Annotated in this window: 43 protein-coding genes, 1 other RNA gene and 4 pseudogenes; 34 read left to right on the top strand and 14 right to left on the bottom strand. The window is 46.6% G+C overall.

From position 1 onward, the window contains the following. Positions 1 to 339: 339 nt before the first annotated feature. Positions 340 to 735 (top strand): hypothetical protein, encoded by a 396-nt coding sequence (locus FS806_RS15480; protein ID WP_313960594.1) that lies wholly within the window; start codon positions 340 to 342, stop codon positions 733 to 735. A gap of 80 nt (positions 736 to 815) precedes the next feature. On the opposite strand, the gene FS806_RS15485 is transcribed toward FS806_RS15480, so the two are convergent. Continuing rightward, complete coding sequence (locus FS806_RS15485; protein ID WP_144938274.1) at positions 816 to 1,685, bottom strand: D-psicose 3-epimerase; 870 nt, start codon at positions 1,683 to 1,685, stop codon at positions 816 to 818. Positions 1,686 to 2,126: 441 nt separating this feature from the next. Here FS806_RS15485 and FS806_RS15490 point away from each other — a divergent pair, with 441 nt between their 5' ends. The 12 genes from FS806_RS15490 to FS806_RS15545 all read left to right on the top strand — a co-directional run bounded on the left by FS806_RS15490 (position 2,127) and on the right by FS806_RS15545 (position 15,502). Continuing rightward, positions 2,127 to 2,897, top strand: coding sequence for a GntR family transcriptional regulator (locus FS806_RS15490; RefSeq protein WP_144938277.1), 771 nt, complete (start codon positions 2,127 to 2,129; stop codon positions 2,895 to 2,897). A gap of 57 nt (positions 2,898 to 2,954) precedes the next feature. Further along, positions 2,955 to 4,475 (top strand): xylulokinase, encoded by a 1,521-nt coding sequence (gene xylB, locus FS806_RS15495; protein ID WP_144938280.1) that lies wholly within the window; start codon positions 2,955 to 2,957, stop codon positions 4,473 to 4,475. A gap of 67 nt (positions 4,476 to 4,542) precedes the next feature. Then, positions 4,543 to 5,394, top strand: coding sequence for a class II fructose-1,6-bisphosphate aldolase (gene fba, locus FS806_RS15500; RefSeq protein WP_144938283.1), 852 nt, complete (start codon positions 4,543 to 4,545; stop codon positions 5,392 to 5,394). Between the two features lie 24 nt (positions 5,395 to 5,418). After that, positions 5,419 to 6,903, top strand: coding sequence for a xylulokinase (locus tag FS806_RS15505; protein ID WP_144938286.1), 1,485 nt, complete (start codon positions 5,419 to 5,421; stop codon positions 6,901 to 6,903). A gap of 30 nt (positions 6,904 to 6,933) precedes the next feature. Beyond that, complete coding sequence (locus FS806_RS15510; protein WP_144938289.1) at positions 6,934 to 7,983, top strand: galactitol-1-phosphate 5-dehydrogenase; 1,050 nt, start codon at positions 6,934 to 6,936, stop codon at positions 7,981 to 7,983. Between the two features lie 112 nt (positions 7,984 to 8,095). Beyond that, positions 8,096 to 8,872, top strand: a complete 777-nt coding sequence (locus FS806_RS15515) for an SDR family oxidoreductase (protein ID WP_144938292.1) — start codon at positions 8,096 to 8,098, stop codon at positions 8,870 to 8,872. Positions 8,873 to 8,917: 45 nt separating this feature from the next. Next, positions 8,918 to 9,547, top strand: coding sequence for an HAD family hydrolase (locus FS806_RS15520; protein WP_144938295.1), 630 nt, complete (start codon positions 8,918 to 8,920; stop codon positions 9,545 to 9,547). Between the two features lie 130 nt (positions 9,548 to 9,677). Further along, complete coding sequence (locus FS806_RS15525) at positions 9,678 to 10,745, top strand: substrate-binding domain-containing protein (RefSeq protein WP_144938298.1); 1,068 nt, start codon at positions 9,678 to 9,680, stop codon at positions 10,743 to 10,745. A 185-nt stretch (positions 10,746 to 10,930) separates the two neighbouring features. Further along, on the top strand, positions 10,931 to 12,397 hold the full coding sequence (locus FS806_RS15530; protein ID WP_260982110.1) for a sugar ABC transporter ATP-binding protein: 1,467 nt from the start codon (positions 10,931 to 10,933) through the stop codon (positions 12,395 to 12,397). 126 nt (positions 12,398 to 12,523) lie between these two features. Beyond that, positions 12,524 to 13,363, top strand: a complete 840-nt coding sequence (locus FS806_RS15535; RefSeq protein ID WP_260982108.1) for an ABC transporter permease — start codon at positions 12,524 to 12,526, stop codon at positions 13,361 to 13,363. A gap of 37 nt (positions 13,364 to 13,400) precedes the next feature. Continuing rightward, positions 13,401 to 14,432, top strand: a complete 1,032-nt coding sequence (locus FS806_RS15540) for a zinc-dependent alcohol dehydrogenase (protein ID WP_144938306.1) — start codon at positions 13,401 to 13,403, stop codon at positions 14,430 to 14,432. Between the two features lie 50 nt (positions 14,433 to 14,482). Beyond that, positions 14,483 to 15,502, top strand: coding sequence for a zinc-dependent alcohol dehydrogenase (locus tag FS806_RS15545; RefSeq protein WP_144938309.1), 1,020 nt, complete (start codon positions 14,483 to 14,485; stop codon positions 15,500 to 15,502). A gap of 369 nt (positions 15,503 to 15,871) precedes the next feature. Here the strand turns inward: FS806_RS15545 and FS806_RS15550 are convergent, their stop codons facing one another. The 6 genes from FS806_RS15550 to FS806_RS15575 form a co-directional block, all read right to left on the bottom strand. Then, positions 15,872 to 16,516 carry a bifunctional 2-keto-4-hydroxyglutarate aldolase/2-keto-3-deoxy-6-phosphogluconate aldolase gene (locus FS806_RS15550; protein ID WP_144938312.1) on the bottom strand — a complete coding sequence of 215 codons (645 nt, stop codon included), beginning with the start codon at positions 16,514 to 16,516 and terminating at the stop codon, positions 15,872 to 15,874. A gap of 11 nt (positions 16,517 to 16,527) precedes the next feature. After that, positions 16,528 to 17,106, bottom strand: coding sequence for a glucose-6-phosphate isomerase (locus tag FS806_RS15555; protein ID WP_144938314.1), 579 nt, complete (start codon positions 17,104 to 17,106; stop codon positions 16,528 to 16,530). Between the two features lie 14 nt (positions 17,107 to 17,120). Beyond that, positions 17,121 to 18,062 (bottom strand): shikimate dehydrogenase family protein, encoded by a 942-nt coding sequence (locus tag FS806_RS15560; protein ID WP_144938317.1) that lies wholly within the window; start codon positions 18,060 to 18,062, stop codon positions 17,121 to 17,123. A gap of 50 nt (positions 18,063 to 18,112) precedes the next feature. Then, positions 18,113 to 19,099 (bottom strand): phosphotriesterase family protein, encoded by a 987-nt coding sequence (locus FS806_RS15565; RefSeq protein ID WP_144938319.1) that lies wholly within the window; start codon positions 19,097 to 19,099, stop codon positions 18,113 to 18,115. Further along, positions 19,096 to 20,052 (bottom strand): phosphoglycerate dehydrogenase, encoded by a 957-nt coding sequence (locus FS806_RS15570; RefSeq protein ID WP_144938322.1) that lies wholly within the window; start codon positions 20,050 to 20,052, stop codon positions 19,096 to 19,098. The genes FS806_RS15565 and FS806_RS15570 overlap by 4 nt, the downstream gene beginning before the upstream one ends. Before the next feature lie 180 nt (positions 20,053 to 20,232). Then, the gene (locus FS806_RS15575; protein WP_144938325.1) at positions 20,233 to 20,982 is read right to left on the bottom strand and encodes a GntR family transcriptional regulator; all 750 of its coding nucleotides are present in this window, start codon (positions 20,980 to 20,982) and stop codon (positions 20,233 to 20,235) included. A 227-nt stretch (positions 20,983 to 21,209) separates the two neighbouring features. Between FS806_RS15575 and FS806_RS15580 the strand changes: the two genes are divergently transcribed. From FS806_RS15580 to ssrA, 17 genes and pseudogenes are all read left to right on the top strand, one after another. Beyond that, positions 21,210 to 21,449, top strand: a complete 240-nt coding sequence (locus FS806_RS15580; RefSeq protein WP_144938328.1) for a ribbon-helix-helix domain-containing protein — start codon at positions 21,210 to 21,212, stop codon at positions 21,447 to 21,449. Between the two features lie 22 nt (positions 21,450 to 21,471). Beyond that, positions 21,472 to 21,735, top strand: a pseudogene (locus FS806_RS15585) (hypothetical protein); the annotation flags it as partial. Positions 21,736 to 21,979: 244 nt separating this feature from the next. Further along, on the top strand, positions 21,980 to 22,294 hold the full coding sequence (locus FS806_RS15590) for a transposase (RefSeq protein ID WP_144938334.1): 315 nt from the start codon (positions 21,980 to 21,982) through the stop codon (positions 22,292 to 22,294). 47 nt (positions 22,295 to 22,341) lie between these two features. Next, positions 22,342 to 22,734, top strand: coding sequence for an IS3 family transposase (locus tag FS806_RS27100; RefSeq protein WP_397347580.1), 393 nt, complete (start codon positions 22,342 to 22,344; stop codon positions 22,732 to 22,734). A gap of 589 nt (positions 22,735 to 23,323) precedes the next feature. Continuing rightward, a complete protein-coding gene (locus FS806_RS15600; protein WP_225312823.1) occupies positions 23,324 to 23,842 on the top strand; it encodes a PCYCGC motif-containing (lipo)protein in 519 nt (172 codons plus the stop codon). A gap of 135 nt (positions 23,843 to 23,977) precedes the next feature. Next, positions 23,978 to 24,058 (top strand): annotated as a pseudogene (locus tag FS806_RS15605) (DUF2200 family protein); the annotation flags it as partial. 234 nt (positions 24,059 to 24,292) lie between these two features. Beyond that, on the top strand, positions 24,293 to 25,315 hold the full coding sequence (locus tag FS806_RS15610) for a sugar-binding transcriptional regulator (protein ID WP_144938340.1): 1,023 nt from the start codon (positions 24,293 to 24,295) through the stop codon (positions 25,313 to 25,315). A 104-nt stretch (positions 25,316 to 25,419) separates the two neighbouring features. Next, positions 25,420 to 26,424: a type I glyceraldehyde-3-phosphate dehydrogenase gene (gene gap / locus FS806_RS15615; protein WP_144938343.1), complete on the top strand. Its 1,005-nt coding sequence runs from the start codon at positions 25,420 to 25,422 to the stop codon at positions 26,422 to 26,424. Positions 26,425 to 26,510: 86 nt separating this feature from the next. Then, positions 26,511 to 27,692, top strand: coding sequence for a phosphoglycerate kinase (locus tag FS806_RS15620; RefSeq protein ID WP_144938346.1), 1,182 nt, complete (start codon positions 26,511 to 26,513; stop codon positions 27,690 to 27,692). Between the two features lie 25 nt (positions 27,693 to 27,717). Further along, positions 27,718 to 28,470, top strand: a complete 753-nt coding sequence (gene tpiA / locus FS806_RS15625; protein WP_144938349.1) for a triose-phosphate isomerase — start codon at positions 27,718 to 27,720, stop codon at positions 28,468 to 28,470. Between the two features lie 3 nt (positions 28,471 to 28,473). Then, positions 28,474 to 30,015 carry a 2,3-bisphosphoglycerate-independent phosphoglycerate mutase gene (gpmI, locus tag FS806_RS15630; protein ID WP_144938352.1) on the top strand — a complete coding sequence of 514 codons (1,542 nt, stop codon included), beginning with the start codon at positions 28,474 to 28,476 and terminating at the stop codon, positions 30,013 to 30,015. A 133-nt stretch (positions 30,016 to 30,148) separates the two neighbouring features. After that, positions 30,149 to 31,441 (top strand): phosphopyruvate hydratase, encoded by a 1,293-nt coding sequence (gene eno / locus FS806_RS15635; protein ID WP_144938355.1) that lies wholly within the window; start codon positions 30,149 to 30,151, stop codon positions 31,439 to 31,441. Positions 31,442 to 31,749: 308 nt separating this feature from the next. Continuing rightward, complete coding sequence (locus FS806_RS15640; protein WP_144938358.1) at positions 31,750 to 32,457, top strand: M50 family metallopeptidase; 708 nt, start codon at positions 31,750 to 31,752, stop codon at positions 32,455 to 32,457. A gap of 250 nt (positions 32,458 to 32,707) precedes the next feature. Next, complete coding sequence (secG, locus tag FS806_RS15645; RefSeq protein ID WP_144938361.1) at positions 32,708 to 32,941, top strand: preprotein translocase subunit SecG; 234 nt, start codon at positions 32,708 to 32,710, stop codon at positions 32,939 to 32,941. Between the two features lie 360 nt (positions 32,942 to 33,301). Beyond that, positions 33,302 to 35,767: a ribonuclease R gene (gene rnr / locus FS806_RS15650; protein ID WP_144938364.1), complete on the top strand. Its 2,466-nt coding sequence runs from the start codon at positions 33,302 to 33,304 to the stop codon at positions 35,765 to 35,767. Positions 35,768 to 35,864: 97 nt separating this feature from the next. Beyond that, the gene (gene smpB, locus FS806_RS15655) at positions 35,865 to 36,344 is read left to right on the top strand and encodes an SsrA-binding protein SmpB (protein ID WP_144938367.1); all 480 of its coding nucleotides are present in this window, start codon (positions 35,865 to 35,867) and stop codon (positions 36,342 to 36,344) included. Between the two features lie 364 nt (positions 36,345 to 36,708). Further along, positions 36,709 to 37,078: a transfer-messenger RNA gene (gene ssrA / locus FS806_RS15660) on the top strand. A gap of 257 nt (positions 37,079 to 37,335) precedes the next feature. Here the strand turns inward: ssrA and FS806_RS15665 are convergent. Further along, on the bottom strand, positions 37,336 to 38,133 hold the full coding sequence (locus tag FS806_RS15665) for a hypothetical protein (protein ID WP_144938370.1): 798 nt from the start codon (positions 38,131 to 38,133) through the stop codon (positions 37,336 to 37,338). An 875-nt stretch (positions 38,134 to 39,008) separates the two neighbouring features. Between FS806_RS15665 and FS806_RS15670 the strand changes: the two genes are divergently transcribed. Continuing rightward, positions 39,009 to 39,422: a hypothetical protein gene (locus FS806_RS15670; protein WP_260982109.1), complete on the top strand. Its 414-nt coding sequence runs from the start codon at positions 39,009 to 39,011 to the stop codon at positions 39,420 to 39,422. Next, positions 39,415 to 39,636 (top strand): type II toxin-antitoxin system HicA family toxin, encoded by a 222-nt coding sequence (locus FS806_RS15675; protein ID WP_144938373.1) that lies wholly within the window; start codon positions 39,415 to 39,417, stop codon positions 39,634 to 39,636. The genes FS806_RS15670 and FS806_RS15675 overlap by 8 nt, the downstream gene beginning before the upstream one ends. Positions 39,637 to 40,349: 713 nt before the next feature. Here the strand turns inward: FS806_RS15675 and FS806_RS15680 are convergent. From FS806_RS15680 to FS806_RS15695, 4 genes are all read right to left on the bottom strand, one after another. After that, positions 40,350 to 41,117, bottom strand: a complete 768-nt coding sequence (locus FS806_RS15680; RefSeq protein ID WP_144938376.1) for a MerR family transcriptional regulator — start codon at positions 41,115 to 41,117, stop codon at positions 40,350 to 40,352. Then, positions 41,092 to 42,018 (bottom strand): DUF2268 domain-containing putative Zn-dependent protease, encoded by a 927-nt coding sequence (locus FS806_RS15685; RefSeq protein WP_144938379.1) that lies wholly within the window; start codon positions 42,016 to 42,018, stop codon positions 41,092 to 41,094. Before FS806_RS15685 ends, FS806_RS15680 begins: the two co-directional genes overlap by 26 nt. A gap of 422 nt (positions 42,019 to 42,440) precedes the next feature. Next, a complete protein-coding gene (locus FS806_RS15690) occupies positions 42,441 to 42,977 on the bottom strand; it encodes a hypothetical protein (RefSeq protein WP_144938382.1) in 537 nt (178 codons plus the stop codon). Positions 42,978 to 42,988: 11 nt separating this feature from the next. Continuing rightward, entirely contained in the window at positions 42,989 to 44,065 is a 1,077-nt protein-coding gene (locus tag FS806_RS15695) for a ParM/StbA family protein (protein WP_144938385.1), read from the bottom strand. A 2,060-nt stretch (positions 44,066 to 46,125) separates the two neighbouring features. On the opposite strand from FS806_RS15695, the gene FS806_RS15700 reads away from it, so the two are divergent. Beyond that, positions 46,126 to 46,512 (top strand): hypothetical protein, encoded by a 387-nt coding sequence (locus FS806_RS15700; protein ID WP_144938388.1) that lies wholly within the window; start codon positions 46,126 to 46,128, stop codon positions 46,510 to 46,512. A gap of 1,430 nt (positions 46,513 to 47,942) precedes the next feature. On the opposite strand, the pseudogene FS806_RS15710 reads toward FS806_RS15700, so the two are convergent. Then, positions 47,943 to 49,147: pseudogene (locus FS806_RS15710) on the bottom strand (IS1380 family transposase). Positions 49,148 to 50,012: 865 nt separating this feature from the next. Between FS806_RS15710 and FS806_RS15715 the strand changes: the two are divergent. Next, positions 50,013 to 50,984, top strand: a complete 972-nt coding sequence (locus tag FS806_RS15715; RefSeq protein WP_144938392.1) for a cysteine peptidase family C39 domain-containing protein — start codon at positions 50,013 to 50,015, stop codon at positions 50,982 to 50,984. 784 nt (positions 50,985 to 51,768) lie between these two features. Here the strand turns inward: FS806_RS15715 and FS806_RS27105 are convergent. Beyond that, a pseudogene (locus FS806_RS27105) lies at positions 51,769 to 51,918 on the bottom strand (IS5/IS1182 family transposase); the annotation flags it as partial. Between the last annotated feature and the right edge of the window lie 81 nt (positions 51,919 to 51,999).

The following is a 51,999-nucleotide window of genomic DNA, read 5'->3' on the forward strand; positions in this document are numbered from 1 at the left end:
AACACGTTTACATCGATAATTTTAACTCAAGCACCCCAAATTGAGCCTCAATCGCCCGGTTTATTCCGAGATCCTATCACATTTTATAGGGTCTGCATGGTTTAAGCATCAATATTTGATCAAATCAACCGTACACCTTACCCTAAGGGTAAAGTCAACGGCAAAAGTGGCGATGTTAGATTAAAAGTTATGGGGAGGAGGAAGCGAATTGAGAAACGATTTCAATAATTGGATGCCTTTATCTGTAGCGGAAATCTATTCTCTCTATTCTAAAATGGGGATTCAGTGGGGCATTGCCGGAGGCTGGGCACTCGATTTGCATCTCCGCAAACAAATTGGATGCTGTATAAGGCTGAGAAAGGCAAGCTTTCGCTGTGGGAGGACCGGGAGTTTTTATACACCACCATGGATATTTGGGTCAGCAAGAGCAGTGATACTCCGTTTGTTTTTCAAATGATGCTGGTTGATACGGAGGGGGATTCATGGGTATACGGAAGAAATAAATCGATAAAGAGACCGTTCGACGATCTATTCCTGAAATCGGACGAAGGCATCCCTTATATCAGGCCGGAGATACAGCTTCTCTATAAAGCAGGGTCATCGCAGGTACGGGATAAAGATTACCGGGATTTTCGAACGATCCTCCCCTCGCTGCTTCCGCAAGAAAAGGAGTGGCTGAAAACGTCCCTAAGCCTTCAATTTCCGGAAGGCCATGACTGGATTAAATTTCTATAATCCAACAAGGATTTCAATCACAAGGGGACCGTCCTCTCCGAAGCCGGCGGTCAGTCCCCTTGTTTACTCCCATATGGTGATTATCTCAAAAATTCCTTTTTAACAAATTCAAGTGCTTCTTTAATATCGGCATCCAGTTTCGCTTCATCGGCATTGTCCGAGAGATCTCTCCAAACCTTGATATCTGACCCGACAATTCCCCCCGGACGGACAAAAGGCTCCATGACTACACAGCCGTCATAGTTGATGTCCCGCAGGGCCTGACCCATTTCCGCCCAAGGCATATGGCCCTTGCCGGGCACTTTGCGATTGCACTCGCCAATGTGGAAATGCCCCAGATAGTCGCCTGTGTATCGGATGGCGTCGCCAATGTAATCTTCTTCAATGTTCATATGGAAGCTGTCTAACATGACTTTAACATTGTTCTTATTAACAGCCTTCACATATTCAACCGCTTCTTTCGCATCATTAAGTAAAAATTGCTCGAATCGGTTCAGAGTTTCCACTAACAAGGTGATGTCATATTGAGCGGCATAGTCCGCCAATTCCTGCATGCTCTTAATGCTTTGTTCCCGAGCGGCAGGTTTATCGATAGGTTTGGAATAGTCAACCGGCCAGTAGGAATAGATCGTTCCGCCGATGGCCTTTATTCCGGCTTTATGAAGGGCATCCAAAATTTTTTTCATGAAGGCAATGCCGTTCTGGCGAACGTTCTCATCCTGGGAAGAAACATCATATTCCTTCGGAAGACCGATACCGGCCGTTAAAGTGATATTGTATTTCTCCGCCTCTGCCTTGAGAGCATATAAATCGTCGTCGGACATATTGACGATCCCCGCAGCTCCCACTTCCAGAACATCAAAGCCGAGGTCCGCCACTTTCTTGACGTATTTAAGATATTCCGTATCCCAGCTTTGCTCCCAATAAGCAAAATATGTTCCAAATTTCATTATTAATGCCTCCAATATTAATGGAATTGAGTGTATATTTAAAGTATCTTACAAATCTTGACACAGCTTGGAGGAAGGAGGGCCATAAATAATCGGGCTTCTTATTCGGCATCACGTCCCTTCAGAAACTTGCATATTGCCGACTGCTTTATGAAAGCTGCTGATGCACAATAATAGCTATATCGGGAACTTATTCATCTATCATGTAATGGTTTTCAATACGACAACTACGAAATTGAATTGATAATTTAACTATGTTACTATATAGTAACAATATAATATTGATATAGCATGATTAAATAATAAGAAGTTCGAAACGACTCTGTCAAGTGAAAGAGCATATCTTCGCTAACGAATATCAAAAACTGCTCATTGATAAAGGTAATTTAACAGGCTTGGGCTTTTACGAAAGGGCTTAAATTATTATCGGGAAACGAGGGAATGATGAGATTGAGAAATTTGCAATTGGATAAATCTGTCCCAATACCATTATATTTCCAATTGAAAGAGCTGATTCTATCAGAAATTAAAGAGGGCCGCTACAAGATTGGAAGCATGATTCCAACGGAAAATGAACTGAGCCATATTTTTCAAATCAGCCGCACCACCGTCAGGCAAGCGATAACCGAACTGGTTCAAGAGGGCTGGTTATATCGTGTAAAAAGCAAAGGCACATTTGTGGCGAAGCCGAAAATTGAACAAAGCTTCATTCAAGCTCTAGGTTCCTTTAATGATCAAATTGCTCAATTGGGCAGAACTCCCCATACGGAGCTGCTTGACTTCGAAGTGCTTGAAGCGCCTGAATATGTGGCCCATGAGCTCAATCTGCAGCCTAAGGACAAGGTCATTTATATCCACCGCCAACGGTTTGCGGACGACGAGCCTATTGTGATGGTTAAGACTTATCTGCCATATGAGAAATGCAGGTTTGTTCTGGATCATGATTTATCCAGGGAGTCATTGTACCCTGTCTTGGCGTCGCACGATGATACCCAAATCTATAAAATTCGCCGTTTAATAGAAGCCGTAGATGCTCAGGATTATGATATTAAGCATCTGAATATCAGAAGAGGCCAGGCGATCCAGCAATTTATTTCGGTTGGCTACAATATGTACGACGTGCCGATAGAGTATTCTTTGGCCAGATATCGCGGGGACAGGAACCGGTTCGAGGTAACGATATCGGCAAATCAAACTAATCAAGCGAAATAGTCAGATCACTGGATGGCTGCAGACTGAGGCTTATGAATCGAATCTGAGGTGTAATGGATGACAAAATATATATTAGCCCATGATTTAGGCACGTCGGGGAACAAAGCCACTTTATTTTCCGAAGACGGTAAAATGGTAGGAAGCCATGTCGCTTCCTATAATACCGATTATTTCAACGGTACCTGGGCAGAGCAGGATGCAGAGGACTGGTGGAATGCCGTATGTGTGACAAGCAAGAAATTAATTGGCTCATTGGGTATCCAGCCTTCCGATATTGCCGTTGTCAGTTTCAGCGGGCAGATGATGGGCTGTCTCTGTATAGACAGGAATGGGGACCCTTTGCGCAAGGCGATTATTTGGGCGGACCAACGTGCTCAGAAACAGGTCGCACAAATTGAAAGCCGCATTTCTCAAAAGGATTTTTACCATATCGTAGGGCATCGCAATACGGCATCCTACGGGATTCAGAAACTGATGTGGATCCGGGATAATCAACCGGAAATCTACGAGCAAACCTATAAAACATTAAATGCAAAGGATTTCATTGTGGCCAGGCTGACGGGGAATTTCTATACGGATTATTCCGACGGCAATAGCAACGGATGCTTTGATTTGGTGAATTTGAAGTGGTCCGATGAAATTATCGAATATGCCGGAATAGATCCGGACAAGCTGCCGGAATTAAAGCCTTCAACCTTCGTAGCCGGAGGGGTAACCAGGAGGGCTGCGGAAGCTACCGGCTTGGCCGAAGGAACACCGGTTGTTATCGGCGGCGGGGATGGCGTAACGGCAAGCGTCGGTGCGGGTTCCATAAGCCCGGGCAAAACCTATTGCTCCATAGGAACATCGGCCTGGATTACCACCGCCTCGGAGAAACCGATTTTCGACGATGAAATGCGCACGGTTACATGGGCGCATATCGTTCCCGGATTGTATGCACCCAACGGGACCATGCAGACAGCCGGCGGGGCTTATCACTGGTTGAAAAATACAATCGGCCGGTTTGAAATGCATGAAGCGGAAGTGAATGGCAAATCCGCTTATGATTATATGAATGAGCAAATTGAAAAATCCCCTGTCGGCTCGAACGGGGTCATTTTCCTGCCGTATCTTCTCGGGGAAAGAGCTCCGAGATGGGATGCGGAGGCGAAAGGCGCTTTTATCGGCTTGAAGTCGGAAAATGAACGGGGAGACCTGATGAGGAGCGTTCTCGAGGGCGTAACGATGAATCTCTCTATTATTTTGGAAATTCTCCGCAAGCAAGTGGAGATAGATGAGATGATTGTCATTGGCGGCGGAGCCAAAGGTGCGGTCTGGCGTCAAATGATGGCGGATATTTACAACGCGAAGGTAATGGTTCCGAACGTGCTGGAGGAAGCAGGCTCTATGGGGGCGGCCGTAACAGGCGGCGTCGGGGTAGGCTTGTATAAAGATTTCAATGTCATTCATAATTTCCTTGAAATAAATCATGTGCATACTCCCAACCCGGAGGCGGTTACAGCTTATCAGCCGGTCAAGGAGCTTTTTGACGATTGCTACTATGCCTTGAAAGATGTCTTCGCCAAAATGTCAAAATAAAGAAAGATAGATAGGACAAAATATTCATCAGGATGGCAACAGCTTACAGGAGAGGAAGATAAACATTATGCCATTAGTTACCACGGAACAAATGTTTAAGGATGCCGATAAGGGAGGCTATGCGATAGCCGCCTTTAATGTGGAAAATATGGAGATGGTTCAAGCGGTTGTGGAAGCGGCGGAGGAATTAAAATCGCCTGTTATCCTGCAAACCTCTGCGAAAACCGTTCAATATGCGAACTTTGCTATATTTCACGCCCTGGTGAAGGCGGCCGCGGATGGTGCCGGCGTTCCGATTGCCCTTCATTTGGATCACGGAAACAGCTTCGAACTGGCAATGCAGGCACTGAGAGCGGGGTATACATCGATTATGATCGACGGCTCTCATGAAGCGTTCGAGGATAATATCGAGCTGTCGAGGAAAGTTGTGGAAGCCTGTGCCCCCTCAAGAATCCCTGTTGAAGCCGAGCTTGGCAAGGTGGGCGGCAAGGAAGATGATATCGACGGCGGAGATGGCGGATTGACGGAACCATCGGAAGCGAAGGAATTTGTGGCAAGAACCAAGGTCACATCCTTAGCTGTGGCCATCGGGACATCGCATGGGGTATATAAGGGAGTCCCCAAGCTGGATCTGGAACGTTTAAGCGAAATACGCGAAGCGGTAAATTTGCCCTTAGTGCTGCATGGAGGGTCCGGTTTGTCCGAACAATCGATCCAGGAATGTATTAAGAGGGGAATCCGCAAGGTTAATTATGCCACTGAGCTGAGAATTGCCTTTACGGAAGGCGTAAAACAGGCTTTATCGGAAACGCCGGATATTATCGATCCGAAAAAATTCACTGCAGCGGGTCGGGACAAAGTCAAGCAAATGGCAATGGATAAGCTGAAAATATGCGGCAGTGTCGGAAAAGTTAATTAGTGAAGGATGAAAGAGGCCATCGAGATGGAAAACCTACTACTGGGAATTGATATAGGAACCTCTGCATGCAAAATTGCTGTCTTTAATAAAAAAGGCGAGGTACTGGCTCAGTCCAATCAAGAATACAACATTTACTATCCCGATGCAGGCTGGGTTGAACAGAATCCGGAGGAATGGTGGAGGGGAGTTTGCCTGGGAATCAAGGATTGCCTGGCTAAAGGCGAAATCCAATCCTCGCAAATCATCGGAATAGGCATTGCCGGTCAAGGCTGGTCGGCCATCCCCGTAGATAAAGACGGGAATTGTTTGTCCAATACACCGATTTGGATGGATACACGCTCGAAGGAAATTGCCGCCCGCGTCGAAGATGAAATAGGCGCAGACAAGATTTTTGAAGTGTCCGGCAACGCATTCTTGCCTGCCTATACCACGTCCAAATTAATCTGGTTCAAGGAAACAATGCCTGAAATTTATAATAAAACCTATAAATTTCTGCAAAGCAACAGTTATATAGGTATGAAGCTCACCGGTGTCATGTCATCGGATAAATGTCAAAACTACGGGCTGCATTTCTATAACACGAAGACCTGTACCTATGATGAAGAGCTGGCCAACGCGATGGGGTTATCCCTGGATAAAGTGCCCGATATTTATCAATGTCACGATATTATTGGGAGAGTCACTAAAGAGGCGGCTGAACTGACTTCGCTGGCAGAGGGTACTCCGGTTGTCGCCGGTGGACTGGATGCAGCTTGTGGAACGTTGGGTGCCGGTGTGTATCTGCCCAAGCAAACCCAGATCCAAGGAGGACAGGCAGGGGGAATCAGCATTTGTGAGGATCAGCCGATCGCGCATCCCCAATTGATCTTCGGGCCCCATGTCGTTCCCGATTTATGGCTGCTTCAGGCCGGAACCGTTGGCGGCGGGGGAGTTTTACGATGGTTTAAACAACAGTTCGGAGAAGGCAAGTCGTTCGATGAGTTAACGGCTTTGGCAGAAGAAATTTCTCCGGGCTCGGACGGGGTTACCTTCCTGCCTTATATGGCCGGTGAACGCTGCCCGATATGGAACCCGGATGCCAAGGCGGTATTCTATGGGCTCGGCTTCGATAAGACCAAAGGACATATGGTGCGGGCCGCAATGGAAGGCGTCGTTTTCTCCGTTCAGCATAATTTAAAGGTAGCGGAGGAAGCCGGAGTCAATATCCACGAGTTGGATTTCAGAGCGATGGGCGGAGCCGCAAATAGCCGATTGTGGGTACAAATCTACGCGGACGTTACGGGCTGCAAAATAAGCGTGCCTGCATCGGATACCGCCACTACACTTGGGGCTGCACTGTTGGCGGGGGTAGGCGTCGGCTTATACGACAATTTCGCAGAAGCAGTCGGGGAAACTGTCAAAATAACGAGAGTTCAAGAACCCGACATGGAAAACCATAAAGTCTATCAACGTTCAATGGAAAGGTATTTGGGGCTTTATGAAGCTGTAAAGCCTACTTTCAGCAGATGATTCTGGCAAAGTAAGAGGAGTGAATTCACCATGAAAGCAGGAGTGCTGCACGCCAGAGAGGATTTGAGATATGAAGAGATTCCAACTCCCTCTCCCAAGGCAGGAGAAGTATTGATCAAAGTAAAATATACCGGAATATGCGGCTCCGACCTCCCCAGGGTAAATGGAGATGCGTCCCATTACTATCCCAATGTTTTGGGACATGAATTCTCAGGTATCGTTACTGAAATCGGAGAAGGCGTCCAAAGCTTGAAAGTGGGAGATAAGGTAGCCGGAGTTCCGCTCATTCCATGCTTCGAATGTGAAGATTGCCGGAAAGGCGACTATTCCCTTTGCAAGCATTACAGCTTTATAGGTTCGAGACAATTCGGCAGCTTTGCTGAGTATGTGGTTGTCCCGGAGAAAAACGCCGTGAAGTTCGACGATTCGATCAGCTTTGAGCATGGGGCCTTCTTCGAACCGATTACTGTCGCATTACATGGATTGAATCGCCTGGATTATAAGCCTGGGGGAACGGTAGCCATTCTAGGCGGGGGTACGATCGGTTTATTCACGATGCAATGGGCGAAGATCTTCGGAGCGAGCAAAGTCGTCGTATTCGATATTAGCGATGAACGATTGGCGCTTGCGACAAAATTCGGGGCCGATGAGTGCGTTAATACTCTGCAAGAAGGCTTTATTGAACAGGCCAAATCGTTCACCGGCGGCCGAGGATTTGATTATGTTTACGAAACGGCGGGAAATACGGCTACGATGAAAATGGCCTTCGAATTGGTGGCTAACAAAGGGGGAGTCTGCTTAATCGGAACCCCGACCAAGGAAATTTCCTTTAGCGTAGAGGAATGGGAAAATCTCAACCGGAAGGAATTCAGCCTGACGGGCTCCTGGATGTCGTACAGCTCGGAATTCCCCGGCAAAGAGTGGGAGCAGACAGCCCATTATATTAACACCGGCGAGTTTAAACTGGATGATTCATTCATTTTCAAGAAAGTTCCTTTAAGTGAAATAGCCGATGCATTCAAAATGTTCAAAACCCCCGGTCTTGTAAAAGCGAAGATCTTAATCGACAGTGAAAAGTAAATCTGATCTTTATAAGCAGACTGGATAAACTGGATGAAAGACATGCCAGATAACCAAATTATTGGTTTTAATGTCGTTACAATACAATATTATGATTAAGGAGATTGGGAGTATGGATACTCTGAAAAAGTTATTTTCGCTGGAAGGCAAGGTAGTTGTTATTACCGGAGGAGCGCAGGGTATAGGGAAATCCGTTGCCGAGCATATTGCGGGAGTAGGCGCGGACATTGTCATCTTAGACCAACAGGCGGAGAAAGCGCAGGCTACGGCTGAGTCTATTGCAAGGGATTATAATTGCCGGGCGATCGCCATCGGAGTGGATGTAACAAAACCGGATGAGGTTGCCGCTGCCATTGAACAAGCAGATGCGGAGATGGGTAAGCTCGATTTGTTATTCAATAATGCAGGAATTGTCATTCAGAAGCCGGTCGTTGATTTGACTCCGGATGAATGGCTGAAAGTCATTAATGTAAATCTAAACGGTGTTTTCTTCGTAGCTCAGGCATTCGGAAGATATTTGATGGCCCGCAATAAGAAAGGAGCCATCGTAAACACGGCTTCTATGTCCGGCACCATTGTTAACTACCCGCAGGCGCAGGCATCTTACAATACTTCCAAAGCGGGTGTTGTGCAATTAACGAAATCCCTTGCCGTCGAATGGGCGGAGAAAGGAATAAGAGTGAACAGCATCAGCCCGGGCTATATCTTTACAGAGCTGACCTCCTTCGTCAGACAGGATTGGCAGGATCTGTGGAAGGAGTTAACCCCGATCAAACGTATGGGTAAACCGGAAGAGCTGGCGGGAGCCGTCATTTATCTTCTTTCGGATTCAGCTTCCTTCGCAACCGGAACCGATTTGATTATCGACGGCGGTTTTACCATTGTTTAATTAAGAAGCGTAACGCTGCAGGACAAATCAGAGAGGGGGCTTCAAATGGTTGATGGTATTATATTTGATCTGGATGGGACTCTATGGGACACCACTCATATAGGGGCCAAGATTTGGTCGGAGGTTGCAGCTAAATATAAGGTTGTAGAACCGGTAACCGCCGAAAAACTTAAAGGCTTGTATGGATTGCCTACGGAAATCATTGCAAGAACACTGTTTCCATCCGCTCCGGAAGAAGTAGCTCTCGCCATTATGACGGAAAGCTGCGCAAATCAATGTCCCTATCTTGAGAAAGATGGCGGAATTCTTTTTCCAAAGCTGGTTGAAACGCTGGATGAACTTAAGAAAAGCTATCGGCTTTTTATAGTAAGTAATTGTCAGGAGGGGTATATACAAAGCTTTATAGCAGGAAACCGATTGGAAGGTTACTTTGAAGATTTTGAATATCCGGGACGAACGGGCTTATCCAAAGCAGAAAATATCCGCCTGATCATAGATCGTAATTCTCTTAAGAATGCTATCTATGTAGGCGATACGTCAGGGGACGCTTCGGCTTCCAAGGAAGCGGGGATTCCCTTTGTGTATGCAAGATACGGCTTTGGAAGTGCCGAACATTTCGATGCAGCCATCGATTCTTTGGACGAGCTGCCGAAATTATCGCTTTTGAATCCATGACGATCAAAATTTAATAAAATATTTAGGTTGAAACCGCTAACAGCTTATTGTATACTAACTATGTAATATTGTAATGTCATAACAATACTTTGTATTGAACAACACCATAAGTATTTAGGGGGAAAGATTCATGAAGAAAAAAGGTTTATTTGCACTAATCCTAACACTAGTAGTGGCCATGATGGTGGTTGGATGCAGTTCTTCCAAGGATACTTCCGGGAATGACTCCGGCGGGAAGAAAATCAAGGTTGGCTTTGCAATCAAGACTCAGGATTCTCCATACTTTGTATCGCTGGTTAAAGCGGTTCAAGAAAGCGCTAAAGCAGAAGGCTGGGACATCACTGTTCTGGATGCCAACGGAAACACTTCCAAAGAAGCTGAAAATATGGAAACCTTCATTGCTCAAGGAATGGATTTGATTTTCCTCGACAGCGTTGAGCCGGATGCGGCCGTTCCTAGCATTAACAAAGCTGCAGAAGCCGGAATCGGAGTCATTAACCTGGACAGCGGTGTTGGTGAAGGGGCTAAAGACATTACAACGGTTTATTCCGACAACAAGCAAAACGGCCGATTGGTTGGTTTAGCATATGCGAAAAAAATAGGTGATCAAGAAATCAAAGCGATCATTCTGAGCGGTGCGAAGGGGAACGTAGCCGGTGCCGAAAGAAGAACAGGTCTCTTCGCAGGAATTATTGAAGGAAAAACCGGCGTTTCGGAAGAGAAAGCTTGGGAATTGGCAGAAGCCTTCGATAGCGAATTGCTCTCCAAAGGTAAGGCAACCAATGCTGAAGCCAAGTTCACCGTTGCTGGACAAGGCTGGGGCGCTTGGACTGAGGAACAAGGTCTTACGGCTGCAGAGGATCTGATCACTGCGAACCGCGATTTGACAACGGTATTGGGTGAGAACGACCAAATGCTGTTCGGCGCGATGACAGCACTTGAGAATGCCGGTATCCAAGGTGTCGACATTGTTGCCGCAGCCGACGGAGCCAAAGCAGCGTATGATTTGATCAAAGAAGGAAAATACTTTGCCACTGGTGAGAACAGCCCATATAAAGTTGCACAACTGGGTGTGAAAATTGCGAAAGAAATCCTGGTAGATGGCAAAGATATGTGGAGCTACGATGACATTACATTAACCGAGCCGGCTGCCGTTACGAAAGAAAACGTTGACGAATACTACGAGTTTGGTTTCTAAGCCAAATTTATTGTGAAAAACTAAAAAGTCAGCTTATGAAGAATCCTCCTTTTGACGAAAGAGGAGGATTTTTTCTTCTTGGACACGGTCGCACATCGAACGAAATACTCCGATAGGACTTTTCCTCATCATAGCTGGTGAAAGAAAGGGGAGACCAGAATATGCAGGATGAATACATCATTCAAATGAATAACATATCGAAACATTTTGGCGGCGTTAAAGCACTGACGGATGTTTCCCTTAAAGTCAAGAAGGGGGAAATCCATGCTCTAATAGGGGAAAACGGTGCAGGAAAATCCACGTTGATGAAAATTCTGGCCGGTGCCTATCAGAAAGATACTGGCCAGATTTTGATCGATGGGGAAGAAGCCAAAATTGCATCGCCCAAAAGCATGATTAGTCTTGGAGTCTCCGTTATTTACCAGGAATTCATGCTGGCGCCCGATTTAACCGTGGCGGAGAACATTTTTATCGACAGACTGGCCGAGTCCGGAATGTTTATCAATTGGAAGGACCTGAAAAAGAGGGCCAAGGAGCAATTAGTGAAGCTGGGCTTCGAGGATATTGACCCGGAGGCCAAGGTAGGCAGCTTGAGTGTTGCTTATCAACAAATCGTTGAGATTGCCAAATGTTTGGCGAGAAACTCCAAGGTCTTGGTTTTTGATGAGCCGACGGCTGTGTTAACCTTCTCCGAGACCCGAAAATTACTTTCGATTATTCGTAATCTGAAAGAAAACGGTGTCAGTATCATTTATATTTCCCACCGTCTTGAAGAGTTGTTAGAAATAAGTGATCATATCACCGTACTGAAGGATGGAGGATATGTAGGCACGGTTCCTACTTCATCTATCAACAAGGAAGAATTGGTCGAAATGATGGTAGGCCGGGAGATTACCCAATTGTTCCCGGAACGGAACGCGGAAATAGGCGAAGAGATACTTAGGGTTGAAAACTTGAACGCAGGGGATATGGTGAAAGATGTAAGCTTTACGGTTAGAAGCGGTGAAGTGGTAGGATTTAGCGGATTAGTAGGATCAGGAAGAACCGAAGCAATGCGTGCTATTTTTGGAGCGGATAAGAAGAAATCAGGAAAAGTCATCTTTTTTGGAAAAGAAGTTAACTTTAAAGATCCGAAAGAAGCCATTAATAACGGATTTGGACTTCTCCCCGAGGATAGAAAAAAACAGGGCTTGTTGTTGGAGCAATCTATCAGGATAAACACAACACTAGCGTCCATGTTCAAAATACAAAAAGCCGGTATTATCAACCATAAAAAAGAGAAAGCATATGTAAAGGACTTATTGGCCAGCATTGCCACAAAGTACGGGTCGATGGAGGATAATGCCAACAGCCTAAGCGGGGGGAATCAGCAGAAGATTGCCCTGGCCAAATGGTTATCCGCGGACTGCAAATGTGTTGTTTTTGATGAGCCTACGCGAGGTGTTGACGTAGGTGCGAAGACCGAAATTTACAAGATCATAAACAAGCTTGCAGAAGAAGGTGTCGGCGTGATTGTCATCTCTTCGGAAATGGCTGAAATCATTGGCTTGTGCGACCGGGCCCTTGTGATGCGGCAAGGCTCTGTCGTTGGAGAAGTCGGTAAATCGGAACTGACGGAAAACAATCTTATCAAACTGGCAATGGGGGTATAGGACATCATGACTAGTGCTGCAAAGAGATTTAATTTAAAGCAATTTATCATAGATAATAATACGTATATTATATTAGCCATTTTAATTATTATCAGTGCATTACTTTCAGATACTTTCTTCACATCTATGAATATACGTAACATCCTTCTTCAACAGGCAGGACCCATTCTGGTTGCGGTTGGGATGCTTTTCGTCATCCTGACGGGCGGAATTGATTTGTCCGTCGGTTCGGTCATGGCCGTCGGAGCAACCGTCTCTGCTATTTTGATCAGTGATTTTGGAATGAACTATGCTCCTGCCATGGTGCTGGCTGTACTTATCGGAATGGTATTCGGAATTTTCACGGGCGCATTAGTGGCCTATGCGGGTATACAAGGCTTTGTGGCGTCATTGGCGACGATGACTATAGCAAGAGGGGTTTCCTTCGTCATAACCGAGGGCAAACCGGTTAAATTGGCGCCGGGAACGTTGGATACGATTGTTAGCAAAACTTACATGTTTCCAATAATTATCATTGCGATTGTATTGATCATTGTTTGCGCTTTAGTCCAAAAATATACGGCTTGGGGCCGGATTGTTATTGCTATCGGAAGTAACCAAACGGCAGTGCAGCTTGCCGGTATCCGAACCAAAAGATATGTCATGTCCACTTATGCCGTATCTGCTGCGTTGGCCGCATTAGCGGGCGTATTTATCGCGGCAAGATCTTCAACCGGTAGCGCGACCGTTGGAATGGGACAAGAGCTCGATGCCATTGCTGCCTGTGTTATCGGGGGAGCAAGCCTTGCAGGGGGTAAGGGCTTTGTCGTTAAAGCCGTTGCGGGCGGACTGATTCTGGGAATCATCGGAAACATTATGAATCTGATGGCCGTTCCGTCGTATCCGCAGGATATTATTAAAGGTTTCATTATTATTGCTGCCGTGTTCCTGCAAATTCTTACCAACAAATCGGAAAAAACGGTTTAATCGTTAACTAATCTTGAATTTTGAAAGGTTGGATTTGATGAAAACCTTAGTGGTGGATTCTACTGGTCAGCTGCAAGTTAAAGAAATACCAGTCCCGAAATACAACTCCAAACAAGCGCTGGTTAAAATGATAAGCTGCGGAATTTGCGGCACGGATTCTACCCTTATAAAATTCGGCTTCAAAGGATTTCCGAAGGAAAAATACCCTCTCATGCTCGGGCATGAGGGGGTAGGCCGGGTGGTTGAAGTAGGTTCTGAAGTAACGAGCTTCAAAGTTGGAGATGTTGTATTGCTGCCGTTTAATGATCCGGACGAAGAGCTTTACGGCTCATTAGGCTCGGCTTGGGGCGCCTTCAGCGAATATGGCGTAGTTAACGATAAGGCGGCCTATCCGGAGGGAGAAGTTCCCGAAGTCGCCTATGCCCAGCAGATTGTCCCCGAGGATATTGATCCGGTAGATGCGGCGATGCTTGTCACCCTGCGGGAAGTATTCAGCAACATTAAATATTTCGGAGTGGGAGAGAACGATAATATCGTAGTGTTCGGCAGTGGTCCTGTGGCGGTCACTTTCATCAAGCTGATGAGCTTGATGGGAATCAAGTCGATTATCGGAATTGCCAGAAGCGAAGCCAAGAAAAATCTTCTTCTGGAAAATGGGGCAACGATTGCATTGAACAGCAAGGAATGTGACGTTACTCAAGAGATCCGAAAGCTATATCCGGATGGCGTTAAATATGTTTTGGATGCGGTCGGGTCTACGGATATTATGAATCATGCGATGGAATTGATTGCGGATCGGGGAGAAATTCTGTGTTATGGTGTCCCGAGAAACAATCAAATGCAGCTCGATTGGAGTAAGGCTCCCTATAACTGGAAAATTAATTTTCAGCAAATGCCGTCCAAGCTTGAGGAGGCGGAAGCCTACGATCAGATTTTAGAATGGATAAGAGCAGGCAAGCTTAACCTGAAGGATTTTATTTCGGATTACTTCAAGTTTGAAAACATTGTGGAGGCTTTTGAGAAGTATAACAACCATCAGATTCCCAAGAAAGCTATCATTACTTATTAATATTGGAAGATCATAAGACGAATTCCGGAGTGGAGAGAGGAGAAACGAAAATGATCCAAGCCATTATGACCGAACCCGGTAAAATAGAGTTTAACAATGTGCCCGTTCCAGAGGTTAAACCGAACCAAATTAAAATTAAAATGAAAAGCATCGGAGTTTGCGGTTCGGATATTCATGTCAATCATGGGAAGCATCCCTATACGAGTTACCCGGTCGTTCAAGGGCATGAGGTGTCGGCTGAGGTAGTCGAAGTGGGCTCTGAAGTAACGAATGTTAAAGTCGGCGATAAGGTTACGATCCAGCCTCAGGTCGTATGCGGAGAATGTTATCCATGCACCCACGGGCTGTATAATGATTGCGAAGAACTTAAAGTGATGGGCTTTCAGACAACGGGAATGGCGAGCGAATATTTTGTAGTGGATGCCGACAAAGCACTGGCACTGCCGGCCGATATGAGCTGGGAGCATGGAGCGTTGATCGAACCGCTTGCGGTTGCTGTGCATGCTGTAAGACGCGCAGGCGATATTGCCGGGAAAAAGATTGTAGTGCTGGGCGGAGGCCCGATCGGCAATCTGGTCGCTCAGACGGCCAAAGCTATGGGAGCGGCGGATGTCCTTATCTCGGAGCTAAGCCCGTACCGCTTGGAGGTAGCGCAGAAATGCGGAATTAAAACGATCGATGCCAAGAACGAGAATATATTGGAGTCGATCATAGCGAATTTCGGCAAGGATCGGGCCGATTATATCTTCGAGTGCATCGGCATTAATGTTACGATCAATCAAGCGATCGAATATGCACGCAAGGGCAGCACGATCGTCGTTGTCGGCGTATTTGGCGATTTGGCAACGGTCAATATGGGATATGTGCAGGACCATGAATTATCATTGCTTGGCAGCGCCATGTATAGAGAAGAAGATTTTATCAAAGCGATTGAGCTTGTCAATGAAGGCTTGATTGAATTTGATACTCTGATTACCCATCGGGTGAAATTCAGAGACTATTCCGAAGCATACGACATTATCGATCAGCAGAAAGACAAGGCCATGAAAGTCATGATTGAAATGGAATAAACCGTCTCAAAAGGAGTGGAACGCTCCACCTTACGAAACACAGGAACGTTATTCGGCCCAAAGAAGCTCCCTACTTTTTCTAACGAAACGGGAAATCGTTATTCACGAAAATAGTAGGACATCGAGCAATAATTTGCCCAGATAACGATTCTGTGTTTCGTTATATTCGAAATGGTGTCGATTAAGCGGCAATAGCGTTTCTCAGATTCGTTAGCGTGACTGAATCCGGACAGAGAAAGAGCGAGGTAAGTTGGGGCAAACCCCACTAACCTCGCTCTTTGTTGTTGAGACAGCCATGTCAGAGCAGAAAGTGCCCGATCATTCACATGTAGCGAACGATCGGGCACGATGGAAAGTTAGATGCCAAGCTTAGGATGATCTGGCCTCTTTAATTTTTTCCACGAACTGACGGGCTAAGCTGGTGATCGTCTGATAATCTCCTGTCTTGGAGCTGGCCGTGAGGCTGCCTCCCGAACCGACAGCAACGGCTCCTGCTTGGATCCAGTCACTGACATTATCCAGGCTCACACCGCCTGTCGGCATAATGTTGGCTTGCGGCAGCGGACCTTTGATCGCTTTGATCATTTTCGGCCCGAAGGCTTCCCCAGGGAACAGCTTGATAATGTCCGCCCCCAACTCCATAGCTCGTACCACACCTTCGACGGTCATAGCGCCAGGCATACAGGGCACCTGGTAACGATTGCACAGTCTAAGGACTTCTTCGCTGAGATAAGGGCTTACTACGTATTCCGCCCCGGAAAGCAGCGCAATCCGAGCCGTCTCGGAGTCTAACACGGTACCCGCGCCAATAATGATTTCACTCTTAAATTCTTTAGCCAGTTCTTCAATCACTTGAGTAGCGCCCGGAACGGTATAGGTAATTTCAATCGCCGCGGCGCCGCCTTTTAAACAAGCCTCGGTAATTTTTTTCGCTTCATCCGCATTTTCCGCCCGGACAACGACGACTAAGCCGGAGTCCGTAATCTTTTTAATGACTTCCCATTTTTTGCTCATCGTCGCTTCTCCTACTCTTTCCATTTCGGATTATCGATGATTTCGGGTTTTCCGTCCTTCTCTACGACAAGCTTCCGATACCCTTTAGTTTCAATCGTTCCATAGTCATGACCGGCATCGGCCCGGTAGGCATAGAACGTCACCAGAGGCTCGTTGCCAAGATTGATGCTGCGATGGGCATAGCGCGGCGGCACATAAACAGCCTGTCCCGGGGTGAAATATTGGATATCCCAATCTCCTTCCGGATTTTCCATCAGCATGGCGCCATGACCTCTTAAGCAGTAGTAAACTTCTCCGGTTTCCAGAATGGTATGGAAATGGCCTTTGGTCATGTAATATTCGTTTCCTACTTTGCCGGGGTAGAGAATGCTCGTTCCGAATAACAGATTGCCGGGTGTTTCCGGCACATCAAGCTCATAAAATTCATAAACGAGCGGGTCGTTATTTTGTACGGCGGCCTCGAAGGCAGCGTCATCCGCGTACATTCCCTTCATTTTGGACAGCGGGCGCTTGGTCGATTCCTTCGTTTGGGACAAACCTGTGATCAGATCGAAGTCAAGGGCAAATGGTTTTACTGTGTTTTCACTCATGCTGCAGTCTCTCCTTATCTCGTTTCATTGGAAATTTGTTCAATTCGGTCGAATACGGCTCCGGTAATATCGATATGGAACACTTCGGAAACGACCTGGGTCCAACCATGGATGAAGTAAATCCAGCCGTCTTCCACGTGAAGGTCTTTTAATTCCTTCTGACGAAGGGCCTGATGCATGAAATCCAGCTCTCCGCGGTAATTCAATTCCCATACAAGGCTCTTCTCCGGGAAGCTGCCATTATCCGTTAAAGGTGACCCTGGGCGGTCTTTGCCCAACCCGGTTGCATTGATGATCAGGGAATGCGGTTTGATCTGGGCAAGCAGGGCATCGTTCTGGGTCGGCTCCGGTGTCAAATGATATTCGGCTTTAACATCGGGATTAATTTCTTTGACAATCCGCTCGATCTCGTCCAGACGGGGCTGGCTGCGGTTGGCGATGACCACTTTAGAAGGGATGTTCTCACCGTTCTTGGGATCGAGCAGGTAGGAGCAGATCGCAATGGCGCTGCCGCCGGCTCCGATGACGAACAGCTCTCCGCCATGATCCTTCCAATAGTTTGCCGGAATGAAAGCTTCCATGGCCAAACCGCTGGAAATAGGGTCTTTCGCATATCCTTCAAGCTTGCCATCCTTCTTGGAAATCGAAGAGAGTTCGCCGAACATGGTGGCATAAGGATCAAGGTAATCAAACAAATCCTTGGCCGCATGATACAGATCGATCTTGTGGGTAGTAACAAGAGCCCCTAACGATAATTCATCATTTTTAATAAATTCCACGACATCCCGATAAACCTGGGGATCGGCATGAATGTCGATATCAATCCCTTTCAGAACCGCGTTTTCCAGCCCCAATGCTTCCGCCCACAGAGGGAACAGCTTCATGATGGAGGATTTCGTGGTGGTGACGCCGATGAAATACATGGTAGGTTGGGTTGCTTTTTCAGGTAATTTCATGGGAAATGGCTCCTCTCTGTTTCTGATCTTGTCAACAAATAAATATAGTTCTAAACGCCTTTACTAAATGCTTTGGCCGGATTGTCGTGCATTATTTTGTGAATCAAGGCTTTCGGCACTCCGCCTCTTTCAAGCTTCGGCAGGAAGGTTGTGGCCAAATAGTCCAACCCGAGCTCGCCGCCATAGCTCTTTAACCGTTTGCGCGTCGTATCCAGCGAAAGTAAGATTTGATTCTCATAGCCGGCCTCAATCAGCTTGATGATGAGCTCGACCTCTTCTTCATCCGAATGATATTTAAACCGGCCAATCGTATCGAGCTCCAAATAAACTCCCGTGCTCGCCACATGGAGCATATAATCGGCATTTTCCATTTCCCGGTCCAGATGACAGATGATCAGTTGGTCGGGCTTAAGGCCGAAATCGGTATAAAGCTTGATCTGATCAAGAGCTGCGCGTCCCATTTCCGTGTGACTCATGATCGGTGCCTTGGTCGCGAGAGCGGCCTGGGCCGCCGCTTTGAACAGCCTGTAATATCGGCCGCCCACCCCTTGGAAATCGGAGGCTGTTTTGATGATACCGGCTCTGGCCGTGATTTGTTCCGCGGGCCAGGCTTCCTCGCCGTCGGCATACATCCCGTTCTGCAGCTCATCGATAAATAATTCCGTGAGCTTGTCGGCGTCGGCCGTATGAATCCAATGGTCTTCCGGATAAAAAACAAGCTTGTGGAAGCCGGTGGAGGCGACGATTTGCACTCCGGTCTGCTGTGATGCGGCTTCCAGCCATCTGCCGTGACGTCCGCTTCCTACCGGCTGTGCTTCGACAATCGTGGCCCCGCCAACCTCTTTAAACAAATTCAGTTCCTGGATCGTTTTGTCATAGTCATCGATTTGCAAGGCCGGATCGATTTTGGCGGACTGGCCCTTTTTCAAGAAAAGGTGCTCATGGCTGTGACAGAAGCCCATTTGCTCCGGCGAAATAGGTCCGGTTACGGTAGTGATCACTTGGTTGGAGCGTAAATTTTGGTCCGCCTTGCTCATTTGGAATCATCCTTCTGGTCGAGCATATGGATGAGATTTTCGGTGGATACCATCGCCATTCGCTCTACCGCTTCATGAGTGAAAGCGCCAATGTGCGGGGTCAAGATAAAATTCGGCAGCGCAACTAACGGATCGCCTTGCTGTGGGGGCTCGGACGAATAGACATCCTGCGCGGCCGCCGCAATTTGGTTATTGACTAGGGCATCATATAAGGCTGCTTCGTCCACAAGCTCTCCGCGCGACGTGTTAATCAAGATAGCCGTCGGCTTCATCCGTTTTAGAGCTTCGGCATTGATCAGCCCTTTGGTATCCTCCGTTGCCGGCAGATGGAGCGAGATAATATCCGACTCCTTCAATACTTCGTCGAGCTGCTCATGTCTCTGGACGTTATATTGTTCGAGGAATGCCAGATCCTTGAAGAAGGGATCATAGATAGTGACATTCATTCCAAGACCAACCGCGCGCTTCGCTACCTCTTTTCCAATTTGTCCTCCGCCGATGACGCCAAGCTTCTTGTTCGTTAACTCGAAGCCGATGGTGCGGTCCCAGCCATAGGATTTGACGCCGGCTGCAATGGCCGGGAGATTCCTGGCGCTTGCGAACATGAGGGCGATCGCATGCTCGGCAACGGAAATGGAGTTGGTTCCGACGGCATTCTTGACGAGAATTCCCAATTCCTCGGCTCTCTTGAGGTCGATATTATCCATTCCGACCCCATATTTGGAGATGGCCCGCAAGCTTTTGCATTGCTCAAGGACGTTAGCCGGAAGCGGGTCGATCCCGATAATAATTCCGACCACATTGTCCTGAGCGGCATCGATGATTTCTTGCTCGGTCATCGTTCTGCCCAAGTTATTCTCGATGATTTCGTAGCCGCGTTCCTGCAGCAGCCGGTGTGCCTTTTCTTTGTAATTTTTGAACGATTTAGGCGTGATTAAAATTTTTTCTGCCATGCATCCTCATCCCCATTTTAAAGTTTTGTATATTAAGTAAATTTGCGGAAAGGCGCTGTAATGCAGCAATATCGTTTGCTTAGATCGAAATAGGCTTCCTCAAATGTTTAAGAGTAACATGCTTAATTGAGTGTCTACATACCAATGTCGTTATGTCTTTACATTTAAGAGCAAAAAAATTTAACGATTCATTTCAAAAGTAAAGGTATTGCGGTCCCCTCTATATTTGGCTAGGGAATATTCAATGGGCTTTCCGTTGGATAAGAAGGTTGTGCTCTTGATGAATTGGATAGGCGCCCCTTGTGAAACATTGAGCATTTGGGATTCGTAGTCGCCCGCCAGAACAGCTTCCAATTTGCGGACAGCCCTTGTAATTTTTAAGGATAATCGGGCTTCAATCAGTTCATACAACGACTCTTGCTCTAAATTACTGTCCAGCAGGAAGCGGCAATCATTGTAGGGCAAGAAGGTATCCACAATAACAATAGGGTCCTCGTTGGCAAAACGCAATCTTTGCAGCTTGATCACTTTGGAGCCTTCCATCATATGTAACGCTTCACTGATGGATTTATCGCTTCTGACCGTTTCGATGTTCAGAACCCTTGTTGACGGAACCATGCCCTTCTTCTTAATTTCATTATTAAAACTGTCCAAGACTTGAAGAAATTCCTGCTGAATCTTCGGGCGGGACACGAACGTGCCCTTGGCTTTAATCCGATAGAGAAAGCCTTCATAAACCAGTTCATTGATGGCCTGCCTGACGGTCGGCCGACTGATCTTGAAATGAGCGCTAAGCTCTTGCTCCGTCGGAATCGGTGCCTCCAAGTCCTCATGGTTGTTCGAAATATATTCCAGCAAAATTTCCTTTAACTGATAGTAAAGGGGAGTTGGAATCTCTTTATTCAATGTCTTTTCAAATAAAGTGGACATGATGGGGCTCCTCACTCCTGCTGCATCAAATGTAATGACATAAGAACATTAAAGACAATTCCATCATAAGTCTTCTCCCTTTTCTTGTCAATCCCTTGGCCTTAAAATATTGTAAATGGTTACAAAAGGCAGAGGAAGTTCAAAACAAACGAAATCACCATCTTGAAAAAGGTAGCAAAAATTGACTGCGAAACCTGATCATGTAAAAATAAGCGGTAGGTGATACCATGGATAATAACCAGAAGGAGCTTGACGGGAAAAATGCCCCGAATAGGCCATACACCAGGGGAGGGCAGCGTACGGGAGCCGGCCGGAAAGCGATTGGCGTGACCCGGAAAATCTCTCTTACCTTGCCGGAGAAGTACTGGGCCGAAATTGATCGGCAGTGCGAAAGGGGAGACTATTCGGTATCAGAGATTCTGCGCTCGATCGTAGAAGACTACCTGAAGGAGGCAGACCTCGTATAATCAATTTGTTGTGGAGGGCCGGGATTCCCCGATTTTATTGCTTGATGAAGCGACTGCGGCTCTGGACAATGAAACGGAACAGCTTATTCAAAATGCTATGGTGACATTGATGGCCGGGCGCACTTCCTTCGTCATCGCCCATCGGTTGTCTACGATCCAGCGGGCGGATTGCATCCTGGTCATGGATAACGGACGTGTGGTGGAGTCGGGGACCCACGATGAACTGCTAGCCAAACAGGGGCTGTATCAGCGTTTATATCAAATGGAGTTTAATTCCAAAGAGTGAAAAGGGAGCCGGCGCCCCCTGTTTTGCCACGATTATAACCAACATCTACCTTGAAAATTAGTTAATTTCATTTTCTGCCGGTACCGTGCAAGCGGAATGGCGCGTCTAACTGTGTTTTATGTAGGTAAATTCAAGCGAAAGGTGGAAAGTGATTAAAGTATATGGAAAATTGCAGCTAGAATAAAAAGTGGACATCCCTTAAGTGAAAATAGATAATAACCGTATAAGGGAGAGGGTGTCCGGAATGGAAAGAAACAGTTACAGTGAGGATTTCAAGAGACAGATGGTAAGGTACATTTTAGAGCAAAATAAGTCGATGCCTCAGATCGCCGAGGAGGTTGGGATATCTGCAGGTGTTCTGCACAGTTGGAAAGCTCAATACCGCGATGAGATTCAATTAGAGTCTTTAGTCACACCGGAAAGATTGCGTCAGCTTGAGCAACAATTGCGTGAAAAGGAACGGGAGAATCAGGAGAAAGAACGTCAGAATCAAGATCTCCAGGAAGAACTCGCCATCTTAAAAAAGGCGCTGCACATCTTCAGCAAAGAAAGGAACTAAGGTTCCAATTCATCGAAGATCATCGCTCCGAGTTTCGATTGGAGAAGATGTGCGCTGTGCTCGAAGTTTCACGGAGCGGTTATTACAAATGGTGCAGGGAAAAAGACAACGAGAACAGTTACCAGAAGCGCCGACAGGTTTTGTTGTCCCGGATTTCTTGGCATTTTTTTGACAATAAGTGCCGCTACGGCAGCCCCAAAATCACAATGCTCCTTCGGAAGGAAGGTTGGGAGGTGTCCGAGCGTACTGTGGGGATTCTCATGCGGGAGAACAACATGCGCTCATGCGTGTCGAAGAAATTCAAAGTCACGACAACAGACTCCAATCATACCAGTCCCATCGCACCGAACCTGCTGAATCAAAACTTCAAGACAACAGCCCCGAACAAAGTATGGGTTACGGACATTACTTACATTTCATGTCGTGCCCCATGCCGCTGACCGCGACACCATCAGATGATGAAAATGGATGGGTTTTCAAGGTAGAATAGAGTTGAATGGCTTCAATAGTGTGAAATTTGAAAACTAAATGGATTTCATACAGTTAGATTTCTATATTCGGAAGAAATATGGAAACTAACTGGAAAACCTACAGTTAGTTTGCGCCAAAACAGCCGTTTCGCCCAAAGTTGCCCATTTTAACTGTAGTTTATCCAGTTAGTTTGATCATTTTCGCCCATTCGCTTGAATCTACCTGTACAAAATACAGTTAGACGTGCCGCTCCGCTTGCAACGATGCCTGCAGACGGTAAAATAGACGGATTTTCAAGGTAGTTTCCGTTGTTCGCTCTTGAGGAGCAAACTAGCTGTATAAATCAAGCCTTGCCGCTATCGCTTGTCCTGAATTCCTGGCGTCTTATGAGTAGAAATGCGCTATTCGGAGGGAGTCTGTAAGGATAGCAATTACTTAAATAGCTTGTTCTTATCAGAATAGGACGCAACTAGCAAAAGTGACACTACTCATTGTATAATGGATTTTGTTTGATAGACAGAAGCTGTCTTTAGACTAATTTACTAAGGAGGCGATAATATGAGAAATCGCCGGCTTGTGCGGACTCGCTGGATTTTTCCGATGGCTTTGCTGCTGCTTGCTTCCATGCTGGCAACCGCCTGCGGCGCGAAGGAGGCGAACTCGGGAGGGCACGAATCCGATAAGGTGACCCGTCTGCCGAACGGAGACCTTCAGGAAATAACGGCATCGACCGATCAACTGCCCGCCTTTCTGGATGGCAAGCATGAGGTGATTGTCCATGCGTACCAAACGGCTGCCGCGAATATGGAGCTTCTCGATTGGATTCCTTGCTACTGCGGCTGCGGAGAGGTGGCCGGACATAGCAACAATAAAAACTGCTTCATTAAGGAAGTCCGTGAAGACGGTTCGGTGGTCTGGGATGATCATGGCACCCGGTGCAACGTGTGTATTGAAATTGCGGAGGTGTCCGCCCAAATGAAGGAACAAGGGATGACGGACAAAGACATTCGTCAAGTAATCGATAAGGCCTATCAGGAAGGATATGCACAGCCGACCAAAACTTCGATGCCTGATTAATATAGAGTAGGAGAAAGTTCATTGAGATGTCTCAGTGAACTTTCTTTTTTTATATCCCGGCGATTAATGAAAGGGAGAGGGTTCCATTTTACATAAGTGGGGAGGTGTTCGGTGGCATGGAGTTCCCTGGAATGGCCCGTTGAAATTCGTTATTTGGATAAGCTAATCGATGAGTTGGCAAAGGGAAAAGCGATGGAGAAGATTTTGCGGAAATAAAAAAATGCGACCCGGCCGAGGTGCGACGGAATAGGCTTCGAAGGGCATGTGTCACTTTGTGCGGTTATTTTTTAGGGCATCCCCTTCTTGCAAATTTTATGAAAATTGGATACAATGTGTCCATAAAGTTCTTTTTTTTATGAGTATATGGGACTGAAAATGTGTATGCGGGACATTTCGCGTCCATGGTTGCCAAAGCGTGGAATCCTAAGATTGGCGGGAGTGATATAAGCCATGAGGGCCATTCTGGAAATTCAAAAGCAGTTGATGCCCGACATGATCGAAATGTTGAAAAAAAGATACACGATCCTGCATCACATTCAGGTATCTCGTCTGGTAGGCCGCCGAACGCTCGCTTCTTCCCTGAATATGACTGAGCGCGTGTTAAGGGGCGAGGTCGAGTTTCTGAAGACCCAGGGCTTGCTGGAAGTGGAAAGCTACGGCATGAGGGTTAGTGAGGCGGGCCAGAAGCTGTTGGAGCAGCTGGAGCCGATGATTAAAGAGCTGTTCGGCTTATCCGACATGGAGAAGCAGATCCGGGATGCGTTCGGATTGGAGAAGGTCATCATCGTTCCCGGTGATTCCGATCAGTCTCCTTCCACGAAGAAGGAGTTGGGCCGAGCCGGGGCTTCGGCACTGCGCAAGATGGCCCAGGAAGCCGGCGTGATCGCCGTGACCGGCGGTTCCACGATGCATGAGGTAGCCAATCACCTGACTCCTACGACCCCGCTTAAGGGCAGCCTGTTCGTGCCGGCCAGGGGAGGCCTCGGGGAGAGTGTGGAGCTGCAGGCCAACACGATCGCATCTATTATGGCCAAGAAAACCGGAGGCCAGTACCGGCTGCTGCACGTTCCCGATCATCTCGGGGAGGAAGCCTATCAGTCTCTGATTCAGGACCCGAATATCCGCGAGATTATTGAGGTCATCCGGGATACCCGGATTGTCGTTCACGGAATCGGAGAAGCTATTGTTATGGCCAAGAGACGCAAGCTGGACAGGAATACGATCGATCGTCTGCTGGCGGACGGCGCTCTGGCGGAAGCATTCGGCTACTATTTCGACCGGGAAGGCCGGGTGGTGCACAAGATGCCTACCGCGGGACTCCGGCTGGAAGATTTGCAGAATACGAAGGTGATTGCTGTCGCCGGCGGCAGGAGCAAGGGCGAAAGTATAGCTTCGGTGCTCAAGTACGGCAAGGAGCATGTTCTCGTCATCGACGAGGCTGCGGCTACGGAAATGATGAATCATCTTCAGTGAAGCCAGTTTTTTGATAGAAAAAGGATAACCAAGTGATCTTGACGGGCCTTATCCGGTTCGTCTTGAGATATATATTAAGCACAAGAATGAGGAGGAAACACACCATGGTAAAAGTAGGGATTAACGGTTTTGGACGGATTGGCCGCAACGTTTTCCGCGCAGCGTTTAACAACCCGGAAGTCGAGATCGTAGCCATTAACGATTTGACAGACGTGAAGATGCTTGCTCATCTGCTCAAATATGATACCACTCATGGCAGATTCGAAGGATCTGTGGAAGCGGGAGAAGGCAGCATCATTGTTAACGGTAAAGAAGTTAAAGTATTCGCAGAGCGTGATCCGGGCAACCTGCCTTGGGGCAGCCTTGGCGTAGAAATCGTCGTTGAGTCGACGGGTATTTTCACAGCCAAAGAGAAAGCTGAAGCTCATATGAAAGGCGGAGCCAAGAAGGTTATCATCTCTGCTCCGGCTACTAACGAAGACATCACGATCGTTATGGGCGTTAACGAAGACAAGTATGATCCGGCCCAGCACAACATCATCTCCAACGCATCCTGTACGACCAACTGTCTGGCTCCTTTCGCCAAAGTATTGAACGACAAGTTCGGTATTGTCAAAGGAATGATGACGACGGTTCACTCCTACACGAACGACCAGAACGTACTGGATCTGCCGCATAAGGACGCTCGTCGTTCCCGCGCTGCCGCCGAGAACATCATTCCTTCCACTACTGGAGCAGCCAAAGCGGTTTCCCTTGTTCTGCCCGAGCTTAAGGGCAAGCTGAACGGAATGGCTTTCCGCGTACCTACTCCGAACGTATCGGTTACCGACCTTGTCGCTGAATTGAAAACGAACGTAACTGTAGACGAAGTAAACGCAGCATTGAGAGCGGCTGCCGAAGGCCCGCTGAAAGGTATCATGAACTACACGGAAGAGCCGCTTGTATCCAGCGACTTCAACGGAGATCCGGCTTCCTCCACTATCGACGCACTGTCCACTATGGTAGTTGGAGACAACATGGTTAAAGTCGTTTCCTGGTACGACAACGAGTGGGGCTATTCGAACCGCGTAGTCGATCTTGCTATTTACATCGCAGCTAAAGGCCTGTAATAAGAAGCTAACAAATTAGAGGAGAATAATCATTCTCCTCTAATTTTGAATGTAAACCGAAACGAATGTGAGAAGGAGGGACTCCCTTGAACAAGAAAAGCGTCCGTGATATAGATGTCAAAGGGAAAAGGGTTTTTGTCCGTGTAGATTTTAATGTGCCGCTCCAGAACGGTGAAATTACCGACGATACCCGGATTCGCGAAACTTTACCCACCATCCGTTATTTGATCGATAACGGCGCGAAGGTTATTCTGGCCAGCCATCTGGGCCGTCCCAAGGGACAGGTTGTCGAGGAGCTGCGTCTGACCCCGGCGGCACAGCGTCTGTCCGAGCTGTTGGGCAAGCCGGTGGCCAAAGCCGACGAGGCTATTGGCGAGAAAGTTCAAGCCATGGCAGCCGAGCTGAAGGAAGGAGACGTTCTCCTTCTGGAGAATGTCCGCTTCTATCCCGGAGAAGAGAAGAATGATCCCGAATTGGCGAAGGCGTTCGCATCGCTTGCCGATCTGTATGTGAACGACGCTTTCGGTGCCGCTCACCGGGCTCATGCTTCGACGGAAGGCATCGCGCATCATCTCCCTGCCGTATCCGGCCTGCTGATGGAGAAGGAGCTGGAGGTGCTGGGCAAGGCGCTGAACAATCCGGACCGTCCGTTTACAGCGATCATCGGAGGAGCCAAGGTTAAGGACAAAATCGATGTCATCGACAATCTGCTTAACCTCGCGGATAATCTGATTATCGGGGGCGGCTTGTCCTACACGTTCATCAAGGCTCAGGGCCATGAAATCGGCAAATCGCTGGTCGACAACGAGAAGCTAGATTTGGCTCTGGACTTTATCAAGAAGGCGAAGGAGAAGGGAGTTAATTTCCTGCTGCCGGTTGATATTGTCGTGACGGACGATTTCAGCGAGAATGCCAACACGAAGGTGGTCGGCATCGATCAAATTCCTGCGGATTGGGAAGGAATCGACATCGGACCGAAAACGCGAGAAATCTACGCCGACGTTATTAAAAAATCCAAGCTGGTCGTATGGAACGGGCCGATGGGCGTGTTCGAGATCGAGCCGTTCTCCAAAGGCACCCTCGCGGTAGGCGAAGCTTGTGCGGAGACGGAAGCTTACACCATTATCGGGGGCGGAGATTCCGCAGCGGCTGCCGAGAAGTTCAACCTGGCCGACCGGATGGATCATATCTCTACAGGCGGAGGCGCTTCTCTGGAGTTCATGGAAGGGAAAGCACTGCCGGGCGTAGTCGCTCTTAACGATAAATAATCTAGCCTGAAAGGAGCGGATGAAAATGAGAAAACCAATTATCGCCGGGAACTGGAAAATGTTCAAAACGGTCAAGGAAGCCCGCGAGTTTGCCTCTCAAGTGAAAGGCAAGGCGGAAGTGGACGGGGTAGAAGCCGTCATTTGCGCTCCCTATACCCAACTGGCCGCGCTAGTTGATGCGCTTCAGGGAACGTCGATCAAGGTTGGGGCACAGAACCTTCACTGGGAAGAAAGCGGAGCTTACACCGGGGAAATCAGCGGACCGATGCTGCAGGAGACCGGGGTGCAGTATGTCATCATCGGGCATTCCGAGCGCCGCGCTTATTTCGCTGAAACGGACGAAACCGTCAACAAGAAGGTGCATGCCGCTTTTAAATATGGCTTGACCCCGATCGTATGCGTGGGCGAGAAGCTGGAGGAAAGAGAAGCCGGCCGCACGAAGGAAGTATGCAAGACTCAAACGGCCGGAGCTTTGCAAGGCCTGACTGCCGAGCAGGCTGCTCAGGTAGTCATTGCCTATGAGCCTATTTGGGCGATCGGTACGGGCAAATCGTCCACGGCGGAAGACGCCAATGACGTCATCAGCTACATTCGCCAGTTGGTTCAGGAGCAATTCGATGCGGCAACGGCGGAAGCGATCCGCATTCAATACGGCGGAAGCGTGAAGCCGGGGAACATCCGCGAGTATATGCAGATGTCCGATATTGACGGAGCTCTCGTGGGCGGAGCCAGCCTGGAGCCGGATTCCTACATCCAACTAGTGGAAGGAGCTCGATAAGCGATGTCCAGACCGAAACCGTTGGCGCTTATTATTCTGGATGGATTCGGCCTTCGCGAAGAGGTCCAGGGCAATGCTGTCGCTCAAGCCAACAAGCCTAATTACGACCGTTACTGGCAGCAATATCCTCACACGACTCTGACCGCATGCGGAGAGGCCGTCGGACTGCCGGAAGGGCAGATGGGCAACTCCGAGGTAGGCCATCTGAACATCGGTGCCGGCCGGATCGTCTATCAGGACCTGACCCGCATCTCGAAGTCGATTCGTGAAGGGGAGTTCTACAGCAACGAGGTGCTGCAGGAGGCTATCCTTCACGCGAAGCAGAACAACAAGAAGGTTCATCTGTACGGCTTGCTATCGGATGGCGGCGTACATAGCCATATTGATCATTTGTATGCCTTGCTGGAGCTGTGCAAGAAGGAAGGCGTTCAGGATGTTTATATTCATGCGTTCCTGGACGGCCGGGATGTGGCACCGGATAGCGCCAAGACCTATATGGAGCAATTGTTGAGCAAGATCGAGGAAATCGGAGTCGGCCGGGTTGCTACCGTTCAGGGCAGATACTATGCCATGGACCGTGACAAGCGCTGGGACCGGGTAGAGAAATCGTACCGCGCCATGGTATACGGCGAAGGCCCGAAATTCCGCGATCCGATCGAAGCGATCGTGCAATCCTATGAGCAATCCGTCTATGACGAGTTCGTCCTGCCGACGGTTATCGTTGATGAGAACGGCGAACCGGCGGGCCGGGTGGAGTCGGAGGATTCCGTCATTTTCTTCAACTTCCGTCCGGACCGTGCGATTCAGCTGTCCCAGGTATTCACGAACAGTGATTTCCGTTCCTTCGACCGCGGAGAGCATTTCCCAACCAATCTGCACTTCGTCTGTATGACGCTGTTCAGTGAAACGGTTGGAGGATTCGTCGCCTACAAGCCGAAGGATCTGGATAATACGCTCGGAGAAGTGCTCGCGCAGAACGGCCTGACCCAGCTGAGGACCGCCGAGACGGAAAAATATCCGCACGTCACCTTCTTCTTCAGCGGCGGCCGGGATGTAGAGCTGCCGGGTGAAACGAGAGTTCTGATCGACTCTCCGAAAGTGGCCACCTACGATTTGAAGCCGGAGATGAGCGCTTACGAATTGACCGAATCGACCCTCCGCGAGATTGAGTCCGGCAAGCATGATGTCATTATTCTCAATTTCGCCAATCCGGATATGGTAGGCCATTCCGGTCTGGTGGAGCCGACCGTTCGTGCGGTCGAAGCGGTGGATGAGTGCCTCGGCAAGCTCGTGGAGGCCATCCTGGCCAAAGGCGGAACGGCCGTCATCACAGCCGACCACGGCAACGCGGATATTGTCCGCGATGAGCAGGACCGTCCGTTTACGGCCCATACGACCAATCCTGTGCCTTTTATCGTGACGGACAACAACGTTTCCCTCAGGGAAGGCGGGATTCTGGCCGATATCGCCCCGACAATGCTGAGCTTGCTCAATCTGGAGCAGCCTGAGCAGATGACCGGCCAAACTCTGATCGTGAGTAAGTAATTTCGTCCGGGCGAAGCTAACACAGGAAATCGAACGAAGATGATGTTCGGCCTGGTTAGAGTCCCCGCATATGGACGAGTGTCTTAATCTGATGATATGATCGGATAGAATATGACAAAGGAGAGCTGACGAAATGACTATTATTGCAGATGTATACGCCCGCGAAGTGTTGGATTCCCGCGGAAATCCGACCGTAGAAGTGGAAGTTGCTTTGGAATCCGGAGCCAGGGGGCGCGCGATCGTTCCTTCGGGAGCTTCTACCGGAGCTTATGAAGCGGTAGAGCTTCGCGACGGTGACAAGTCCCGTTATTTGGGCAAAGGGGTTCAAAAAGCGGTCGATAACGTAAATTCGATCATCGCTCCGGAAATTATCGGTCTGGATGCTATCGACCAAGTCGCTATCGACAAGAAAATGATCGAGCTGGACGGCACCCCGAACAAAGCGAAGCTGGGAGCCAACGCCATTCTGGCCGTTTCGATGGCGGTTGCCCGTGCGGCTGCGGAAGCGCTGGATGTTCCTCTGTACACTTATCTTGGCGGCTTCAACGCTAAGACCTTGCCTGTTCCGATGATGAACATTCTGAACGGCGGAGCCCATGCAGACAACAACGTGGACGTGCAGGAATTCATGGTTCTTCCAGTCGGTGCTCCTTCCTTCAAGGAAGCTCTGCGGATCGGAACGGAAATTTTCCACAGCTTGAAGTCCGTACTCAAGGAAAAAGGATTGAACACCGCTGTAGGCGACGAAGGCGGCTTCGCTCCTAACCTGGCTTCCAACGAAGAAGCGATTACGACGATTATTTCCGCTATCGAGCGTGCAGGCTATAAGCCGGGAGTAGACGTATTCCTCGGAATGGACGTTGCTTCCACCGAATTCTTCAAGGATGGCAAGTATCATTTGGAGGGCGAAGGCAAATCCTTCACTTCCGCAGAGTTCGTTGATTTCCTTGCTTCCTGGGTAGAAAAATATCCGATCATCACGATCGAAGACGGCTGCGCAGAGGACGATTGGGATGGCTGGAAGCTGCTGACCGATAAACTGGGCGGCAAAGTTCAGCTCGTCGGAGACGATCTGTTCGTTACGAACACGAGCCGTCTGTCCGATGGAATCGAGAAGGGCGTAGGCAACTCGATCCTGGTTAAAGTAAACCAAATCGGTACGCTGACCGAGACCTTCGATGCTATCGAAATGGCGAAGCGCGCCGGCTACACGGCCGTTATCTCCCACCGTTCCGGGGAAAGCGAAGACAGCACGATTGCCGATATCGCCGTAGCTACCAATGCCGGCCAAATCAAGACCGGTGCTCCTTCCCGTACGGACCGCGTGGCGAAGTACAACCAATTGCTCCGCATCGAGGACCAACTGGGCAGCGTCAGCCAATATGGCGGCAAGCAAGCATTTTACAACCTGAAGAACTTTAAATAATACGTCTGCTTGAAGTATGAGGGGATGCCCCAGCTTTAAGGGCGAAACAAACGGGCTATGCTGAGATCATTCAGCATAGCCTAACTTATAGATTGGGATTAAAATGATGCCAATCGAAAATAGGACGCTGAAACTTAACGTCCGGAGGAACGTAATATAACAAGGACCGGAAGTGTGGCTCGGAAGAGTCGCGGTTAACCTAAAGCTTGATACTAAGGAAGATTCATTGGCAACCATATTTACCGTGCAAGGTTAAGTAGTAAGGTGGTAATTCATCATTAGACCGAAAAAATACTGGAGGGGATCGGATGGGAAGATGGCTGGTAACGATACTTTTTTTGATAGTGAGCGCCTTTTTGACCCAATGGATTCCCTTCTCTTCTTTCTTCCGGAATTTGAATACGTTGATTCACGAGTTCGGGCACGCCCTGACGACATTGGTTCTGTCCGGCAAGGTATTGTATATTGAGCTGTATTCCGACCACAGCGGAGTGACCCGGTCGGCGGTCAAGGATTCTTGGGCCTTCATTCCCGTCGCTTTAGCGGGATATACGACTTCTTCGTTGTTTGCCTGGTTTATGTTCTCCCTGGACGCCAAGGGCAAGCAGAAGCTCGCATTGTCGATCATAACGGGCATTGCCGTTCTGAGCCTGATCCTGTTCGTCCGCAACTCGTTCGGAATGCTGTGGCTCGCCGGATTTATCGCGCTGACCGTCGTCGTCCTGCTGGTGGGGGGCCAGAAGCTTGGCCGCTTCTATTATTTGCTCATTTCCTTCCTCATGCTGGAGGATTCGGTATTCGGCTCGTTCTCCTTGATTCTGTACGCCTGGGAAGATTCGACGAGTGCGGGAGATGCCACTCTGCTGAGCCAACATACGCCGCTTCCGGCGATTGTGTGGGCGGGATTTTTCACCGTATTCTCCTTATGGTGCGCAGTCAAAGCTCTGATGACCTTCATCGGGCCCAAGAATGCACCCAAACCGGTTACAGCATCTAACGAGAGCCAGTTGTTCTAGGGAGCATGCCTGAAAATGCCGCCGGCTTCTTCAAGCTTAAAACCATGAATGCTTAAGGCCTTCAAAGGTTAGAATGGTTTACCATTAATGACATGGAATGTTTTGGAATTAGGACAAACATTAATTGTATTTTGGGCCGGCGTATGTTAAAATAAGTTTGCTGTGTCGGTTTCGGCTTTATTTCTCATGGAGAAACAAATCAACGCTGACGGACGATGCTGCACTGGAACTTGTCTTAGGAGGTGGAATTATGGTTGTTGCATTGAAAATCATCTTGATTATCTTTTCGCTAGGCTTGATTGCCGTTGTGCTCCTTCAAAAAGGGAAAAGCGCAGGCTTGTCAGGTGCCATCTCCGGGGGTGCGGAACATCTGTTCGGTAAGCAGAAAGCTCGCGGGCTGGATCTTCTCTTGTCCCGGTTGACGGCTGTTTTGGCTGCGGGCTTTATCATTGTTGCTTTGTTGATCGGTTATTTCGTAAAATAAAGAGCGAATTCGAATGCAGCAGGAGTTTTCCTGCTGTTTTTGTATTTCTGAGGCTTTGATCCGAATACATAACCCGGTGTGAACGGAAATTCCCTTCAGGGAATATTATAAAACGCTAATATGTTGGCGATAAGATGGACATTCCATTAGCGGAGGATGAAAGGGCGCTTGTGGACGAGTTTACGGTATGGCCAACGTCTCTGAATGCTTCGCTCGCCACTAATTGACTCAGGCAGAAGTTTTTTTCGCCCTTTAACGGATTTCATGTGCGTAAGGGGGATTAGTCCCTGTTCTTTGGGTAAATACTTTGAAGTAGGAAGCCATAAACCGGGACTTTATAAATGACTAAAGGAGATGCTAATGATAACGGAAGAAGAAATACTGAAGCTGCTGAATGATCCGGACTATCGTCCGATGACTTATCGTGAATTGGAGCAGCATTTTGAAATTAGCGATTCGCAAGATTATAAACAATTTCTGAAAATGTTAAACCGGATGGAGGAGGAAGGGACGGTATACCGGACCCGCAACGAGCGGTACGCCCTGCCGGATCGCCTGAATTTGATCAAGGGCCGGCTGCAGGCGCATCCCAAAGGATTCGGCTTCCTGATTCCGGAAGACAAAGATCTGGCCGATGTATACATTCATGCCAACGACATGGGCGGAGCCATGAATGGAGATACCGTTCTCGTCCGAATTTCCGTGAAGGGTCCGGCGGGAGGAAGGCTCGAGGGCGAAGTGATCAAAATCGTTCACCGGGCTACCACCCAGGTGGTCGGAGTTTTCGAGGATCACGACAGCTTTGCTTTCGTCATTCCGGATGACAAGCGGATTTCCCGGGATATTTTCGTGGCGAAGGAAGGATATATGGGCGCGGTCCACGGCCAGAAGGTGGTAGCCCGAATTATCAGCTACCCGGAAGGAAGGGCGGCTGCCCAAGGGGAAGTCATTGAAATTCTCGGACATAAGAATGACCCCGGTGTGGACATTTTATCGATTATTCGCAAATTCCAGCTTCCGGAGCAGTTCAGCGACGAAGTGATGGCGGAAGCCCAGGCGGTGCCCGATACGATCAGCGAAGAGGAGCTGCGCGGACGGCGGGACCTGAGGAACAAGCGGATCGTGACGATCGACGGCGAAGATGCGAAGGATCTGGACGATGCGGTCAATGTGGAACGGCTTCCTAACGGAAATTATTTGTTGGGCGTGCATATCGCCGATGTCAGCTATTATGTGAAGGAAAATTCCGCTCTCGACCGGGAAGCTTACAATCGGGGCTGCAGCGTGTATCTGGTGGACCGGGTCATCCCGATGCTGCCGCACAGGCTGTCCAATGGAATCTGCAGCTTGAACCCGAAGGTGGACCGTCTGACGATGTCCTGCGAGATGGAAATCGACACCAAGGGGAAAGTCGTTAACCATGACATCTTTACCAGTGTCATCCGGACTACGGAGAGAATGACTTATAACAATGTGCGCAAAATTTTGACCGGTGAAGAGCCCGAGCTGCTGGAGCGGTACAAAGATCTGGTCGACGATTTCAAGCTGATGGAAGAGCTGGCGCTCAAGCTGAGAGCTTACCGCATGCAGCGGGGAGCCATCGATTTCGACTTTCAGGAATCGAAGATCATTGTCGATGAGAACGGCAAGCCTCTGGATATTGTCAAAAGGGAGCGGACGATTGCCGAGCAAATCATCGAGGAGTTCATGCTGAAAGCGAATGAGACGGTGTCGGAGCATTTTCATTGGTTGAAGGTGCCGTTTCTGTACCGGATTCACGAAGACCCGGATTCGGAAAAATTGATGCATTTTATGGGCTTTGTTACAAATTTCGGATATACAGTCAAGGGTAAGGGGAATACGGTTCATCCCCGGGCGCTGCAAACTCTGCTGGAGGAAATCAAGGGAAAGAAGGAGGAGACGGTCATCAGCACCGTGCTGCTCCGGTCGATGAAGCAGGCCCGGTATGACGCCGAGAGCCTGGGGCACTTCGGCTTGTCGGCGGAGTTCTATTCCCACTTTACTTCTCCGATCCGCCGTTATCCGGACCTGATTATCCACCGCATCATTCGCGAGGTGCTGGAGCAGGGGAATTTGTCGGAGAAGCGGACGGAATATTTGGCCTCCCGCATGGAGGACATCGCTCGTCAGTCTTCGGAACGGGAGAGATTAGCGGTCGAGGCGGAGCGGGAAACCGATGCGCTGAAGAAGGCCGAGTATATGCTCGATAAAGTCGGAGAAGAGTTCACCGGCATCATCAGCAGCGTCACCAACTTCGGAATGTTCGTCGAGCTGGAGAATACGGTGGAGGGGCTGATTCGCCTGAGCGATCTCGCCGATGATTATTATCACTATCACGAGATGCAGCATCTGTTGATCGGAGAGCGGACCTCGAGAATTTACCGCATCGGGGATGAGGTGAAGGTGAGGGTAGCTCGCGTCAATCTCGACGAGCATACGATCGACTTCGAGCTCGTCGAAGCGATAGCCCGCAGCTCGAAGGGAGAGGCCCGCGAGCTAATCGGCGCCGCCAAGCGCGGCCGGAACGGCGGTTCGTCTGCCGCCCGCTCCAAGAAGGGAGCGGAAGGCGCAGGCCGCCGAAGCGCCAAGCGCCAAGCGGCTGGCGAAGCCTTGGTCCCCGCTCCGGGGGAGGGGGACCAAGGTGCCGCCGCAGCGGGCCGCGCGGGAGCCGCGCGCAAGAGCCGCGCCGCAGGCGTCTTCGTCCCCGGCCGGGAGGGCGGGGATGAAGGGGCCGCGAAGAGGCGGAAGCGCAAGGCGGCGGCGCCGTTCTACGCCGGCGTGAAGAAGCGGCGGCGGAAGAAGTGAAAGATCGGATATAACGAAAAACTCCCGGGGAGATCCCTTGATTTATGCCCCGGGAGTTGGTACAATTAGCTCCTAGTTAGATGAAGGAGTGATTGTTATGGGCAAGAATAGCGAGAGCAAGACGCTCGCCCAGAACAAGAAGGCTTCCCATGATTACTTTATCGAGGAAACTTACGAATGCGGCCTGGTGCTTACCGGCACAGAGATCAAATCTCTGCGCGGGGGCAGAGCCAACATCAGTGACAGCTTCGCTACGATTCGTAATGGAGAAGCATTTGTGCACAATATGCATATAAGCCCTTTCGAACAGGGAAATCGGTTCAATCCGACCGATCCTACAAGGGCCCGCAAACTGCTTCTTAAGCGAGCCGAGATCAACAAGCTGATCGGTGCGGTTAAGCAGGAAGGCTATACGCTGGTTCCCTTGAAGGTTTACGTGCGCAACGGCTATGCCAAGCTGCTGATCGGACTGGGCAAAGGGAAGAAGCAGTACGACAAGCGCCAATCCGCTGCTAAACGCGACGCCAACCGCGACATCCAACGAGCGCTGCGGGAGAAGCAGAAGGTTGCACGTTAAGTAGCTCCCAGGCAATTTGTGGTTGTGTTGGGACCGCTGTTATCTCGTGGGCTTGTGTAAGGTTGTCCCGTTAAGACCTTATCTCTCATATTCCCGTTTACTGGATGCGTGAGGTGTCAATCAGCACTTATGATTAATGCTTAATAGATATGCTGTCTCGCCGGAGTTCTCTAATGGTTTAGCAAAGCCAGAGATCTCCTTGCTTTCCATGAAACGCCCATGCAGATGAGGGTGGTTTATGGTATACTAAAGGTATCAGTCCGTTCTTGGAACGGCTTATTATAGGCTCATGATCTCGATGATGCAGACGTTCCGGGAGTAGTGATTCCGAACGTTGAACCATCGATCCTATCGGCCTTATTACGGGGGCGTTTATGGATTCGACGGGGGTAGTTCGAGCATGGGTAGCGGGTAGTGGGGCTCGCGTCCACTATAAAACGCGTAAGCCAAATTTAAACGGCAAAACTAACAATCAACCTGTAGCTCTGGCTGCCTAATAAGCAGTCGCTACGCTCCTACTCTGCATCGCCCATGTGCCGGGCTAGGGGCTCAACTATAGTGGGATACGCCGCTTAGTCTCCGCCTGGGGCTAACGGAAGAAGACAATCAGGCTGACCTTAAGAGAACCCAGTTGCAGGGGGCCTCCTAGGGTGACATCAAATCTGCGACTACACCCGTAGAAGCCTGTGTGGCGTTATCTTCGGACAGGGGTTCGACTCCCCTCGCCTCCATAACACAGCAAAAGACACCCGAAGAGGGTGTTTTTTGTTGTGCGTGGAGGGGGAGGCAGAACCCCGCGGGTCGTCCGCGCGCAGGGAGCGGTTGAGTGATCTTCGGAGTAAAGGCATCAAGCGGACGAGCACGGCATCTAACATTACCGATAAGGTTGTCTTCGACAGGATCTGCTTCGAGAGCAGGTTCAATAAGGATGTTAGATACTCTCCTCGCCTCCACCATGATGAACCCATCCGCATGAGGATGGTGTTATTGCTTATCTATAAAATGGATTGTGATGATTGGCTAAAAATAATTGCAGGTAGTCTCCAAAGCTTACTTCGGTGAGGTCCTTTGTATCTTCCCATTCAAAACATCGTATATTCTTAAGTAATGAAAAGAAAGCGGTGTTTCTCAAAAGTTCAACAATTAGATTATTTTTGCTGCTAGAACCTTTCGTATCACTACTCTGGTTGAGTATAATTGTGCGAGTCATGCCTAGCAAAATATCGACCAGTTCAACTCCAATCTCTTGTCCTTTTGGTACTAGATGACTTTCGTTCACAATAAATCTTTCTCCCCTATACAGTGACTGAACGTTTAACTGATCTTTAAGGCGTTCATGGAGCTTGAAGCTCTGATACTCGGTTGAATCCTCAATTCTTAGGTTTGCTTCAATAAACACATTTCTGCCATAACGTCGCAACAGACCGTATATTATTCTCTCGGGGAATTTTGTGTATATCATTTCTTCAGCTATGTATTTTGCGAAATCGCTCTTGTTTGCAATTGCAGAATAGTCGTAATTGATAACAAAAAATTTAAGAAGATGATTGTACCTAGATACAATATTAATAACCTCAGAAATATCAGCTTTGAGTTTTTCGTATCCAGTATATTCAGTCCAGTGGAGTTTCAATTCTCCGTCTCTTAACCGCTGGGACAAGAGTTGGAAAGGTTCTGATAGGTATAATTGGCGTGGGACAGACAGTGCTCCCATAAGGTTAGGTTTGTTCTTTCGTTTTCCGCTTTCATCAAAGAATACGTCTAATATTTCTGTTTTAGGTCGTTGCATATGTCCTCCTATTCGATGAGTTGAAGAAAAAATCGTTTAGTTGTCTTTACTTCTCAGTCTACATTCTGTATAATGAAGTCATACAAATCGTCTCATTCCTAGGAGTGCGATGAAAAAGTAAGGCAAGAGAGTAGTTCATTCCCAGGAGTGCGCGAAATCTTACCGATACAGCAGGCTACCTTTTTAAGGTAGTTTTTTTGTTTTAATTTTACGCTACAATATACGTATTGCCAATAGGTTTTACGGGATGAGAGAGGCCTGTGTGGCGTTATCTTCGGACAGGGGTTCAACTCCCCTCGCCTCCATAACACAACAAAAGACACCCGAAGAGGGTGTTTTTTGTTGTGCATGGAGGGGGAGGCAGGACCCCGGGGGTCAACCGCGCACAGGGAACGGAATGTGTTGCAACTGGTGGAGCATAAAGCGAACGAGCACGGCATCTAACATTACCGATAAGGTTGTCATCGACAGGTCAGCCCGAGAGCAGGTTCAATAAAGATGTTAGATACTCCCCTCGCCTCCATAACACAACAAAAGACACCCGAAGAGGGTGTTTTTTGTTGTGCATGGAGGGGGAGGCAGGACCCCGGGGGTCAACCGCGCACAGGGAACGGAATGTGTTGCAACTGGTGGAGCATAAAGCGAACGAGCACGGCATCTAACATTACCGATAAGGTTGTCATCGACAGGTCAGCCCGAGAGCAGGTTCAATAAAGATGTTGGATACTCCCCTCGCCTCCACCAATACCATGTGAAGAGACACTGAGAAGGTGTTTTTTTGTTGTTTATAAGTATGTTTTTAATCTTTGTGAATATACTACATAGTGTACGTTATGTACATAATTTTGTATAATGAGGGGTGAGGAGGGGTGATTATGCAAGTGCTTAATGCCACAGACGTTAGAGCGAATTTTGGCGGATTTATTGATACGATTGTTCGGGAGAAGCCTCAAGCAATCAAACGGAACAGAGATGTGATTATGGCATTTTCTAAGCCGCAAATGAAGGAATTACTTTCTGTATATGAGTTAACATTTGAATATGAGCAAGATGAAGATGGTCGATATACCGGATCAATTGAGCAAATCGAGGATATCGTTGCTGATGGAGAGACTCTAGAGGAACTCAGAATCGAGTTGGCTAGACACTTAATCGAATATGCAATTGACTATGAAATCAATTATTCCCGTTACTACAATACCCCCAACCGACACAAACATGCTCCCTACATCTTACGAGTTCTTTTGGAAGACGATATTGAGTCGGTTGCACGAATGTTCTATGCCTAGCTGGAGTGATTTAGAAAGTTTTTTAAGACGCGATGGATGGGTTATGGTGAGGCAGAATGGCAGGGACAAAATTTTTGAGAAGACTCTTCCCGAAGGAGAGATTTTAAGAACGGCAGTTTCAAAAGGAACTGGGGAGATTGGTAAGGGGTTGTTCAATAGGATTTTAAAACAGCAGCTTCGAGTTGACAAAGAGTACTTCAATTCGAAAAAGTAGTTATTAGCAAGTAAATAGGGGGCCTCCTAGGGTGACATCAAAACTGCGACTACACCCGTAGAAGCCTGTGTGGCGTTATCTTCGGACAGGGGTTCAACTCCCCTCGCCTCCATAACACAACAAAAGACATGCGAAAAGGGTGTTTTTTGTTGTGCGTGGAGGGGGGAGGCAGGACCCCGGGGGTCAACCGCGCGCAGGGAGCGGAGGTTGTTGCATCTGGGTGGTGCATCAAGCGGACGAGCACGGCATCTAACATTACCGATAAGGTTGTCATCGACAGGATTGGCTGCGTAAGCAGGTTCAATAAGGATGTTAGATACTCCCCTCGCCTCCACCAATCCATCTAAAACGAACACAGAGCGTGGATTTTCAATCACCATAGAGTAGTAATCCCAATGAACAAGAAAAAGGCCGTCCGTGAAGATGCTGGCGGCTTATATTCATTTTTTTCACAGTAGTTCGCGTTCCAGATTTATAGAATAAAGTAACTTTCCATCTAAATCAACCTGGGTTTAACGGCCCTTAACAACCATACTCTCAAGTTTTTGATTAATTCAGGGAATGAAAGCTGTTCCAGGTTTAATTGCTGTAAACCCTTAATCTCTTGTTTGTCATTTTCAAGCATAACTACTCGTTACTTTAACAAAAGAAGCAGCCGATCGTGTAACCGCGGCCTTAATGGCGCGATTGTACCATTATTTTCCACCTGATCTTTAGGACAATTGAGAGACGTTCAACCCATTGATATTATGCATAATTGCATTGTATAGAAAATCTGCTAAATCTTCATTGCTATATTGATTAAAGTAGTTTTTGAAACGTGCATCGAATTTGTAGGTATTAGCAATACAAGCTAGTAACTCTGAATCACATGTAGTGAATTGCATTAGACTTTTTTTCCACTCCTCGATTAATCGCTGCACTTCATCCGAGGAAGGATCCTGATGGATACAAGACGCAATTTTTTTAAATATTTCTTCCATGGATGAAAATCGTTTCTCTTTTTCATCTGGTGATAATTTTTCCATCGTTTCGTTATACACTTTATACGCCTCTGTTTCGCCATAAATGAATCTTGCCTCATTTGCATACTGCTCTTTCAATGGCAAAACGGAAGAATTGTTGAAGAGCTGCAAATTACTAATATCATTCCCCGAAACGTATTCATCAAGAGCAACCATGATTGTTTCTAGTCTTTGTTTTCTGGATAATAAGGTTTGTCTCTGATTCTTTAATATTTGTTTCTGTTCTTGTTTGGTCAGCTTTATAATATCCGCAATTTCCTTCAAGGAAAAATCCATTTCCTTTAAGAACAAAATGGTTTGAAGTTTTTCCAAACTGCTTCGATCATATAGGCGATACCCCTTTTCCGTCAGATGTGTCGGTTTAAATAAATCGATTCTATCGTAATAATGCAGGGTCCGAGCTGTAATGCCTGTAATCTGAACAATATCTTTAACCGCTAATAATGGTTTCTTCATCCCAAAATCCTTTCACTTCGTCCAGTATTTGAGCAGCAGGTGTAATTGTGGCTTCAAAGATCGTTCTTCCTGTTTTTCTTAAATAATATTGGATTAAATAATATCCGCAAGCATAGCCAGCGCTATATGGCATATTGACCGGTTCAAAGTTTTGAAGCTTTGCGATCTCGTCACCGTAAAGATACGGTGCAAATTTCTCAAAACCGGTTAATTGCAATTTCTCTCTAAGCACGGGCTTTATGTGCCTGTTAAGTGTTTCTGCGTTTGTTTTCGTTACCCAGGGGCCGAGCAATTCTTCTCCAAACATGAACGCAGCATAGTTTTCAGCTAATCCTTCACTTACAATGAGCTCGCCCAAATTAACGGTGTGATCCCACTGAATAAATTGGTATCGAACATTATGGTTGCATTCGTGCGCCAGCGCAGCCTTCATTCGAGGAATCGTGTACTCATTTGGCAGGATTGTACCCCAGATAAACCCGGGAATGCCCCCAAAGCCGCTATATCCTTCGTTTATGGTTAAGGCACGACTTTCCGGATTCCCTAGTTGAATAGTGAACAAATATTCCGATATGGGGAGACTTATTCCATGTTCTATAAATAAATTGAGACCCTTCCTTACAGCGTGCTCACATTCTAACCAAAAAGAATCTGATGAAATCAACTCTATCTCAGGTGAAATCTGCTCGGTAATCTGGTCAGGGGATCGATGCATCATACTATTAAACGTTATAACGTCAAATCCATTCGCCTCTTCAGCTCTAAAAGGGATTTGTTGAATTTGCCATTGCTTCATAAAAGGGGCCATCATTTCGTTTCTGAATAATTCAAGCTTGTCCTCGGGCGAAGCCTGGGCAACTTTTTGATAAATATGATCTGAACGCAGTGATTTTATATTCATATCTCTAACTCCTTGTAGTTTATAGCGAGAATTATGCACTATGACCTAACGTCATAGTCAAGAGTTTTGGGATAAATACTTAAATACAGGTATTTGGAGCAGACATTCGTAATGCGGAGGTCGAATGGTACGGGAAACTGTGGTTAAAGCCTCAAACTTTTTTTGTCAAGAGTCAGATAGTGGCCGGAGGATGGCGCAGACGCATAAAAAAGATGACCCCACCCAGCCACACGGCCAAGCGGGGGATATCCAATTTTTTCTAGTAATACCTACGTTTCGTTTCGAGTTTAGTCGGAGAGAAAACAAAAAGGTTGTGGGCTTCAGCTAATGCTAAATCCACAACCGAGCGTTAGGCATAAAACGATCAAACAAGAAAGGGGCTTGTGCCGGCAAGCGGACTGCCCCTGTTTTCGTGTTTGGGGTTATGACAGTAAAGCTTTTAACTTTTCGATGTCAGGCTTATCTTGGAAAACGTTCTTGTTACCTTCCGTCGCTGTGATTGTTTTTTTGTGGGATGCAGCGTGCAATTTACTAATGGCTGGATTTTGTGCTCTCGTAGAATTTATGGGTCGGGTAGAAGGAGAGGACTCTTTTTGCAATTCGTTTATAATGGCTAGTTTAATTTCTTCGGCGACTTTCTGGATCACACTTTCATCTGTGCGGGATACACCGGTGCTGGATACATCGGTACTGGATACATCAGTTTTGGGTACACCGGCCTCCTTCTCTTGGATTGCCTCCAAAACGTATTCAATGCCTTTTGCTTTAATGCATTTATTAAGCTGTGCATACGATTGATCCAACCCGTTCAGATAACGATCGGCTTTCTCAATGAAAGCCTCCCGACAGAATCGTGTAAGGGCACGATTCTTTAGGAGTCGTTTGTAAAGTGTTAACAGCCTATTCTTCTGAAGGGCGGTTACGTCTATCTGAAAACTAATGGATTGGACTTTTTTCACATGGTTCACCCCTAGGTTGTTTGAAGAAGGTTGGTTTCCGGAATTTCCTCAACCTCGTATTCTTTTGCAAGCAAGAGTCCGAATTTAAAGAAACCTCTGGCATTTGAAATTTGGTGATCCGGCAATACATGAATATCTGTAACAAATTCCTTAAACCAGGGCTCCATTAATTGCGCTCCCCCACCCGTTAAAAAAACCATGTCAAACTTGCTTCTGTTTTGCCAACGTATTTGCAGTTCATTGATGAGGTACTCTGCTGTTTCACGGATGATTCTTTCCTTGACCTCTTTGATCGGTATCACAAGACGTTTGGAAGCTCTATAAACATCGTTATTGAATTGGACCTCCACTGTTTTAGGTGTCGCGTAAGCATCGGGATTTACGGTATTTATATAATCTGCCAGACGTTGATATACTTCATGAACCCCTACCTGAATGGTATGGCGGTCGTCAGGTACCGCTTTTAATGAATCAATGCCATCGCAATCTGTCGTACCCAAGCCAATGTCTACGATGCCGATATAAGAAGTTCCGATGTCATGACGGATGACATTTCCTGCTTCATCAATATATAAATCCAGGATACTACCAAGGGGCTGAGGCAAAACTTTGCATTCCTTTACTTCAATGGTTTTTTCTTTGTCATTCATTAATACAACGTGTCTGCCCTTGAATAATTCAATCAGCTCTTGTTCGCGAATGGTCCCTTTTTGCCTGGATGGACAACCGGTTATAAGCATAACATCGAAGGACCCTTCTTCTTCCTTGATTAGGCTGGCTAAGCCGAATTGACTGAGCAACTTATAATATTTTTGAGTGTATCTGTCTTCTGTTGTATAGGTGGAAAGGAACTTGCCTTTTGCTGTATTAACCTCATTGCCCCACACGTATCGTTCCCCTGGAAAATCGATGGACTCAAATTCATTGTAGTGTACCGGCTCGCCTTCTCCTGTGGAATCTTCTCTTAATGAATTTTCTTTGGTAAGGAATCCACTTGGGAGTACTAATTGTTTCACCTTGTTGCTGTACCCCTTAAAGTATCCGTTCCCATGATCAATTCCCATAATAACCAGCTTCTTTTTAGCCAAAAGTAACTCCTCCTCACAAGTCCTGTCTTACATCTCATATTCATCCGGGTGCAAATAACTTTCTGTTCAAAATGTGAATGTAAATAGTTATCAAATATTATGTTTAATCGCGACATTGTGTGACAAAAACCTATGCCCAGGGTTAGGGGGTAATAAACCAGCCAAAAAGGAAGGTGTCGAAGAATTAGGGAGGACATTCAAGGAAACAAGAGAATCCAGTTGAAACTATCAGACTGGTAGGTCATAGTCATGGAAGAAATGTTGCAATTATGGTCGCGAATCTTTTCGGAGAAGAAGACATAAAAGTCGAAACACTTGTGACTATTGCAAAGCCGGTAAGAGGGTATCAGTTTAAACAAGAAGTAGGACAGATCTTCATGTTTATAATGAACTGACGGAATCCAAACTAACGGCGGTAGTATCTGGTTGTTAGGAAAAAAGCGTCGAACGTTTTCGGCAGATGCCAATGAAAGTTGAAGTGGATAAAAAAATGACGGTATTTAATCGCATTCAGTAATGCATTCTAATCTAGAAAGGGTATATACATCCATAACTTGCGGACTTACTTATTAGATGGTCTCCTTCTTCATTTTGGGTATAGCAGGAGTTATCTTGATAACTCTATCATGCTTTCTCTCAGTCCAACATTATTCAAGAATGTATTAAGTAATTCTACAGGAGAAGAAATACGTATTCCTTTAGATATGACTGTAAATGATTCTGCGATCAGAGGATTAAATGCATTATAGGTTGAAAGCTCAACATTGAACGTTAAAGATCAACAAGGCAGCATGTCGGTGGCAGTATATCCCTAATGGCAGCGTCCATCAATTCTGTCAGGAAGTAAGTGTTTGGCTAGTAATATCTGTATATTATCGTTAAGTCCAGTATTATATAAAAATGGCGAAATCATAAGAGAGAAATAAATCGATACCAAGGGTTGAGGCTTAAAGCGCTGGGGACCTCCAGAATTGACTCGATCCGTACAGTCCTAGATGCGAAAGTGGAAGGGATGAATTTGTACTTTTCATGGAGCCGCATTCGTACAAATCCCCATGCGTGCCAATTATATTTGTCTCACTCGGCAATCACCATTAGGCTTGTTTTCCCGCCAAATTTACGTCACACCCCCATTTGCTGGTGCTTGTGAACACGCCGCCATCGGCAAAGGAGGTGAATTAGAATGGGTCTTTAGGGTACCCAAAATGCACCGAATCTCCAAATTTGACGCCAAGGTAAATAAAGTGTCTGGCCGGCGTTTGATTCTATTTCCGGAAGATCATTTCAAAGAAGATGTTTTGGGGAACGTGTTAACTGAGAATGCAGCCTCGGGCTCTATGTCTCTGTCCTTCCGAATCTGTTGCTGATGAAATGGAGGAACTTCTTAAGACGATTGTCTCGGAATATACGATTTTCAAATCCCACGAAGTGGAAGATTCATTAAGGCCCTTCACCTCGTCCCCTCGTAGTGTTTTATTGGCTTAACGGCCGTTACGAAGGGATTGACCTGAAAGATGATGATTGCCGCCCAATTATTTATTGACCTTCCGATTGGAATCGGACTGCCAGATAAATTCCTTCAAGATCGGTTAAAAGCGACAGAAATCTTTAATAATTTGCTTATTGCCTAAGTCATTCAAGGGCTGGCGCTGTACACGTGGCGCAAATGACCACGCGTTGGTATTATTCATGGGCTCAAGGGCCGGAAAGTATTTGTACAAAGATGAATTCCGAAGAATCTTACTGCAAAAATTGATGCGGAAATGGAACCAGGGTTTTCGCAGATAGATTACATTAAGAGCCTCGAGTCTTGGAAAACTGCAATTCAGGACTTCTACGGCTCAATTAACAATTCGAACTGGCAAGCTGCTGAAAGCTATATCCGTACGGAGACAGAAAAGAAAAAAACAGACCCCAACTAATGACTATTTTCGGGCAGTAGTAGCTCATGAAATGGACTATCTATATTCGGCTTGGGATGGCGAATGGGAAAAAGCACATAGTGCGGCGGAAGCCGTTCTGACTACGTAGAAGGAGCAATCCCTTAACGTACATCGAGCATGGTGGAACTATTTAATGGCTTGCGTAGGGGTTTCCAAAGCGATTTTGATAAAGCCAAAGACTACCATAATAAAGGTGTTTCCGCGTCATCGTACAAATTGTGGCTTGATCAACGAGTATTTGATGCCCAAGCGTTTGATCCGGTTGCCTATCCAGAACCGTTGGAGATTCAAATCAACATCATACTGGCTAAGTTAGAAACATACGGCGACCGGATCAATTGGTTCGATAAGGATTGGAAACAGGTATTCGAAGGACTAAGAGAGAAGGATGCCGAATACTATGAACCAGCTTTTCGTGATTTTGCAACCTTTCTAGGATATGAGACGGAAAGAACGCTAGGACAAGGAACACCAGATGGCATTTGGCCAAATACTGGGCTATGAGATGAAAACAATAGTCAGGATCCTAACGGGCTAATCCCTTTGGATGAAATCGGATGATATCAGGCAAACATTTTTCCATGACCGAAGGGTAAAACAAAATCGGTCTGTAGGTCCCGAAGATTGAAGTAATTATCGTCCTCATATGCGCAAAAAATTAATCCTCAATATAACGTCTCAACAGATGGTATCTTTTTGGTAGATACGGAAATGATCTTAGATTTGGCTGATACAACGGAATGTGTCCTTAGAACAACGCTAGAAAAATTAAAATTCTCCACCTTTGGGGACTCCCAGTAAACGTTAGGCACAATGCTACGGGAAGAGCAATTGGATTGCTTTAGTCTTCACGAAGCTTTCCGCCACAAACGTCTGACAGACGTTTTGCAGTAAAATAACACTGAAAAAATAGAAACGATCTTACGACACCGTAGCTCGTTTCCGGGATTCGTGAGGAACGTCTCTGCCGCCGGTACACTTAGTGAAGGTGTAGGCAGACTTGACATTATTTGACGGATGGTCACCGAGACGGCACATTAGCTGGTTAGACAATTCTTGTTGATGTTGAAAATTGGTTAAGCCAATGTACTTATCGATTAGTTAGAACTACAAAATTGTTGGATAAAGATATTCAAGGACTTATTGAACTATGCAAGTGGAGGTCGATCAAATCGTATATACTACATCATAAGTCATTCAGGTGAGTATGTTATATGTTACACAGTTACCCTTCTATCGGACTGAACATTAAGTTCATTTGGAAACATAATTTATTAGAAGAAATCTCCGAATATGGACTTTAAAAGAAAGTTATGTTAATGTAATTGGCAAGGGGTCCAATATACCATTAAATTACTCCTTTGTAGTAGAAAAGGATGGAAGTATTGGGATTTATGCAAACGATATCTGCTAAAGTGGAATTTCAAAAATTATTTTTTAATAAAACTATATAGTTCCAGTTTTTGCATCCCATGTGTTTTTTTCGATAATATTGAGTTGCTTTATCAGATGAGTGTTTGCCTTTGCAAAATGTGAAGCTATTATACAATTAATCTGAATATGAGTATTAAGTGGAGTAGCTAAAAGGTGAGCAAGTAAATTCGCCTACTGACGAAACTGATTCTATTTTAAACAAACAAAAGAACTAGCGGAGTCCTAAAGGGATTAATACGACACAGAATGGTACATAGGTGGTATGGTTTTTATGCGATCATAGGTATTCCATTAAAGAATTAAACATAAGGGAAAAATGTATAAACCTAAATTTCGAAAGCCTATAAGACCAAGGCTAGACTCCAGAGCAACAGGCTCACAAACTGTAAAAATGTAGAAATTACCCATGTTGCCCAAGAGAATATTTGACTTGGTAGGCGCTCTTTCCCCCTCCCCAATGAAGGGGCATGTTCATTTTCCATGTTAAATTTTGGAGATTGTCATTCCAGCAAGGCCACTTTCGCTTCGATTCGTTTCCAGGCATAGCGTCCGGCGAAGTTCTCCATCAGCTTGAGCACAACAGTTCGGCTGTGCTGTATGAGCGTCGCCGCACAATGAAAGAACTCACGCCGGAACCGGGCAATCGTATAGCATTGATGTACCGGTTCACAGCAATCGCGTTTGAATCGTTCGAACAAATTATAGGACAGCAGCTTGATCAGTAAATCCAGTTCATTAGCTTTAAAATCGCTTGTGGCAATGCGATGGATAGAGAAGCCGTCTTTGACTTCCTTGATGTAATTTTCCATGCAGCAACGTTGATTGTAGAAGCGCCACAGATCCATGGGCATCCAATCCAGATTGGTCACGATCGCTTCGTACTGCCAGTCGGTGTCCAACACGAATCGGCCTTGGCCGTCTTCGAACACTTGTGCTTTGCGAATGATGGCGACACGGCGAGCCTTTTTCCAAGACGTCGCTTTGTAGATGAGAGTAATCCCTTCGATGATCCAGTCTTCATCCACATAACGCGTCCAATATCGGCAGGCTTGAACTTCTTTGGCGAGCCGCTTCGTCCATTTAAGCTTGCCGACATAGCCGATTCCCTTACTTTCCCAGAGGCTGTAGAATTCTTCGCCACCAAAGCCTTTATCGAACCGGGCAAACTTCACTTTATGCTCGCCGAGAAGTTTGAAGGTTTGCTGCACGAAGTCGGCGGCGTCCGTAGAAGAATGCGTGTTGCCCGGCCGGAGGACCGCATTCAAATTCAGGCGGGTTTGGCCTTCAAAGGCCAGAAGTGGATGATAGCTTTTACGTCCGGGCTTGTGCGGATTGGTGCCCTTAGCTGCGCCAGCCTGATCGCCATACACGGTCTCCACGGTGGAATCCAGATCAAGAATGAGATCAGACAGACTGTGATGCGGACAGCGGCCTCCCAGGAAGCGACGGAGTAACGGGTCATGTTGCAGGTTACGAAAATGGAAGATCCGCTCGCAGCCGAGATCCAGCCCACGATGAAGTAGAGTAAGATACGATGAACAGAGAAAACCGAGTTGTGCGCTTTGCCGCCGGAGAGGCTGCGCATCGCTTGTGCAAGCTTGATTTTTTCGAGAAAGGCCAGAAAGATTTTGATGCCTCCGAAGCACGTAGCGTTCTTCAAAGAAAATTCGGACTTGATTTTGCTGATGGATGTGGTAGACTTCACCTAAAGGGTGCTCCTCTCTTTGGGTATTGTGTTTTCGTCAAACACCATTATACCAAGGATTGAAGCACTTTTTTCTATTGCAATGAAGATTTACTTTCGAAATTCAGGATAAATTATTTGTTAACCAATAGACAAAGACTGTTGGAAAATTATATTTGAAGAAAGAAGTAGTAGGTAGTGAATTTCTCCCAGAAAATGTTAAAAATGGAAGGAAGATGATGAATATAACGCAAGAGAATGCATTCTTCAAACACGTACCCATATAGTAGGGTTTTAAACCCTGTGGTCATTCTTTTATTAACTGTCGTTCATTAAAAGACCTAACACCATAGTACGTGCAAGCACTTCAAATGGTAGGATTGTCTATTTTTTATTCGAAGAGTATCATGAAAATCCATTATCTTCAGGTTCCCCCTAGCATATTATAGGTTTGGATGGGATATTCTTCAACACAATAAGACGCGGGGTTTTCTGAAACTGTGGTTGGAACCCAGAACAATTATTATGGCTAAGTTGTGCGATTTCGCTCTCAAATAGCCCAGACGGGTAGTCTGTAAAATAATTTCTGACAAACTCCAACCTAAGTAAAATGGAGGAATAAGAAAGGTTGGGTTAGACAAAGAACAATGCGTTTGAAAAAAAAAACTATGAATTTCAAGAACTGCGTGGCATTACAGTTTTGTACAGATACTCCGTTTAAATGCAGAAACGATTAAAAATCTGATTGGGATTAAGGGGATGCTAAATAAGACTGATAAAAACGATCTCAATGTCGCTTCGGAAATCATTCTGAACAATTATTGTAAATATAATAAAAAGGATTGTCACTAAATTTGTTTGCTTTCCTTTTGAGGGGGGGATTGGTGTGCTTTTGGATCTTAAACCGGAAAGGGGTTATTATTCTGACTGCCTGCAACATTTATTAGTGACCGTAGCTAAATGGTGGAAGCGGGATTACGACTTATTATTTATTAAGTCAAGTAATTTTAACTTTACTCCATTTGATCCAAATAAACCTGATTTAATTGGTAAGAGAATTATCGCAAAAAGAGATAATTCATATCAGTATTTTGAGGATTTTCATGGTGTTAAATTTACTATTGTCGAATCAACAGATTCTAATAGCATCTTTGATTATATAATAAACCAACTTCGAATGAAAAGGCCGGTTATTATTCCTTTAGATGCGTTTTGGACACCTTGGAATACTTATGGGTACATGCGCTTACATGCACCTCATTATTGCTTAATAATAGGGGTGAATCGGACTGAGAAACGCTTTTATTGCTTGGACCCGATATATAGCATGGATATATTAAAGCTTCCTTTTGTTGATTTTTATAACGGATGTAAAGGTAAATTAGGCCTTTTTGAAAAGAAAGAAAAAAAATCTATTGATGTCAAATTAATTATTGGACAAATAAATGAAAGTCTAAAAGACATACATACCGATTCAATGGTTGTATTGTGTAATGAAATTGAAGAATCTTTTGATTATAAAACTGAGCTTTTAGAATTTCCTAGAGCTAGTGATGCACCAATAAATATAAAATTAGTAATATTAGCTTTTGGACGTCACTATCTAGCAAGAGGGCTGGAATTTTTAGCCCATCAAACCTATTCAGATGGAATTCTGAAATTAGCTGAATTAGTTAAAATTTCTGCGAATTCTTGGGTCAACTTACACAATGTTATGTGTAAAATCTATTATTCGTATCAAACGAAAAAAGCAATCCTTAAAGATTCTCGTGATATTTCTGATAAAATTATGGAAATTAGGACACAGGAAGAGTTATTTAAGATACGCTTAGAAGACTATGTCAAAGATAATTTGTAAATGCTTTCATAGGCTGAGACATGGGAGCGTGATAAATAAGTTATATTATCATGACAAAAGGAACCGATACACCCCAGAATTCAAGATGAAGGTCATACTGGAAGTAGTCCGGCAGGAGTTCACCGTCAATGAGATTGCGTTGAAAATTCCGGTAATATCAGCCAATGGGAAGCGGCGCTCCACAAGCGCGCATCGTCCGTCTTACAGAGGAAAGCGATCGAAGCCGAGAAAGGAATAAGAAGCTAAGGAAGAGGTTGAAAAGCTAGTTGACTAACTTACGGTTGAGGCCGACGGGCTAAAAAATCAAATAAATCACCCGCGGCAAATAAAGCCACAGTGGAACAGGATAATCGGGGGAACATCGTCATCTACATAAACGAATTCAAAAAAACCTTGTGTGCTACGTCAAGGGGTAGCACTATGTCCAGCTTTGCAACGACAAATTATTCTCGCCAATCCCTTAACGAAGCAAGACCTTCTCCATATTACGCTCACAAAAATAAAATCGTCATCCTGCCAACGGAAGGCAATCCGTATCTTGATTCTGGTGAGCGTTGCAACTCCAAGAGTACTGGTTGATATCTCTTTACGAAATAATACATTATCTTAGCTTAGTGAATTGATGGCATTTGATCTTTGTTTTGCTGAGTGAATCAAATTTATAATGCATATCCACCAGTAGGTGGTCTTGCAGAAATCGAGAATTTAGTTTTTGAGAACTCTATGCAGCCTGCTTCTGGAATTGCCGTTCATTTGGTCACAGGTTAACTTTATAGTGGTCAGTCAATATTACCAAGTTAAATTGTGCTCTCATTTTTCCAGTCCGATGCCATAAATTGTTCAACTGAAAGGAGTCTTTTAAATAGGCATTTACTCGTTCGACTGAGAATCTCTTCTTCGAGGAATTTTTCCAAGACTTGGTTCCATGAGCTGGATCCCATGACCTATGCACTTCGAGGTAATCCTTGGTAAATTTCCGGTTTTGGCGTAGTCCAAAGAAGCACCAAATAATGCT

Origin of the sequence: Paenibacillus sp. 32O-W, assembly GCF_007679495.1 — a bacterium.
Lineage (GTDB): Bacteria > Bacillota > Bacilli > Paenibacillales > NBRC-103111 > Paenibacillus_L > Paenibacillus_L residui.

Bases quoted from the DNA above. Each gene is read 5' to 3' on its own strand.
- tpiA (WP_144938349.1), top strand. From the start codon at position 27,718: ATGAGAAAACCAATTATCGCCGGGAACTGGAAAATGTTCAAAACGGTC.
- FS806_RS15530 (WP_260982110.1), top strand. From the start codon at position 10,931: ATGAATAACATATCGAAACATTTTGGCGGCGTTAAAGCACTGACGGAT.
- FS806_RS15510 (WP_144938289.1), top strand. From the start codon at position 6,934: ATGAAAGCAGGAGTGCTGCACGCCAGAGAGGATTTGAGATATGAAGAG.
- fba (WP_144938283.1), top strand. From the start codon at position 4,543: ATGCCATTAGTTACCACGGAACAAATGTTTAAGGATGCCGATAAGGGA.
- FS806_RS15675 (WP_144938373.1), top strand. From the start codon at position 39,415: ATGCCTAGCTGGAGTGATTTAGAAAGTTTTTTAAGACGCGATGGATGG.
- FS806_RS15480 (WP_313960594.1), top strand. From the start codon at position 340: ATGCTGTATAAGGCTGAGAAAGGCAAGCTTTCGCTGTGGGAGGACCGG.
- FS806_RS15610 (WP_144938340.1), top strand. From the start codon at position 24,293: ATGAGGGCCATTCTGGAAATTCAAAAGCAGTTGATGCCCGACATGATC.
- gap (WP_144938343.1), top strand. From the start codon at position 25,420: ATGGTAAAAGTAGGGATTAACGGTTTTGGACGGATTGGCCGCAACGTT.
- FS806_RS15600 (WP_225312823.1), top strand. From the start codon at position 23,324: ATGAGAAATCGCCGGCTTGTGCGGACTCGCTGGATTTTTCCGATGGCT.
- gpmI (WP_144938352.1), top strand. From the start codon at position 28,474: ATGTCCAGACCGAAACCGTTGGCGCTTATTATTCTGGATGGATTCGGC.
- FS806_RS15640 (WP_144938358.1), top strand. From the start codon at position 31,750: ATGGGAAGATGGCTGGTAACGATACTTTTTTTGATAGTGAGCGCCTTT.
- FS806_RS15550 (WP_144938312.1), bottom strand. From the start codon at position 16,516: ATGAGCAAAAAATGGGAAGTCATTAAAAAGATTACGGACTCCGGCTTA.
- xylB (WP_144938280.1), top strand. From the start codon at position 2,955: ATGACAAAATATATATTAGCCCATGATTTAGGCACGTCGGGGAACAAA.
- FS806_RS15590 (WP_144938334.1), top strand. From the start codon at position 21,980: ATGGAAAGAAACAGTTACAGTGAGGATTTCAAGAGACAGATGGTAAGG.
- eno (WP_144938355.1), top strand. From the start codon at position 30,149: ATGACTATTATTGCAGATGTATACGCCCGCGAAGTGTTGGATTCCCGC.
- smpB (WP_144938367.1), top strand. From the start codon at position 35,865: ATGGGCAAGAATAGCGAGAGCAAGACGCTCGCCCAGAACAAGAAGGCT.
- secG (WP_144938361.1), top strand. From the start codon at position 32,708: ATGGTTGTTGCATTGAAAATCATCTTGATTATCTTTTCGCTAGGCTTG.
- FS806_RS15570 (WP_144938322.1), bottom strand. From the start codon at position 20,052: ATGGCAGAAAAAATTTTAATCACGCCTAAATCGTTCAAAAATTACAAA.
- FS806_RS15565 (WP_144938319.1), bottom strand. From the start codon at position 19,099: ATGAGCAAGGCGGACCAAAATTTACGCTCCAACCAAGTGATCACTACC.
- FS806_RS15700 (WP_144938388.1), top strand. From the start codon at position 46,126: ATGGTGGAACTATTTAATGGCTTGCGTAGGGGTTTCCAAAGCGATTTT.
- FS806_RS15680 (WP_144938376.1), bottom strand. From the start codon at position 41,117: ATGAAGAAACCATTATTAGCGGTTAAAGATATTGTTCAGATTACAGGC.
- FS806_RS15535 (WP_260982108.1), top strand. From the start codon at position 12,524: ATGAATATACGTAACATCCTTCTTCAACAGGCAGGACCCATTCTGGTT.
- FS806_RS15580 (WP_144938328.1), top strand. From the start codon at position 21,210: ATGGATAATAACCAGAAGGAGCTTGACGGGAAAAATGCCCCGAATAGG.
- FS806_RS15560 (WP_144938317.1), bottom strand. From the start codon at position 18,062: ATGAAATTACCTGAAAAAGCAACCCAACCTACCATGTATTTCATCGGC.
- FS806_RS15555 (WP_144938314.1), bottom strand. From the start codon at position 17,106: ATGAGTGAAAACACAGTAAAACCATTTGCCCTTGACTTCGATCTGATC.
- FS806_RS15490 (WP_144938277.1), top strand. From the start codon at position 2,127: ATGATGAGATTGAGAAATTTGCAATTGGATAAATCTGTCCCAATACCA.
- rnr (WP_144938364.1), top strand. From the start codon at position 33,302: ATGATAACGGAAGAAGAAATACTGAAGCTGCTGAATGATCCGGACTAT.
- FS806_RS27100 (WP_397347580.1), top strand. From the start codon at position 22,342: ATGTGCGCTGTGCTCGAAGTTTCACGGAGCGGTTATTACAAATGGTGC.
- FS806_RS15540 (WP_144938306.1), top strand. From the start codon at position 13,401: ATGAAAACCTTAGTGGTGGATTCTACTGGTCAGCTGCAAGTTAAAGAA.
- FS806_RS15505 (WP_144938286.1), top strand. From the start codon at position 5,419: ATGGAAAACCTACTACTGGGAATTGATATAGGAACCTCTGCATGCAAA.
- FS806_RS15685 (WP_144938379.1), bottom strand. From the start codon at position 42,018: ATGAATATAAAATCACTGCGTTCAGATCATATTTATCAAAAAGTTGCC.
- FS806_RS15575 (WP_144938325.1), bottom strand. From the start codon at position 20,982: ATGTCCACTTTATTTGAAAAGACATTGAATAAAGAGATTCCAACTCCC.
- FS806_RS15525 (WP_144938298.1), top strand. From the start codon at position 9,678: ATGAAGAAAAAAGGTTTATTTGCACTAATCCTAACACTAGTAGTGGCC.
- FS806_RS15520 (WP_144938295.1), top strand. From the start codon at position 8,918: ATGGTTGATGGTATTATATTTGATCTGGATGGGACTCTATGGGACACC.
- FS806_RS15545 (WP_144938309.1), top strand. From the start codon at position 14,483: ATGATCCAAGCCATTATGACCGAACCCGGTAAAATAGAGTTTAACAAT.
- FS806_RS15485 (WP_144938274.1), bottom strand. From the start codon at position 1,685: ATGAAATTTGGAACATATTTTGCTTATTGGGAGCAAAGCTGGGATACG.
- FS806_RS15670 (WP_260982109.1), top strand. From the start codon at position 39,009: ATGCAAGTGCTTAATGCCACAGACGTTAGAGCGAATTTTGGCGGATTT.
- FS806_RS15665 (WP_144938370.1), bottom strand. From the start codon at position 38,133: ATGCAACGACCTAAAACAGAAATATTAGACGTATTCTTTGATGAAAGC.
- FS806_RS15515 (WP_144938292.1), top strand. From the start codon at position 8,096: ATGGATACTCTGAAAAAGTTATTTTCGCTGGAAGGCAAGGTAGTTGTT.